Source organism: Paenibacillus sp. AK002, assembly GCF_053903045.1.
Genome location: NZ_CP096377.1, coordinates 6,146,501 through 6,204,171, shown reverse-complemented (window position 1 = coordinate 6,204,171; position 57,671 = coordinate 6,146,501). Strand labels below are relative to the sequence as shown.

Annotated in this window: 58 protein-coding genes and 1 riboswitch (2 of these 59 running past the window's edge); of the genes, 48 read left to right on the top strand and 10 right to left on the bottom strand. The window is 52.3% G+C overall.

Annotated features, from left to right (window positions below):
• Nucleotides 1–273, bottom strand: partial view of an NAD(P)H-dependent oxidoreductase gene (locus M1D70_RS28000; RefSeq protein WP_456288512.1) — the start only. Its footprint begins 345 nt before the window's first position; only the first 273 of its 618 coding nucleotides appear in the window; it begins with the start codon at nt 271–273; its stop codon lies off the left edge, out of view.
• A gap of 174 nt (nt 274–447) precedes the next feature.
• Between M1D70_RS28000 and M1D70_RS27995 the strand changes: the two genes are divergently transcribed.
• The 3 genes from M1D70_RS27995 to M1D70_RS27985 all read left to right on the top strand — a co-directional run bounded on the left by M1D70_RS27995 (nt 448) and on the right by M1D70_RS27985 (nt 2,281).
• Nucleotides 448–1,173, top strand: a complete 726-nt coding sequence (locus M1D70_RS27995) for a winged helix DNA-binding protein (protein WP_456288511.1) — start codon at nt 448–450, stop codon at nt 1,171–1,173.
• 84 nt (nt 1,174–1,257) lie between these two features.
• On the top strand, nt 1,258–1,668 hold the full coding sequence (locus tag M1D70_RS27990; RefSeq protein ID WP_090913380.1) for a VOC family protein: 411 nt from the start codon (nt 1,258–1,260) through the stop codon (nt 1,666–1,668).
• Nucleotides 1,669–1,852: 184 nt separating this feature from the next.
• On the top strand, nt 1,853–2,281 hold the full coding sequence (locus M1D70_RS27985) for a MarR family winged helix-turn-helix transcriptional regulator (protein ID WP_009589534.1): 429 nt from the start codon (nt 1,853–1,855) through the stop codon (nt 2,279–2,281).
• A 47-nt stretch (nt 2,282–2,328) separates the two neighbouring features.
• Here M1D70_RS27985 and M1D70_RS27980 read toward each other — a convergent pair whose 3' ends face one another.
• On the bottom strand, nt 2,329–2,733 hold the full coding sequence (locus M1D70_RS27980; protein ID WP_009589558.1) for a VOC family protein: 405 nt from the start codon (nt 2,731–2,733) through the stop codon (nt 2,329–2,331).
• Nucleotides 2,734–2,856: 123 nt separating this feature from the next.
• Nucleotides 2,857–4,305, bottom strand: coding sequence for a cardiolipin synthase (gene cls / locus M1D70_RS27975; RefSeq protein ID WP_456288510.1), 1,449 nt, complete (start codon nt 4,303–4,305; stop codon nt 2,857–2,859).
• Between the two features lie 223 nt (nt 4,306–4,528).
• On the opposite strand from cls, the gene M1D70_RS27970 reads away from it, so the two are divergent.
• The 13 genes from M1D70_RS27970 to M1D70_RS27910 all read left to right on the top strand — a co-directional run bounded on the left by M1D70_RS27970 (nt 4,529) and on the right by M1D70_RS27910 (nt 15,935).
• A complete protein-coding gene (locus M1D70_RS27970; protein WP_009589554.1) occupies nt 4,529–5,608 on the top strand; it encodes an AI-2E family transporter in 1,080 nt (359 codons plus the stop codon).
• A 245-nt stretch (nt 5,609–5,853) separates the two neighbouring features.
• The gene (locus tag M1D70_RS27965; RefSeq protein WP_456288509.1) at nt 5,854–6,807 is read left to right on the top strand and encodes a ring-cleaving dioxygenase; all 954 of its coding nucleotides are present in this window, start codon (nt 5,854–5,856) and stop codon (nt 6,805–6,807) included.
• Nucleotides 6,804–7,415, top strand: a complete 612-nt coding sequence (locus M1D70_RS27960; RefSeq protein WP_009589552.1) for a flavin reductase family protein — start codon at nt 6,804–6,806, stop codon at nt 7,413–7,415. The genes M1D70_RS27965 and M1D70_RS27960 overlap by 4 nt, the downstream gene beginning before the upstream one ends.
• Before the next feature lie 183 nt (nt 7,416–7,598).
• On the top strand, nt 7,599–8,342 hold the full coding sequence (locus M1D70_RS27955) for an SDR family NAD(P)-dependent oxidoreductase (protein ID WP_456288507.1): 744 nt from the start codon (nt 7,599–7,601) through the stop codon (nt 8,340–8,342).
• Between the two features lie 366 nt (nt 8,343–8,708).
• Nucleotides 8,709–8,855, top strand: a riboswitch (cyclic di-AMP (ydaO/yuaA leader).
• A 355-nt stretch (nt 8,856–9,210) separates the two neighbouring features.
• Nucleotides 9,211–10,065, top strand: coding sequence for an ectoine/hydroxyectoine ABC transporter substrate-binding protein EhuB (ehuB, locus tag M1D70_RS27950; RefSeq protein WP_085981253.1), 855 nt, complete (start codon nt 9,211–9,213; stop codon nt 10,063–10,065).
• A 1-nt stretch (nt 10,066) separates the two neighbouring features.
• Nucleotides 10,067–10,720 (top strand): ectoine/hydroxyectoine ABC transporter permease subunit EhuC, encoded by a 654-nt coding sequence (ehuC, locus tag M1D70_RS27945; protein ID WP_009589548.1) that lies wholly within the window; start codon nt 10,067–10,069, stop codon nt 10,718–10,720.
• Nucleotides 10,721–10,723: 3 nt separating this feature from the next.
• A complete protein-coding gene (gene ehuD / locus M1D70_RS27940; protein ID WP_009589563.1) occupies nt 10,724–11,386 on the top strand; it encodes an ectoine/hydroxyectoine ABC transporter permease subunit EhuD in 663 nt (220 codons plus the stop codon).
• A 12-nt stretch (nt 11,387–11,398) separates the two neighbouring features.
• Nucleotides 11,399–12,250, top strand: a complete 852-nt coding sequence (gene ehuA / locus M1D70_RS27935) for an ectoine/hydroxyectoine ABC transporter ATP-binding protein EhuA (RefSeq protein WP_456288506.1) — start codon at nt 11,399–11,401, stop codon at nt 12,248–12,250.
• A gap of 24 nt (nt 12,251–12,274) precedes the next feature.
• The gene (gene ectA / locus M1D70_RS27930) at nt 12,275–12,787 is read left to right on the top strand and encodes a diaminobutyrate acetyltransferase (RefSeq protein ID WP_456288505.1); all 513 of its coding nucleotides are present in this window, start codon (nt 12,275–12,277) and stop codon (nt 12,785–12,787) included.
• 16 nt (nt 12,788–12,803) lie between these two features.
• On the top strand, nt 12,804–14,096 hold the full coding sequence (ectB, locus tag M1D70_RS27925; RefSeq protein ID WP_456288504.1) for a diaminobutyrate--2-oxoglutarate transaminase: 1,293 nt from the start codon (nt 12,804–12,806) through the stop codon (nt 14,094–14,096).
• Nucleotides 14,093–14,485 carry an ectoine synthase gene (locus tag M1D70_RS27920; protein WP_456288503.1) on the top strand — a complete coding sequence of 131 codons (393 nt, stop codon included), beginning with the start codon at nt 14,093–14,095 and terminating at the stop codon, nt 14,483–14,485. Before ectB ends, M1D70_RS27920 begins: the two co-directional genes overlap by 4 nt.
• 14 nt (nt 14,486–14,499) lie before the next feature.
• A complete protein-coding gene (gene thpD / locus M1D70_RS27915; protein ID WP_456288502.1) occupies nt 14,500–15,381 on the top strand; it encodes an ectoine hydroxylase in 882 nt (293 codons plus the stop codon).
• A gap of 23 nt (nt 15,382–15,404) precedes the next feature.
• Nucleotides 15,405–15,935 carry a DUF2179 domain-containing protein gene (locus tag M1D70_RS27910; RefSeq protein ID WP_015737571.1) on the top strand — a complete coding sequence of 177 codons (531 nt, stop codon included), beginning with the start codon at nt 15,405–15,407 and terminating at the stop codon, nt 15,933–15,935.
• A gap of 137 nt (nt 15,936–16,072) precedes the next feature.
• On the opposite strand, the gene M1D70_RS27905 is transcribed toward M1D70_RS27910, so the two are convergent.
• On the bottom strand, nt 16,073–16,594 hold the full coding sequence (locus tag M1D70_RS27905) for a DinB family protein (RefSeq protein ID WP_456288501.1): 522 nt from the start codon (nt 16,592–16,594) through the stop codon (nt 16,073–16,075).
• Between the two features lie 75 nt (nt 16,595–16,669).
• Nucleotides 16,670–17,629, bottom strand: a complete 960-nt coding sequence (locus tag M1D70_RS27900) for a helix-turn-helix transcriptional regulator (protein ID WP_456288500.1) — start codon at nt 17,627–17,629, stop codon at nt 16,670–16,672.
• A gap of 97 nt (nt 17,630–17,726) precedes the next feature.
• Between M1D70_RS27900 and M1D70_RS27895 the strand changes: the two genes are divergently transcribed.
• From M1D70_RS27895 to rnhA, 3 genes are all read left to right on the top strand, one after another.
• Nucleotides 17,727–18,383, top strand: coding sequence for a hypothetical protein (locus M1D70_RS27895; RefSeq protein WP_456288499.1), 657 nt, complete (start codon nt 17,727–17,729; stop codon nt 18,381–18,383).
• A gap of 102 nt (nt 18,384–18,485) precedes the next feature.
• Complete coding sequence (locus tag M1D70_RS27890) at nt 18,486–18,710, top strand: hypothetical protein (protein ID WP_456288498.1); 225 nt, start codon at nt 18,486–18,488, stop codon at nt 18,708–18,710.
• Between the two features lie 28 nt (nt 18,711–18,738).
• Nucleotides 18,739–19,404 carry a ribonuclease H gene (gene rnhA, locus M1D70_RS27885; protein WP_009589560.1) on the top strand — a complete coding sequence of 222 codons (666 nt, stop codon included), beginning with the start codon at nt 18,739–18,741 and terminating at the stop codon, nt 19,402–19,404.
• A gap of 359 nt (nt 19,405–19,763) precedes the next feature.
• Here the strand turns inward: rnhA and M1D70_RS27880 are convergent, their stop codons facing one another.
• Nucleotides 19,764–20,642, bottom strand: coding sequence for an AraC family transcriptional regulator (locus tag M1D70_RS27880; RefSeq protein WP_456288497.1), 879 nt, complete (start codon nt 20,640–20,642; stop codon nt 19,764–19,766).
• Nucleotides 20,643–20,801: 159 nt separating this feature from the next.
• Between M1D70_RS27880 and M1D70_RS27875 the strand changes: the two genes are divergently transcribed.
• The 9 genes from M1D70_RS27875 (at nt 20,802) to M1D70_RS27835 (ending at nt 30,971) form a co-directional block, all read left to right on the top strand.
• The gene (locus M1D70_RS27875) at nt 20,802–21,536 is read left to right on the top strand and encodes a ThuA domain-containing protein (protein ID WP_009589543.1); all 735 of its coding nucleotides are present in this window, start codon (nt 20,802–20,804) and stop codon (nt 21,534–21,536) included.
• Between the two features lie 173 nt (nt 21,537–21,709).
• The gene (locus M1D70_RS27870) at nt 21,710–22,645 is read left to right on the top strand and encodes a sugar-binding transcriptional regulator (protein ID WP_456288496.1); all 936 of its coding nucleotides are present in this window, start codon (nt 21,710–21,712) and stop codon (nt 22,643–22,645) included.
• 390 nt (nt 22,646–23,035) lie between these two features.
• Nucleotides 23,036–23,701 carry a deoxyribose-phosphate aldolase gene (deoC, locus tag M1D70_RS27865; RefSeq protein ID WP_009589523.1) on the top strand — a complete coding sequence of 222 codons (666 nt, stop codon included), beginning with the start codon at nt 23,036–23,038 and terminating at the stop codon, nt 23,699–23,701.
• A gap of 84 nt (nt 23,702–23,785) precedes the next feature.
• Nucleotides 23,786–24,964 (top strand): NupC/NupG family nucleoside CNT transporter, encoded by a 1,179-nt coding sequence (locus M1D70_RS27860; RefSeq protein ID WP_456288495.1) that lies wholly within the window; start codon nt 23,786–23,788, stop codon nt 24,962–24,964.
• 82 nt (nt 24,965–25,046) lie between these two features.
• The gene (gene deoB / locus M1D70_RS27855) at nt 25,047–26,225 is read left to right on the top strand and encodes a phosphopentomutase (RefSeq protein ID WP_456288494.1); all 1,179 of its coding nucleotides are present in this window, start codon (nt 25,047–25,049) and stop codon (nt 26,223–26,225) included.
• Between the two features lie 22 nt (nt 26,226–26,247).
• On the top strand, nt 26,248–26,955 hold the full coding sequence (deoD, locus tag M1D70_RS27850) for a purine-nucleoside phosphorylase (protein ID WP_009589537.1): 708 nt from the start codon (nt 26,248–26,250) through the stop codon (nt 26,953–26,955).
• A gap of 103 nt (nt 26,956–27,058) precedes the next feature.
• Nucleotides 27,059–28,360: a pyrimidine-nucleoside phosphorylase gene (locus M1D70_RS27845; protein ID WP_456288493.1), complete on the top strand. Its 1,302-nt coding sequence runs from the start codon at nt 27,059–27,061 to the stop codon at nt 28,358–28,360.
• Nucleotides 28,361–28,910: 550 nt separating this feature from the next.
• Nucleotides 28,911–29,873 carry an MraY family glycosyltransferase gene (locus tag M1D70_RS27840; RefSeq protein WP_251501904.1) on the top strand — a complete coding sequence of 321 codons (963 nt, stop codon included), beginning with the start codon at nt 28,911–28,913 and terminating at the stop codon, nt 29,871–29,873.
• A gap of 234 nt (nt 29,874–30,107) precedes the next feature.
• A complete protein-coding gene (locus M1D70_RS27835) occupies nt 30,108–30,971 on the top strand; it encodes an SDR family oxidoreductase (protein WP_009590110.1) in 864 nt (287 codons plus the stop codon).
• 246 nt (nt 30,972–31,217) lie between these two features.
• Here M1D70_RS27835 and murQ read toward each other — a convergent pair whose 3' ends face one another.
• On the bottom strand, nt 31,218–32,129 hold the full coding sequence (murQ, locus tag M1D70_RS27830; protein WP_009590114.1) for an N-acetylmuramic acid 6-phosphate etherase: 912 nt from the start codon (nt 32,127–32,129) through the stop codon (nt 31,218–31,220).
• A gap of 55 nt (nt 32,130–32,184) precedes the next feature.
• Nucleotides 32,185–33,141 carry a BadF/BadG/BcrA/BcrD ATPase family protein gene (locus M1D70_RS27825; protein ID WP_456288492.1) on the bottom strand — a complete coding sequence of 319 codons (957 nt, stop codon included), beginning with the start codon at nt 33,139–33,141 and terminating at the stop codon, nt 32,185–32,187.
• A gap of 225 nt (nt 33,142–33,366) precedes the next feature.
• Here M1D70_RS27825 and M1D70_RS27820 point away from each other — a divergent pair, with 225 nt between their 5' ends.
• The 17 genes from M1D70_RS27820 to M1D70_RS27740 all read left to right on the top strand — a co-directional run bounded on the left by M1D70_RS27820 (nt 33,367) and on the right by M1D70_RS27740 (nt 51,792).
• The gene (locus M1D70_RS27820) at nt 33,367–34,203 is read left to right on the top strand and encodes a MurR/RpiR family transcriptional regulator (RefSeq protein WP_009590115.1); all 837 of its coding nucleotides are present in this window, start codon (nt 33,367–33,369) and stop codon (nt 34,201–34,203) included.
• Nucleotides 34,204–34,248: 45 nt separating this feature from the next.
• On the top strand, nt 34,249–35,643 hold the full coding sequence (locus M1D70_RS27815) for an ABC transporter substrate-binding protein (RefSeq protein WP_009590111.1): 1,395 nt from the start codon (nt 34,249–34,251) through the stop codon (nt 35,641–35,643).
• Nucleotides 35,644–35,773: 130 nt separating this feature from the next.
• A complete protein-coding gene (locus M1D70_RS27810) occupies nt 35,774–36,691 on the top strand; it encodes a carbohydrate ABC transporter permease (RefSeq protein ID WP_456288491.1) in 918 nt (305 codons plus the stop codon).
• Between the two features lie 31 nt (nt 36,692–36,722).
• The gene (locus M1D70_RS27805; protein WP_009590118.1) at nt 36,723–37,556 is read left to right on the top strand and encodes a carbohydrate ABC transporter permease; all 834 of its coding nucleotides are present in this window, start codon (nt 36,723–36,725) and stop codon (nt 37,554–37,556) included.
• Between the two features lie 14 nt (nt 37,557–37,570).
• Entirely contained in the window at nt 37,571–38,677 is a 1,107-nt protein-coding gene (locus M1D70_RS27800) for an ABC transporter ATP-binding protein (protein ID WP_009590136.1), read from the top strand.
• A gap of 26 nt (nt 38,678–38,703) precedes the next feature.
• On the top strand, nt 38,704–39,399 hold the full coding sequence (locus M1D70_RS27795; protein ID WP_009590130.1) for a hypothetical protein: 696 nt from the start codon (nt 38,704–38,706) through the stop codon (nt 39,397–39,399).
• The gene (locus tag M1D70_RS27790; protein WP_009590131.1) at nt 39,396–40,574 is read left to right on the top strand and encodes a DUF1343 domain-containing protein; all 1,179 of its coding nucleotides are present in this window, start codon (nt 39,396–39,398) and stop codon (nt 40,572–40,574) included. Before M1D70_RS27795 ends, M1D70_RS27790 begins: the two co-directional genes overlap by 4 nt.
• A gap of 3 nt (nt 40,575–40,577) precedes the next feature.
• Nucleotides 40,578–41,768, top strand: a complete 1,191-nt coding sequence (locus tag M1D70_RS27785; RefSeq protein ID WP_456288490.1) for an anhydro-N-acetylmuramic acid kinase — start codon at nt 40,578–40,580, stop codon at nt 41,766–41,768.
• 130 nt (nt 41,769–41,898) lie between these two features.
• Nucleotides 41,899–43,374 carry an FAD-linked oxidase C-terminal domain-containing protein gene (locus tag M1D70_RS27780; protein ID WP_452520715.1) on the top strand — a complete coding sequence of 492 codons (1,476 nt, stop codon included), beginning with the start codon at nt 41,899–41,901 and terminating at the stop codon, nt 43,372–43,374.
• 16 nt (nt 43,375–43,390) lie between these two features.
• A complete protein-coding gene (locus M1D70_RS27775; protein ID WP_456288489.1) occupies nt 43,391–44,788 on the top strand; it encodes a (Fe-S)-binding protein in 1,398 nt (465 codons plus the stop codon).
• Nucleotides 44,789–45,104: 316 nt separating this feature from the next.
• Nucleotides 45,105–45,671: a class I SAM-dependent methyltransferase gene (locus tag M1D70_RS27770; RefSeq protein WP_456288488.1), complete on the top strand. Its 567-nt coding sequence runs from the start codon at nt 45,105–45,107 to the stop codon at nt 45,669–45,671.
• Nucleotides 45,672–45,828: 157 nt separating this feature from the next.
• Nucleotides 45,829–46,461 (top strand): hypothetical protein, encoded by a 633-nt coding sequence (locus M1D70_RS27765; RefSeq protein ID WP_456288487.1) that lies wholly within the window; start codon nt 45,829–45,831, stop codon nt 46,459–46,461.
• A gap of 299 nt (nt 46,462–46,760) precedes the next feature.
• Complete coding sequence (locus M1D70_RS27760; protein WP_015737544.1) at nt 46,761–47,546, top strand: TerC family protein; 786 nt, start codon at nt 46,761–46,763, stop codon at nt 47,544–47,546.
• A gap of 140 nt (nt 47,547–47,686) precedes the next feature.
• Complete coding sequence (locus M1D70_RS27755) at nt 47,687–47,824, top strand: hypothetical protein (RefSeq protein ID WP_009590127.1); 138 nt, start codon at nt 47,687–47,689, stop codon at nt 47,822–47,824.
• A 253-nt stretch (nt 47,825–48,077) separates the two neighbouring features.
• Entirely contained in the window at nt 48,078–48,824 is a 747-nt protein-coding gene (gene map, locus M1D70_RS27750; protein WP_456288486.1) for a type I methionyl aminopeptidase, read from the top strand.
• Between the two features lie 1,243 nt (nt 48,825–50,067).
• Nucleotides 50,068–50,880, top strand: a complete 813-nt coding sequence (pdxK, locus tag M1D70_RS27745; RefSeq protein WP_009590124.1) for a pyridoxine/pyridoxal/pyridoxamine kinase — start codon at nt 50,068–50,070, stop codon at nt 50,878–50,880.
• 261 nt (nt 50,881–51,141) lie between these two features.
• Complete coding sequence (locus M1D70_RS27740; RefSeq protein ID WP_009590138.1) at nt 51,142–51,792, top strand: YqaA family protein; 651 nt, start codon at nt 51,142–51,144, stop codon at nt 51,790–51,792.
• A gap of 207 nt (nt 51,793–51,999) precedes the next feature.
• Here the strand turns inward: M1D70_RS27740 and M1D70_RS27735 are convergent, their stop codons facing one another.
• Nucleotides 52,000–52,620, bottom strand: a complete 621-nt coding sequence (locus M1D70_RS27735; RefSeq protein WP_009590113.1) for a hypothetical protein — start codon at nt 52,618–52,620, stop codon at nt 52,000–52,002.
• Nucleotides 52,621–52,927: 307 nt separating this feature from the next.
• Between M1D70_RS27735 and M1D70_RS27730 the strand changes: the two genes are divergently transcribed.
• Together M1D70_RS27730 and M1D70_RS27725 are read left to right on the top strand one after the other, a co-directional pair.
• Nucleotides 52,928–54,001 carry an ATP-binding protein gene (locus tag M1D70_RS27730; RefSeq protein ID WP_456288485.1) on the top strand — a complete coding sequence of 358 codons (1,074 nt, stop codon included), beginning with the start codon at nt 52,928–52,930 and terminating at the stop codon, nt 53,999–54,001.
• 61 nt (nt 54,002–54,062) lie between these two features.
• Complete coding sequence (locus M1D70_RS27725) at nt 54,063–55,286, top strand: MFS transporter (protein ID WP_009590119.1); 1,224 nt, start codon at nt 54,063–54,065, stop codon at nt 55,284–55,286.
• 159 nt (nt 55,287–55,445) lie between these two features.
• Here the strand turns inward: M1D70_RS27725 and rnjA are convergent, their stop codons facing one another.
• Nucleotides 55,446–57,164, bottom strand: coding sequence for a ribonuclease J1 (gene rnjA, locus M1D70_RS27720; protein WP_009590112.1), 1,719 nt, complete (start codon nt 57,162–57,164; stop codon nt 55,446–55,448).
• Nucleotides 57,165–57,347: 183 nt separating this feature from the next.
• Here rnjA and M1D70_RS27715 point away from each other — a divergent pair, with 183 nt between their 5' ends.
• Nucleotides 57,348–57,671, top strand: the beginning of a protein-coding gene (locus tag M1D70_RS27715; protein WP_009590129.1) for a YqcI/YcgG family protein. 429 nt of this gene lie beyond the right edge of the window; the window shows 324 of its 753 coding nt (coding positions 1–324); its start codon is at nt 57,348–57,350; its stop codon lies off the right edge, out of view.

Below are 57,671 nucleotides of genomic sequence, written 5' to 3'. Positions count from 1 at the left end.
AAAAAAGATATAATCTGCTGCCATCAATCGCTGCTGATAATCAGCAACATGCGGATCCATGGATTGCTGCTGACGCCAAGAAGCAAGATCAGCCGCCGACATGACGGGATCAAAGCCATCTTCATGTAAATCGATCAGATCGATTTGGTGTCCCGCCTGCGCAAGACCTTTTGTGACGGACGACAGCAAAGCAGCAGAAAAACTTCTTCGATGGGCAACATTTTCGGACGCCTTTCCGCCATAGGGATGATCAAACACAATAACGACTCTCATACAAGACCTCTTTTCTTATGCAGTATTGTTTCCTTCATCACAAAAAAAAGTTTCTAGGAAACAATATAAAATATCCGACCAATGAAGTCAATATGGTTTCCGGGAAACTTTAATTGCCTCCGGGATCTTGTTATACTGAACAGGACGATAGCCGAGCGTAAGGAGATACCAGATATGGAAATGGATCAGTGTTCTGTTTCTTCTTCAGAACGAACCTCTCGCAAGGATCAATGGATCCAGGAATTAAAGCAGAAGGTTTCCGTACTGCAGGAGAAGTTCCAGGCCGAGGATGACGAAGAGAGACAGTGGATGATACAGCGCTGCGATCAGCCGGAGATCATTGAATTGCTGAAGGAAATGACCGTCACGATGCTGCACGTGGTGGATGCGGTAGGCAGATTGGAGCCTGTTAACGGGATCACGATTTCCAAACAGTTCGGGATTCCGAAGGGCAGCGTCTCCAAAATAACCAAAAGATTGGTCTATAAAGAGATTCTCCATATGGAGAATCTGCCGGATAACAAAAAGGAAATTATATTTACGTTAACTCCTGCCGGAAGAGAGATCTTCAAACTGCATGGTGCGCTGCACAAGCAGATGGATCTCGGAATCAGCCGTTTCTTGCGGAGATACAGCGAGGATGAGCTGCGATTTTTGAATCGCAGCATGCAGGATACGATCGATGCTTCCTGGGTTAACTTTGATGACGGCGAGGATTCGAGCCTGAATCAAGGGTCCGAGGACCAACCCAAGACTGGGGGGGTTCCTTTATCGGTTTCAGGAGGTGAAACGGAGGAGATCGAGAGGATCCTGAGCATGCTCCGCAAGCTGGATTCCCGCAGCTTGAAGAGAGCGGAGGCCATTTTGACGGATGTGTTTTTCACGGAATTCGACGAATAATGGTTTGAACATAGCAAGCGAAAAGAAATGCCATGCCGCTGCCCATGCTAAGATGGATCTATCAAATGGATGAGGTGATCGTAGATGGCATTAAAAATCGATAATATTTTTGTGAATCTTCCGGTTAAGGATCTGGAGAAAACGAAAGACTTTTTCTCGAAAATCGGTTTTGAGTTTAACGAGCAGTTTACGGATAAGAATGCGGCCTGCCTGGTCATAGGCGATAACATCTTTGCCATGCTGCTCACCGAGGATTATTTCAAGACGTTCACCAAGAAAGATCTGTCGAATGCGGCCAACACAACGGAAGTGATTCTGGCGCTGTCGGCAGAAAGCCGGGAGCAGGTGGATGACATCGTGAACGCTGCGCTGGCTGCTGGGGGATCGCCTTCCAACGACCCGGTGGATCACGGTTTTATGTACGGATGGAGCTTCCAGGATCCGGACGGACATCTATGGGAAGTCATGTACATGGATCAGAGCCAGGTCGAATAAAGCAGCGTTATCCTAAGCAGGATCGCAACCTGAACGACATATTCTAATAGAATGAAGCGGCAGATGACTCCATGAGATGGGGGAAACTGCCGCTTTACTTTTATTTGGAAATCCACTATATTTGTATGTGCAAACAATATGTGGCGTTTCAACATGATGAACTTCAGCGAAAGAGGTAACCGTTATGCTCAATACGTATATCAAGGAATGCCTTTACTTCACAGCCAATCGCCTTAGCCGGGTCATTACCAAGATGGCCGAAGACGAGTTTGCCGCAAGCGGATTGTCGCCTACGTATGCATATCTGCTTATGGCTGTATACGAGAAGGAAGGGATCTCGCAGAAGGAATTAGGCGAAATTCTTCACCTCCAGCCATCCACCGTAACCCGACTGGTTGAGAAGCTGGCCGTTAAAGGGCTGGTATACAATCGGGTGGAAGGAAGGATGTCGCTGATCTATACGACCGATAAAGGAAAGGCTCTTGAGAAAGTAATACACGAGTGCTGGAACAATCTGCGTAGTCGATACGGAGAAATTTTAGGCAATGCCCAAGGGGATGAATTATCCCTGCGTCTATACGAGGTCAGCGATCGATTAGAGAATAAGGACTGAACGCAAAAAAGGCCCTTCAAGTCAAACTTGAAGGGCCTTTTCCAGAATTAATTGACTTGAACTTCCGTCGTGACCTGCCATAACACGCCGAACTTGTCTTCCAGCACCCCGAACAGCGCTCCCCAGAATTGAGTCTTCAGCGCATCAATCACCTTGCCGCCCTCGGCCAAGCGGTCAAAAGCTTCATGGGCTTCGGCATCGCTCTCAAACGACAGGCTCAGATGAATCCCGTTCCCACGCTCCAGGGTTTGGAAGATCGAGTCCGACATAAAGATCGGGATTCCTCCGGCTACCAGACTCAGATGCATGACCTTGTCCTTCAATTCTTCCTTGGTTCCGGGAACCTCGCCATGGGTTTGCACGGATAAGATTTCCCCTCCCAGTGCTTGGGTATAAAACTCAGCCTGCGCTTTTGCATCCTCAGAGAAAATATACGGTGTCAGTTTAGCCACGTTCAACATCCTTCCCAGGTTTTAATATGATGGATTCGTTTTCCTTGGTTTTAGTATAAACGGTCTCTGGCCCTGACATTTCTTCTGGATTGCTAAATGATACGGCAGCGTCTCGGGGTTGTCCTATAGAATAGGCGACAGCAGGCGGGAGATGGATTCCTTGAACTTGATCCACCGCGAACGCTCCAGATACTGCTTCATCGTAAGCTGGCTGGATACCCGCAGATCCTGGTGGAAGATGTGGGTCAACTGTTTCGATAAATGCTCATCGTACAGGAATGCGTTCACTTCGAAATTCAGCTTGAAGCTTCGAACATCGATATTCGCCGTGCCCACGGATGAAATCTTCTCATCGATGATGATCGTCTTGGCATGAATAAAGCCATTATTGTAGAGATACACATTAGCCCCGGTACCCAGCATTTCCCCGATATAAGATAAGGTAGCCCAATACACGAAGGGATGATCCGGTTTATCTGGAATCATCAGATGCACCTCTACGCCGGAAAGCGCCGCAATGCGCAGTGCATCCAGGAGGCTGGCATCCGGGATAAAATAAGGCGTCTGAATATGAATCGATTTCTTGGCGGACGAAATCATTTTGATATAACCGTTCTTGATGTGTTCATAACGGGAATCCGGACCGCTGGTAACAATCTGAATTCCGACATTGCCGGGCGAATTGATCTTGGGAAACAGATTCGATTCGTAAGTGATATCGTTATGATGCGAAGCCTGATTCCAGTCCAGAATGAAGCGAACCTGCATCGCATAAACGGCCTCGCCTTGGATGCGCAGATGCGTGTCCCGCCAATACCCAAACCTGGAGTTGAGGCCCAAGTACTCGTCCCCGACGTTGAATCCGCCGACATACCCGATATTGCCGTCGATGATCGCCAGCTTTCGGTGATTCCGGTAATTCAGCCGCAGGTTAATGAAGCGCAGCTTGGACGGGAAGAAGGCCTCGGCTTCTCCGCCGGCTTCGCGGAATGCCTTGAAGAAGCCTTTGGTTAGTTGACGCGAGCCCAGCTCATCGTATAGAACCCGGACCTTCACGCCTTCCTTAGCCTTTTGGGTCAACAGGGAGATCAGCTTCTTGCCAAGCTCATCGCGGCGGATAATGTAGTACTGAATATGTATATAGTCTTTGGCTTCCTCGATATCCTGAAACAACCGTTCAAACTTCCTGCGTCCATCCGTAAAAATTTCAACATGGTTGTCGTCCGTAAGGATCGCCTGGTTCTCGTTGATATGCATATGGATCAAATCGCTGTTGTCCGCCGCCGCTTGATTGGTAAACGGGTATTCGCCGTTGTTCATCCCTTCCATTTGGGACAGCAATACTTTCTCGATGCCGGTTTTTTGCAGATCGTCCCAATGAAAGAGACGAATTCTTCTTAAATTCTGGGCGAACAGCAAGTACAGCACAAAGCCCAGAATCGGGATAAAGGACAGCACCAGCAGCCATGCCCAGGTGGAGCCGGCATCCCGCCGTTCCCTGAAAACCACGAACATGGAGAACACGATATTCAGAACGATGATCAGACCAAGAATGATGGATGTAACATGCATGTTTATGATATCCTCCTACACTATAGCCTTGCCCTAGCAATCCTTCATATTATACGTGAGGCGTTAGAAGAAGTATATATCGGCGGCATGGAGTGAAACCGAAAGGTCGTAAAACGTTGGCGGCTAGGATAAGGCCTCTCGTAACGAATATAGAAGGAGCCATTTGAATCCGTACTCGTTGTCATGATACGATGGTGAAAAAATAGGAGAAGGGGCATGCTTTTTGCTGAAAATGAACAAGTTTTTCAAATTGTGTCTTGCCGTGATCCTGGTGCTGACCATCATTTATTTGGGATCGCTGGTGGATTTTATATTCAGACCCGTACTTTCGTTCTTCTCCATCATCCTCGTGCCGTTAATGCTGTCGGGATTCTTCTATTACCTGCTCAGACCGCTGGTTGATCTCCTCGAAAAACGCAAGCTAAATCGCTCGCTGGCCATCCTGCTCCTGTATGTCGTGTTCGCGGGCATCCTTACCGGCTTTATCCTGGGGGTATGGCCATCGCTGCGCGATCAGATCGTGGCTCTCGTACAGAACGCTCCAGCCTTGTTTGCCAAGCTTGGCGAGCAGCTTCAGGAATTGGAGAATAACGGCTTTTTCCAGGACATTTTTCCGGAGAACGCCAACCCGCTTACACAGCTCACCGATTATTTGAATCAAGGCTTCACGTTCCTGACGAATTATATTATGAATCTGTTCTCGTTCGTGTCGAATTTTGCCATCGTATTGTTTACGTTTCCGATTCTCCTGTATTACATGTTGAAGGAAGGCGGGAAATTCGGGAAGATGGTGGTCAGCTTTTTGCCTGACCGATTCAAGGGCGAGGGAGCCTCGGTGCTGGATGAAATCAACAATGCACTCAAAGGCTTTATCGTAGGCCGGGTTCTCGTCAATTTGGCGCTGGGGGTTCTGATGTATATCGGATTCCTGATTATCGGCCTGCCTTATGCGCTGCTGTTGACGGTCGTGGCGGTCATCGCGAATTTCATACCGTTTATCGGCGCCATTCTATCCTCGATCCCGATCGTGATTATCGGCTTTATTCAGTCCCCGGGAACCGCGATCTGGTCCCTTGTCGTCATTCTGGCGGCCCAGCAGATTCAGGATAACCTGATTGGTCCGTATATCTTCGGCAAACAGCTGGCGATCCATCCCATAACGATCATTATCCTGGTGCTGGTGGGACAGGATCTTGGCGGGATTATCGGAATTCTGCTGATCGTACCAATCTATATGATTATTAAGATTATCGTTACCCGGGTGTATCAGCTGTTCTTTAAGGAGAAATGGCAAAAAGCTTAAGCGTGGGATAGGGAGGCGGCCTTTAGCCGCATATTAAAGCCGCCCAAGAGCGAGGAATCGTTCTTGGCGGCTTTTTATATATTTGGGGTGCACAAGAGCTTGACAACGATAAGAAAATTATATAATCTCTAATTAGAGATATTCAAAATAAAGATTATTTATGGTTTATGGCTCATCCATCATGCAAAACGGATTAAGAACGGAAGTAACGGGTTTCGATACAAACGGTGAGGGAGAGATGGGATATGGCATTACATACGGCAGGCATTCATCATATTACCGCTTATGCGCAGGATCCGCAGAAGAACGTTGATTTTTATACAGGCGTGCTAGGACTCAGAATGATAAAGAAGACCGTGAATTACGATGCGCCCGAGGTATATCATCTGTATTTCGGGGATGAAGGAGGACAGCCCGGAACGATCATCACTTTCTTCCCTTCCTCCGCTTCGCGAAGAGGGCTGCGTGGAGGAGGACAGGCAGGATATACGACCTTTGCCGTTCCTGTAGGGGCCCTGCCTTATTGGGAACAGCGGCTGCGGAGCTTTGGTGTTCCTGTCATGAAGGCTTTCCGGTTTAACGAACAATACCTTCAATTCTCCGATCGGGACGGACTTTCGCTAGAGTTGGTGGAGCGGGAAGGCGGTCCGAATAACGGCTGGTCCGTGGACGATATAACATCGGCTACAGCCATTAAGGGATTCGGCGGCGCGGTTCTGTTCAGCAGCAAATGGGAGGAGACGAAGAAGGCGCTGGAGAATGTCATGGGACTGACCTACATTGGAGAGGACGTCAATTATGCCCGGTTTCAAGCTGCGGGCCACTTCGGCAACGTGATTGATCTGCCGATGCGGGATATCCCTTTGGAAGCCGGAGGTGCCGGAACGACCCATCATATCGCATGGCGGGCTCAAGATGATGGGGAGCACGGCAAATGGCATGAATGGGTGAAGGAGCAGGGCTTTCGCCCTACGGATATCAGGAACCGTAACTATTTCAAAGCGTTATATTTCAGGGAACGTGGTGGGATCCTGTTTGAGATCGCAACCGATCCGCCCGGATTTACGGTGGACGAAGACCTGGACTCGCTGGGGGAACAATTAAAGCTTCCTGCCTGGTTCGAACCGGAGCGTGCCCGAATCGAGCAGGGGTTGGAGCCTATACAAGTCAAACATACAGGAGAGGGGCAACTCAAGTGATATCCATTGACCCGAATACCCAAAGCGAACGGGACACATACAAGCTGCTGATCGGAAGCGTCGTTCCGCGTCCGGTCGCTTTCGTTACGACATTATCGGCGGATGGCGTGCTGAATGCGGCCCCGTTCAGTTACTTTTCCATTGTGTCGAGCAATCCCCCTTTGCTGTCGGTTTCCGTTCAGCGAAAGAACGGTGCACCCAAGGATACGGCGAGAAATGCCATGCAGAGCGGCGAGCTTGTCATCCACATCGTGGACGAAGATACCGTTGCAGCCGTGAACGAAACGGCGGCGAACCTGCCTCCGGACGAAAGTGAGCTTGACCGAACCCGTTTAACCCCGGTCGTTAGTGACGTTGTTAAGGTTCCCGGCATTATGGAATCCAAGATTCGCATGGAATGCGTGCTGGAGCAGGTCGTCACGTTGGATGGTACGGATCAGCTGCCTGCCGCTGATCTATTGATTGCCCGCGTCGTCCGATTTCACGTGTCCGAGGAGCTCTACGAGCATGGCCGGATTGACGCATCCAAGTTGAAACCTGTGAGCCGCATGGCAGGAAATATCTATTCGACCCTGGGAGAGATGTTTACGATTGAGCGTCCGGTCTGACAGGGCTTGAGCTTGAATAAGGTTATTGCTTTGCGACTGTTATTTAGCGAACGTCCTTTTTATTTGATAGTATGCTGGTCATTCATTAGGAAACGGGGTATCGGAATATCATGGTCGGTTTTTGCCCATTCTACATGAATGGATAGCCGGTTGATGAATTTACAACATAGGAGTGATCAACGCATGAGATTTGATTCCAAGGTTGTCATTGTGACGGGGGGCGCCAGCGGGATTGGCGAAGCGGCAGTCAGACTTTTTGCAAAAGAGGGAGCCAAGGTCGTTATCGCGGATTATTCCGACCAGGGCCAAGCGGTTTCCGACGAATTGAGAGGAGCCGGCTTTGAAGCGCTGTTCGTCAAAACGGATGTAACCCAAGAGCAGGAAGTCGCGAATATGGTGAATCAGACGGTACAGCATTTTGGCCGTGTCGATGTATTGTTCGCGAATGCAGGCATAGCCCATGATGCTCCTGCCCATCAGTTAACGATGGATAATTGGCAGAGAACGATTGATATTAATCTGACAGGGGTCTTCCTGTGCGATAAATATGTCATTCAGCAAATGCTGTCCCAAGGAACCGGAGGGGCGATCGTAAACTGCGGCTCGATCCATAGCCATGTCGGAAAAGCAGGGGTAACCGCCTATGCTTCGGCTAAGGGAGGCGTCAAGCTGTTAACCCAGTCGCTCAGCGCAGACTATGCCTCCAAAGGAATCCGAATCAATGCCGTGTGTCCGGGATATATCGATACGCCGCTGATCAAGGGAAGAACGGAAGCGATCACGCAGCACCTGGTCGGCCTTCATCCGATGGGCCGTTTGGGACAGCCGGAAGAAGTGGCCAAAGCCGTATTGTTCCTCGCCAGTGAAGATGCCTCCTTCATTACGGGCACGAGTCTGCTGGTGGATGGCGGCTATACCGCGGTATGACGAGAAAAGCCCTGATGCTAAGCATCGGGGCTTTTTGCAAGTCATTCCAGGCGTTGTTATCGGACTTATTATGGAGTGTTTCAAAAATTTTTTTCGGCCCCGTATTTCAAATGGGCAGACTTCCTGATCCGGGGCTCATTCATGGCATTAAACGTATATGTCATGAACGATTTCCGCAAGACCCGTCAAATGCCTGCTATATAGCGGAAAATGGAGCATGGATTCCATGACCAATCCGGTGTATGGACAGCCTTAAATAAGGTGTTCAAAAGGCTCGATATTTTCGTTGCAAAAACGGTATTTTCACTTCTGAATTTCCAGAAAAAGCGGTTAAAGGGGTTTGACTTTTCCTGAGCTTCCCTTTATCATGAACACACGCTTAGTTTCCGGCATACATATTCCGGAAAGCGGGGGAACCAGTTTCACCAGGGGCGAGTCACTTGGAATTCACGAGTGTAGGGTACCATCTTACCCGAGTCCGTCAGCTAACCTCGTCAGCAGTGGATGGGTCTTGCATACATAATGGATGTTCATACAAAAGGCCCTTTATTCTCTATAGGGGCCTTTTCTCTATTTTTTGACCCCCTGCTGGCGGAGCTATGTCTAGATCCCCTGTTTGGTGGTCTTTTTAGCATTCAATTACAGAGGAGGGGCAACGTCTGCAAATGTGGAATGAATTGAATCGATCAGACGGCATTGGGTCAAAGCGTGCAAGGAAGCCGATGAATCATCTTCCCTGAAGCCTCGTCCCATGCACGGGTATCTGAATGTCCATATATCCAAGTTAACACATGTGCTAACACGGATAATTTCGTCATGCCGTTTTTTTAAGAAAGTGAAAAGCTATTACGAAAGGTTGTGGAAGGTTTTGAAGAAAGTGGTTGTGCTGGTGTTGTCCGTGATGATGGTGGTACTGCTCGCGGCTTGCGGCGACAAAGGAAGTACGCTGGATCGAGCCATAGAGCAGGGATATATCACCGTAGGGTTTGCGAACGAGAAGCCGTATGCCTACAAAGAAGCCAATGGGGAGCTCACGGGCGAGGCGGTTGAGATTGCCCGCGTTATTCTGGAGCGTCTTGGCATCAAGGAGATGAGGGGGGAGCTAACGGAATTCGGTTCGCTGGTCGCCGGATTGCAGGCCGATCGGTTTGATCTGATCACGGCAGGCATGTTCATTAATCCGGACCGCTGCTCTGCCGTCCTGTTCGCGAATCCGGAGTACAGCATCGGGGAAGCCCTTGCGGTAAAGCAAGGGAATCCGATGGAACTCGGAAGCTATGAGGACATTGCCAAGAATGAGCAGGCCAAGGTGGCTGTCATGACCGGCGCGGTCGAAATCGGCTACATGGAGAAGTCGGGCATTCCTGCGGACCGGATCGTACAGGTCCCTGACCAGGCTTCGGCGATCAGCGCCCTCCAGGCCGATCGGGTGCAGGCGATTACCATGACGGGGCCGTCCCTGCAGGCGATGCTGGATTCAGCCAGCGACGACAGCATCGAACGCGTGGCCGATTTCGAGCAGCCGGTCATCGACGGCGAAAGCGTTCGCGGTTACGGGGCTACGGCTTTCCGCCAAGCGGATACCGAGTTCCAGGAGGCTTATAATGCAGAGCTTGAAAAGATGAAGGAGTCGGGCGAGCTGCTGGAAATTTTGCAAGAGTTCGGGTTCACGGAAGAAGAGCTCCCGGGTGAGATGACGGCCGCTGCGCTCTGCGGGGAATAGCATGCCGAATTCTTGGATCGATTTTCTTCCGACGCTGCTCAAAGGAGCAGAGATCACGATTATCGTCGCGTTCTTTTCAGCCATCCTGGCTATCGTGATGTCCTTTGCAGCCGGATTGTGCCGGCTGTCGAAGCTGTGGATCGTCCGCACGGCGACGGTCGTGTACGTCGAAGTTTTTCGGGGAACCTCCTTGCTGGTGCAACTCTTCTGGTTGTATTTTGCCCTTCCATTCATCGGCATCGAGCTTCCGAAAATGCTGGCGGCGATTCTCGCGATCGGACTTAATTTCGGCGCATACGGCTCCGAGATTGTTCGCAGCGCGGTGCTGGCCGTTCCGAAAGGACAGTGGGAAGCTGCCGTGGCGCTTAATATGAGGCCTTGGCAGAGGTTGTGGAACGTTATACTGCCCCAAGCGTCCCTGCGAATGCTTCCCCCGTTTGGGAATCAGCTTGTGGAACTCATCAAATCCACCTCGCTCGTTTATTTCATCACGATGGCGGATTTAACGTATCAGGCGATGGTGCTCCGCAACAATTACATCTCCTGGACCACCGAGATTCTGGTGCTGCTGCTCCTCATGTATTTTGTCATTGCGACGCTCGTCTCGATGGCGGTTCGACTGCTGGAGCGCAAACTGACCGCGGGGAGGCTGTAGCGGATGTGGGATTGGAAATATGTGTTTGAAATACTGCCGCAGCTTCTGAGTGCATTAAAAATGACGGTATGGGTCACACTCTGTGCTTTTGTGGTGGCATTGATTATCGGGCTGCTGCTTGCCTTTGCCGCGCGGAGCAAATTTAAGCCCTTGTCGCTCATAACCAAAGGAATCATAGAATTTATTCGCAATACCCCCTTGCTGGTACAGGTGTTCTTCCTGTATTACAGCTTGCCGCTGCTGACGGGCATTTCGATTCCGGCCTTCTATGCGGGAGTCATCGGCCTGGGGCTGCATTACAGCACGTATCTGTCGGAGGTGTACCGTTCCGGCATTGAAGGGGTGCCGAAAGGACAGTGGGAAGCCGCAACCGCACTGAACTACACGAAATCCCAGACCTGGCGGAGCATTATACTGCCGCAAGCGGTACCGCCGATCATCCCGGTGCTGGGGAATTATTTGATTGTCATGTTTAAGGAAACGCCGATTCTATGCGCCATTACGCTGGTCGAGATGATGCTGACGGCCAAAAATATCGTGTCGCAATCATTTCGCGCTTTCGAACCATACACGCTGGTCGGGATTCTGTTCCTGATCATCAGTTATATCGCGTCGTTGCTGGTGCAAAGGCTGGAGAAGCGTTTGAATCTGCAGCGTGGAAAATAAGGAGGGAGTCTATTGAATGCCGTTGTAATCGATGAGCAGGCTGAAGAGGCGAAGAAGCCGCAGCGGGAAAGAAGCCCCGTTACGGGCTCACAGCCGATCGTGAAATATGCGGGCGTGACCAAGTCGTATGGCGACCTGCAGGTGCTGAAGGGCATCGATTTGGAGATGCAGCCTGGAGAAAAGGTGGCTGTGATCGGACCGAGCGGATCTGGCAAAACGACGATGGGCCGGATGCTGATGACGCTGGAAGAACCGACCGAGGGGACCATCGAGGTCGATGGCGAGCTGCTCTGGCATATGGAGGAGAAGGGCAAGCTGGTCAAGGCAAACGAAAAGCATCTGCATCGGATGCGGTGCAACGTCGGCATGGTCTTCCAGCACTTCAATCTGTTCCCGCACATGAATGTGCTTCGCAACGTGACGGAAGCCCCGCGCAAGGTGCTGGGGTTGTCCAAGGAGGAAGCGGAGGAGCGGGCCGTCTCGATGCTGGGCAAGGTCGGTTTGGCCGACAAGCTGAAGATGCACCCGTCCAATCTGTCGGGAGGCCAGAAGCAGCGCGTCGCCATCGCCAGAGCGCTGGTCATGCGGCCGAAGGTGATGGTGTTTGACGAGGTAACCTCGGCGCTGGATCCAGAGCTGGTCGGCGAGGTGCTGGAGGTGATCCGGGAAATCGCCGAAGAAGGCGAAATGGCCATGATGCTGATTACGCACGAGATGGATTTTGCGAAGGAAATCGCGGACCGGGTCATCTTCGGAGCCGACGGCAGGATCGTTGAGCAAGGAACACCCGAGGAAATATTCGATCATCCGAAGAGCGAGCGGCTGCAGAGCTTTCTGCAGCGGTTCCGCTCGAACGGAAATTAGTGCTGGAAAGAGGTGTTTATGTAGATGGCTGTGGATACCGGAACCGAAGTGGTTTACCGAAGACCGGAGGCGCGGGACGGCACCCGGGTATGGGAGCTCATACGCGATACCGGATCGCTTGATCTGAACTCGCCTTATTGCTACATGCTGCTAGGGGATTACTTCAACGATACCTGCATGATTGCGGAGCATGAAGGAGACATCGTCGGTTTTATCTCCGCTTTCCGTTCTCCGCGCAATCCGGAGGCGCTCTTTGTATGGCAGGTGGCGGTTGCAAGCTCCCACCGGAGGCAGGGGATCGCGAAGGCGATGCTTACCGGCCTCATGAACCAGAAGGCCTGCCATGGCGTCCGTTTCATTGAAACGACGGTATCGCCCAGCAATATGGCATCACGCCGATTGTTTCTCGGTTATGCCGAGGAGAAATCCATTCCGAGCACCGTAACGGTGGGTTACGGAGCAGAGATGTTTCCGGATGGAACGACACATGAAGATGAGCCGTTATTCGTGATTGGCCCCTTTTTCAATGACATTTAAACAAATGGAGGGAACTATGGACAACCAAGTCATGGAGAAACCGAAGCTTACCGTGTTTAACAAGCTGGAATCGGAAGTGAGAAGTTATTGCCGGAGCTTTCAGACGGTCTTTGACAAAGCCCGGAATGCCAAGCTGTGGGATACGCAGGGCAATGAATACATTGATTTTTTTGCCGGCGCCGGCGCCTTGAATTACGGGCACAACAATGAGAGGATTCGCGAGAAGCTGGTCGACTACATCCTGCAGGACGGCGTTACGCACAGTCTGGACATGGCTACGGGAGCGAAGGAAACGTTTCTGACCCGCTTTCAGGAGATTATCCTGAAGCCGCGCGGGTGGGATCACAAGGTGATGTTTCCCGGGCCGACCGGCACCAATGCCGTGGAGGCCGCGCTCAAAATCGCCAGAAAAGTGACGGGGCGCAGCACCGTTTTGTGTTTCACGAATGCCTTTCACGGCATGTCGCTGGGATCGCTGGCGGTGACCGGCAATGCCTTCAAGCGCCAGGGCGCCGGCGTGGATCTGAGCCACTCGGTATTTATGCCGTATGACGGTTACTTTGGCAGCGACGTGGATACGATGGCATATATGGAGAAGCTTCTGGATGATCCGGGAAGCGGCATTCCGCTGCCGGCAGCGGTCATCGTCGAGGCGGTGCAGGGGGAAGGCGGCTTGAACGCCGCCAGCAGCCAATGGCTGCAGAAGCTGGCGCGCATCTGCAAGGATAAGGGGATGCTGCTCATTCTGGACGATATCCAGATGGGCTGCGGCAGAACCGGTTCGTTCTTCAGCTTCGATGATGCGGGCATCGAGCCGGACATCGTGTGCCTCTCGAAATCGATCGGCGGCTTCGGCTTGCCGATGGCGATTACGCTGATCAAGCCGGAGATCGACATCTGGGAGCCGGGTGAGCATAACGGCACCTTCCGGGGCAACAATCTCGGATTCGTTGCCGCTGCCGAAGCGCTGAGTTATTGGAAGACGGAGGATTTTCAGCTCGATATCGGCATTCGCGAACATCGGATTCGCCAATCGCTCGATGACGTCGTGAGGGATTATCCCCGGCTTAAGGGCGAAATCCGCGGCAGGGGCATGATCCAGGGGGTAGCCTTTGATAAGCCGGAGCACGCAGGAAGGCTATCCGAAATCGCCTTTGAGCAAGGACTGATTATGGAAACGTCAGGACCGCATAGCGAAGTTGCCAAGCTGATGCCGCCGCTGACCATTGAAATGAACACACTGGCAGAGGGATTGGGGATTTTTGAGAACAGCATGAAACAATTAGCTGCAGAGGAGAGGTTGTCATGATCGTTAGACATTTGGAAGAAATCGTGGATACGAAAGACGACATCGATACAACGACATGGAATTCGAGAAGGCTTCTGCTGACCAAAGACGGCATGGGCTTTTCTCTTAACGACACCCTGATCAAGGCCGGAACGGAGACGCTGATCTGGTACAAAAACCACGTCGAGGCCGTGTACTGCATCGAGGGGGAGGGAGAAATCGAGGTTGTCGGCGGCGAGACCTATCCCATCACCCCTGGCATGATGTATGCGCTGGACGGACACGAGAAGCATTATTTGAGAGCCCGTTCGCAGATGCGGATGGTCTGCGTATTCAATCCGCCGCTAACCGGCGCCGAAGTTCACGATGAGGAAGGAACCTACCCGCTGCTTGCCCCCATTACGGACTAAGGAGATGATATGCGATGAGTAAAAATCATGCGTCGGCCCTTCAGGAAAAAGAAATGGACGTCTACCCTTCAAGAGTGCATGCGGAGCCCCGGATCTTAAAAAGGCAGGATCCGGTCGTACATTCGGAGTGGACGCCGGATGCACCGCTAACACAGGAGCAATCCGACTTCTACGAGCGCAACGGATATTTATTTCTGGAAGGCTTCTTTGATCGGGAGGAGCTTTCGCGGTATCAGGAGGAGGCCCGCAGGCTGCAAATAACGGCACGGGAATCAGAGAAAGATGAAGTGATCCGGGAGCCCGGCGGAGACGAAGTGCGGTCGGTATTCGCGGTGCATGAGAGCGACGAAGTGTTCAAGAAGCTGTCCCAGCATCCTAGACTCCTGGCAATCATGGAATACCTCTTGGGAAGCGAGACGTATATCCATCAATCCCGAATTAATTACAAGCCGGGCTTTACGGGCAAGGAGTTCTACTGGCACTCCGATTTCGAAACGTGGCATGTCGAGGACGGCATGCCGCGCATGAGAGCGCTAAGCTGTTCCATTGCCCTGGAGGATAACTATCCTTATAACGGGCCGCTTATGGTGGTGCCTGGATCGCATAAGGAATTCGTCGCCTGCATCGGCCAAACGCCGGAGGATCATTTCAAGGATTCCCTGCGCAAGCAGGAGTACGGCGTTCCGGATCATGACAGCCTGACGCGGATGGTGAAGGAGGGCGGGATCGACACGCCGGTCGGCAAGGCGGGCTCGATCGTGATTTTTGACTGCAACATTATGCACGGCTCGAACAGCAACATCACCCCGATGCCGCGCAGCAATATATTCATGGTCTATAACAGCGTGGAGAACAAGGTCAAGCAGCCGTATTCGGGCCAGAAGCCGAGACCATAGTATATCGCCACCCGTGATTCTCTATGATCTCGCTGTCGCTGATCGGCTCCATCATCGGCATCAATGTGGTCTATGTCTCGATTTTTTCGCTGCGGCTGATCCTGATGATCAAGGGCAGGAGAGGGATAGCTTCCCTTCTGGCCATGCTGGAGGTATTCGTGTACTTGCTCGGCCTCAATCTCGTCCTGCAAAATCTGGACAATCCCTTTAATATGGCGGCCTACTGCCTGGGCTTTGGCCTAGGCGTGTATGCCGGTAGCCGAATTGAGGAGTATCTGGCACTCGGATACATCGTGGTGCAGGTGATCGTCAATTCCGTTGAGACGAACCTGGCCATGAACCTGCGGGAGAAGGGATACGGCGTGACCGCTTGGGAAGCGGACGGCAAGGATGGCAAGCGGCTGGTGCTTCAAGTGCTCGTGAAACGGAAGAATGAGCGGCGGCTGATGGAGTCACTTTCCAAAATGTCGCCGCAAGCGTTCATTATCTCCCATGAACCGAAAAGCTTCAAAGGCGGCTTCTGGGTGCGATTGACGGAAGGTCGCAAATTGTAACAAGCGTGTATACGGAATGTAGGATAGAAAGCCTGCTTCGGAACCGGGTTCCTGAAGCAGGCTTTTTGGTTGTTGTCGGGCAGATACCGGCATGGAATTTCAGAGATCCTGGACTTCCGCGGCTGTTCTGAGCGCCATCAGGCGAAGGTGGGCTCCGGTTTATTCTGGTACCAAAAAAAAGCGTAATCGGTCATCGCGGAGGAGCTCCCGAGCTGGCGCAGCATGGCGGCAATATTTCCACGATGGTAAGTGCCGTGGTTCACGACATGCAGCACGATCTCGGATAGACGAGTATCCCGGATGCCGGCATAAGGATTATCCAATCGGATCATCCGCTCCAGGTCAGGCTGCTGGCGGAGAAACGCAGCGTATCGATCCGACAATTCGATAAACCGCAGGTTCAGGTCTTCCAGCGAAATCGCTTCAAGCTCTTCCCGTAGCTGGTAGGCCTCAGCCAATGCAGAGCCCATGTCCTTCCCGGACAAAATGTTCATCCAACCGAGATCCACCGTGTAAATATGAATCAACGCTTCCGATACGGTCGGAAAGATACTCGTGATGGTCCGATTGTACAATTCGCCCGGAAGTTCCAGCAGACGGTTGAATATGGCCTGGTTGGCCCATACATGGTATTCATACATTTTTACAGGATAGTTCATCGAGATCGTCCCCTTTGGCTTCGTGTTATTTCCTTCTTGGGAACATTGTAATTAAAAAAGTATGACAGCGGACTGTCATACTTTTGCGTACACTTGCAGCATTTTTTCTAATTTGGCTTGCATGCGGATCCTTAAGTCGGCCGGCTCCACAATCTCGATCTCCTCGCCAAAGCTCAGCAGGGTAGACCAGAGCCACCGGGAATCCGGATCATTGACCTTGAACGTGAGACGGAGCGAGCCGTCTTCATGAAATTCCCGCTGTACGTCATAGAATTGGTCCATCGCTTTGGCCAGGGCTCCGGGGGACACGTGCAGCACGACTTCTACGGCATCGGGCGATGATTCCCAGTTATGCCGTTCGCTCCGCCCATCTGGATGCTGCTCTTGAAGCTGAGGTCCGTGCGTATGCTCCTCGGAGTGCTGGCGCATAAAGGGCTCGGCGGAGGGGGACAGCTCCGACATTCTCGAGATCCGGAATTCGCGGTAATCGTTCCTCGTTCTGCAGAAGCCGTACAAGTACCAGGATCCGAATTTATACATAAGTCGCAAGGGCTCGACTTTTCGGTAAATGCGTTCATTCTTGGCGCTTATGTATTGAAAGGAGATCACATGCCTGTCCGTGATGGCGCGGCGAAGAAGACGAAGGATTTCGTTGTACGACCGCCAGCTCCCGATATCCATGGACAATCCCTGCGAAGCGGGGTTGGCGGAACGGTCAATGGTCTGCAGGCGCTGAATCGTATCCAGGGCCCGCTCATCCTCGAACACCGTAGACATGCTGTGCAGGATGGTGATCAGGGCGCTGACATCGTAGGAACCGAGCAGGCTTTTATCCATCTTGTATTGCTCCATAATGCCGTATCCGCCGTTTACCCCTTGATAGGATACGACCGGAATGCCGGCGGCGCAGATGGCATCGATGTCGCGGTAGATGGTTCGCTGGGACACGTTATATTTCTCTGCCAAGGCTGACGCGGACAGAATCTCATTGTTCAGCAGCATGTAAATCATGGATATGAGCCGCTCCAGTTTCATCGGTACACTCTCCTATCATAATTGGATCTATTCTCCAATGATTCCGTATTATATCATAGGTTTACAGGAGGGAGAGGATTTAAGGATGGGCCGGAACATGAAAAAACTACTACTATTAGGGTTGATCGTATTATCGGTTGCGGGAATGTCCGCTTGCGGCGGCTCGGGCTTGTCGGAGAACGAACGGGAGCAGATTGTGAACCAGGTCGAGAAGCTGGAGACGGCGGAATATAAGCTGCTGCATTTTCAAATGGATTATCCGGAATATCTGGCCGAGGTGGACGGGATTGTCAGCGAGTCTTACATGCAGGCTATGAGCGACCGGATTATTTTCGGATATAACGAGAAGGAATATCGTGCAAGCGACATGATGGGAATGTCCGCCGAAGAGTACGAGAAGCATAAGGAGCATATGCGGGGGCTGGTCAAATCAATGGGAATGAACGAAGAGAAGGCCGCGATTCGCATTTCGGACCCTTATGAGAGTGAACAAGGCGAGGAAGTGTTGGTATATGCATCGGAATCCAGGGAACTGAAAGGAAAAACGCTGACTCAAATGAACCGCACGTATTCCCTAGTTAAGAAGGAAGGGGCCTGGATCATCACCGACGTGGAACAGGATAAGGCCACGATCGGCAGCGATGAGACGGAGACGGACGCCGCGGCGAAGCTGGATGCACTGAAATACCGGACGCATGAAGGAGTGGAAGTACAATACCGGGATAAAATCCTCACGTATAAGGGATGGGAATAAACGAGGTCAAATGGGTGGCGGAGCCCGAGCGGCTCGGGTTCCATTCCCTTCGATTTTGCCGTACAATATAGGGAGTTCTATAATAGAAGGAGTGTGAGCCTCATGGCCCGTACCAAAACGCAAAAAGCGCTCCGCAAAGCGGAACGCGCCGGCATATGGTCAGCCGTCTCGATGAGAAAGACCAACGAGGATTATGGCGCGCTGTCACAGCATGTGAGAGTGAAGCCGACGAAACAGGAACAATCGAATAAGGTCAAACATAGAAAGCGGATCGGAGACGATGGCGCTTTTTTTGTTGGTTTCGGAGGATGTGATATAGTACGCTAGAGAGGTTAGTTCAGGATGGAGGTTTATGATGGCAAAGCAAAAATATTACGTAGTCTGGGTAGGCAAAGTACCCGGAATTTATACAAGCTGGGGCGAGTGCCAGCAGCAGGTGAACCAATTTACAGGTGCGAAATTCAAGGCGTTCGAATCCCGAAGCGAAGCGGAACAGGCCTATGCGGCAGGGTATAAAAATTACTGGGGGCAGTCCGGAAGCGGACCAAGCAGCTCGGGCTCCAAGAGCAAGAGCTTTAAGCGCAGCAGCGCCTCCGCGGCCGAGGATCCGGGGGAGATTGATTATGACAGCATCTCCGTGGATGTGGGAACGCGGGGAAACCCGGGACCGGTGGAATATAAAGGCGTGGATACGCAGACGGGGGATGTTCTGTTCTCGTGCGGGCCGATCCAGAAGGGGACGAACAATCTCGGCGAGTTCCTGGCGATCGTCCATGCGCTGGCTTATTTGAAGAAAATCGGCAGCACCAAAACGGTGTACAGCGATTCCATGAATGCGCTCAAATGGCTGAAGCAGAAGAAGGTGGTCTCCACGCTGCCGCGCGACGCGTCAACCAAAGAGATATGGGATCTCGTGGACCGGGCCGAGCACTGGCTTCGAACCAATACATACGAGAACAAGGTGCTGAAATGGCAAACGAAGAGCTGGGGAGAGATTAAGGCAGATTACGGACGCAAATAAAAGAAATATCCTGTCCCGGAATATGCGGAAAAATCCAAATCTCCGGATGTGGATAATTGCATTCTATTAAGCGGATGGAGTCAGCATGAACTGTGCATAACCTATTCATACGTTACTTTATACACAGAGTTATGAACATGATCCCCATTCATTCAGCGCAAGCTGCATTTTGGTCCCTGAATCCAGGGGAGTTATCCAGCGTTTGTGAACAAATGTGGAGAAGTGCAAGGATAACTGGGCGTTAAATCGCGGGAGGCGGCGGGTTATCCCCAAGGAAGGAGGGGCGCCCGGAACGTTCGCTATGACTTATCCACGATGCGCCAACCATGATGCCGGACGCTGGCCCCCGGTCCCCCTCCTTATTCCTTGTCGCGAACCTGCTTATAGTATTGGTTCGGCGACATGCCGACGTATTTTTTGAACACCTTGCTGAAATAAAAGGGATCATCCAGGCCGGTCAGATATCCGATCTCCCCGAAGCTGAGATGGGTGGCCTCGATTAACTCTTTGGCATGATTGATCCGGACCTGATTCACATATCGCATGATCGTATGGCCCGTGAGCTTGGCAAACACCCGATTGATATAGTCATAGTTGCATTCGAAGCGCTGTTCGATATCCGAGCTGGTGATTTTCTCGGCATAATGTTCGTGGATGTAGTCGAGCAGCGCATGCACTTTCATATAGGACTTGGTGTGTGGGCTGTTCTTCTCCAGTTCATCGAACAGGCTTTCGCGGGACAGCTCGATCAGCATTTCCATGAATTTGAGCGCGGTCAAACTGCGGTTAAAGTGCTTTCTTCTGTAAAGCTGCAGCATTTCACTGAGGGCATGGTACATGTGATGAAGGCTTTTTCTCTGGGTTAACGTGCAGGTCTTCGGAAAGTACAGCGGCCTGCCGTCATCCTTGCCTGCCGGCTGATTCTCGCTCATGATCCACTGCTTGGCCAGCAGGGATAAGGGCCGTTCGGGCGCCTGCTGAATATCGGGATGCTCAAAATGAATATAGTAGTAGTCGCAGGGATGCTTCTGGGTTCCCTCATGGTCCAGATGCGGCTCGAGCACCAGCATGTCGCCTTTTCGGAGCACATGGGATACGCCGTTCTCCCGCATATGAAGCTCGCCGCTCTTCACGAAATACAGAATATGCTCGTGGGTGTTCCGTTTGAAATGAATCCAGGGGTTCTTATAGGAGACGAAGCCCATCAGTTTGATTCTAGGCACATAGTCAGCGTTCATCGATAGCACGAAGTTCCACCCTCTCCCCTTAAAAAACGCGAAGTCGTTTTTGTACAAAAAGAGTAACTTTCACACATTCCCGTTCATTGTAACACAGCCTATACTTGGGTTGAATGTATAAGAGGTCTTTGGATTTCAATTTAAAGGAGGCCGCCATCCTTGGCTACTATCAATGTAACGGTATGGAACGAATACCGGCACGAAAGACATAATGAACAGATCGCGAAGATTTACCCCGAAGGCATTCACCGGACGATTGCCGATTTTCTGGGAAAGGATGCACAGTTCGTCGTACGCACCGCCGTGCTGGATGATCCGGAACACGGGTTGACGGACGACGTACTCGCTTCAACGGATGTTCTGATCTGGTGGGGGCATGTCGCGCATAGCGAAGTACGGGATGATATCGTGGAAAAAGTGCGCCAGCGCGTATTGGACGGCATGGGGATCATCGTGCTGCATTCCGGCCACGGCTCGAAGATTTTCCAGCGCCTTCTCGGCACGAATACCGGCGCACTGAAATGGCGCGACGACGGCGAGAAGGAACGGTTGTGGGTCATCGATCCCGGCCATCCGATCGTCAGCGGGCTCGGTGAGTATATCGAGATTCCGCAGGAGGAAATGTACGGGGAGCGTTTTGAGATTCCGGCGCCGGATGAGCTGGTGTTTGTCTCCTGGTTCGAAGGCGGCGAGGTGTTCCGCAGCGGCTGCTGCTACAAGCGCGGACGCGGCAAGCTCTTCTATTTCAGACCGGGTCATGAAGCGTTCCCTACCTATCACCAGCCTGAAATTCAGCAGGTGATTGCCAATGCCGTGGCTTGGGCGGCACCGATTCAAGGTGCGAAGACGTCCTATGGCCGGGTATCTCCGCTCGAATACGTACAGCCGGTATAGGCTGATTCTTAGCAAGCGCCCGTTGTCAACGCGTGAATCTCCTGCGATGTCAGGAATTTATGCGTGGATCGGGCGCTTGTATGTGTTTACAAAGACGGTGCTATCGAAATTCGCAGCATAACGATGTATAATGGACCCAATTCGATTACGACATAATAAAAGTGGGTTGGATCATGGATCAGGATAAACAGCGCCTCAGCATTGAGGCGGCAAGATTGTACTATATGTCGGATTACAGCCAGCAGGATATCGCCACGAGACTCGGCGTTTCCCGCCCTACGGTCTCCAGGCTTCTTCAGCACGCCAAGGAGCAGGGGTATGTGCAGATCAGCATCGTGGACCCTCTCGAGGACCTGGGCGCTTTGGCCGAAAGGGTGAAGAAGGCTTACAGTTTGGAACACGTGCTGGTGAGTTATTCTCCCGTCAACGAATACCGCGAAATCCAGAAGCATATCAGCAAAAAGGCAGCCGATTACCTGCATGAAACGGTCCAGGATGCGGATATCATCGGCGTAACCTGGGGAACGACCATGCATGCCGTTGCGCTTCAGCTGCAGCAGAAGCCCGTTCGGGGCGTCGAGGTCGTGCAGTTGAAGGGCGGCGTCAGCCATTCGCATGTGAACACATATGCCGCCGAGATCGTCAATCTGTTCGCCGAGGCGTACCACACAATGGCGAGATATTTGCCGCTGCCGGTCATCTTCGACACCACGGAGCTGAAGGAAATGGTGGAGAGGGACCGGCATATCCAGCGGATCATCCAATTAGGCAAACAAGCCAATATTGCCATGTTTACAGTGGGTACCGTTCATGAGGACGCGCTGCTGTTCCGGCTCGGTTATCTGAGCAAGGAAGAACAGAAGCTGCTGCAGCGGATCGGCGCGGGCGATATTTGCTCCCGGTTTTTCGATGCGGAGGGCAGGGTGTGCAGCCAGGATATTAACAATCGCACGGTCGGCATCGATTTGGATGATCTGCGGCATAAGGAGAAATCCATTCTCGTGGCTGGTGGGCAGCGCAAGGTGGAGGCCATCCGAGCTGCGCTGATCGGCAAGTATGCAAACATCCTGGTAACGGACCAGTTTACGGCGCAAGCCTTGCTTCCATGAAATGTTCAACATATTGTGCAGTTTTACGGCACCTCGTTCCGGAAGATCGAAGCGGCAATCCGCTTCCTCTTGCCTGAACGGGGTGTTTTTTTGCGTATTGGAAATCGGCTTCCCCAAGCCGCATGGGAGGCTGATTCTCTGTTTATGTTTACGCTGACAGGGTATAGAGCATAGTAAACGGTGTGAATTGTTAGATTATTCCTGAATGATGAATAGTCCTTCAGCGAACAATGATAAATATCATTGCCATAAATCGGAATGAACATATTTTCAATATATGTTTTACATATGTTCAAGGCTGTGATATGATGGTCCCGTCTAAAGGATTAAGCGTTATGATAGCGCTTTTACAAGATTGCATAAAAACAATATAAGGAGTGTTTTAACCAGATGAATATAGCAGGAATGATCGACCACACGCTGTTGAAGGCGGATGCAACCCAGGCCGAGATCACGAAAATTACGGATGAGGCCAAAAAGTACGGATTTGCTTCGGTTTGCGTGAACCCGACTTGGGTATCCTACTGTGCTGAGCAGCTTGCGGGCACGAGCGTCAAAGTATGCACCGTTATCGGCTTCCCGCTGGGGGCTAACACGACGGCCGTAAAGGCTTTTGAAGCGAAGGATGCCATCGCTAACGGGGCTACGGAGGTGGATATGGTCATCAACATCGGGGCGCTGAAAGATCGGAACGATGAGCTGGTGCAGCAAGATATTCAGGCCGTCGTGGATGCAGCCAAGGGCAAAGCCCTGGTCAAGGTCATCATTGAGACAAGCCTTCTGACCGAAGAAGAGAAGGTGCGTGCGTGCCAGCTGTCCGTGAAAGCCGGAGCCGATTTTGTCAAAACCTCCACGGGATTCTCTACAGGCGGAGCTACTCCGGAGGATGTCGCCTTGATGCGCAAAACGGTCGGAGAAAACACGGGCGTTAAGGCTTCCGGCGGCGTGCGCAGCAAGGAAGACATGGATCGCATGATTGAAGCGGGCGCAACGCGTATCGGAGCCAGCTCCGGCGTGAAAATTATGGAGGGCGGCCAATCCAGCTCTTCCTACTAAATCGTTTATTAGGGTATAAGGTTTTCGATGATTCGGTAGCCATGCCATCTATCAAAAAAATTCACCTATGGGGGAACATCGACGATGAAATTTCTAATCGCCATACTAGGTTTACTGGTCGTATTCGGTCTTGCGTTCCTTATCAGCAATGATAAGCGCAACATTCGTTATCGTCCGCTGGCTGTCATGATTGTGCTGCAGCTGATCCTTGGATTCATACTGCTGAACACCAATGTCGGCGAGTATCTTGTCAAAGGGATAGCGAATACGTTTAAAGCGCTGCTTGATTACGCCGGAGCCGGAATCGGGTTTGTATTTGGCGGCTTTGCCATTGAAGGTGATGGTCCGTTCTTCTTAAACGTCCTGCTGCCAATCGTGTTTATTTCCGCGTTGATTGGTATACTTCAATATATTAAGGTACTGCCGTTTATCGTAAGATATATCGGCCTCGTCTTGAGTAAAGTCAACGGCATGGGTAAGCTGGAGTCTTACAATGCGGTAGCTTCCGCGATCCTGGGGCAATCCGAGGTGTTTATCTCGGTCAAAAAACAGATCGCCTTAATTCCGAAGCACCGCATGTATACGCTCTGCGCTTCCGCGATGTCCACGGTATCGATGTCGATCGTCGGCGCATACATGACCATGATCGAGCCGCGGTATGTGGTGACCGCGCTTGTATTGAACCTGTTTGGCGGATTTATCATTGCTTCCATCGTCAATCCCTACAAGGTGGAGAAGGAAGAGGATATTCTGGAGGTGCAGGAGGAGGAGAAGCAATCCTTCTTCGAAATGCTGGGCGAATACATTATGGATGGTTTCAAGGTTGCGATTACCGTTGCTGCGATGCTCCTCGGCTTCGTTGCTTTGATCGCAATGATCAACGGCATTTTTGATATTATTTTCGGAATCACCTTCCAGGAGCTGTTAGGTTACATCTTTGCTCCATTCGCTTTTGTGATGGGCGTGCCTTGGAAAGAGGCGGTGGATGCAGGCAGCATCATGGCTACCAAGCTGGTATCGAATGAGTTCGTCGCGATGCTTGATCTGGCCAACTTCACGAATATGTCCGAACGCACCGTAGGTATCGTATCGGTATTCCTGGTGTCCTTCGCCAACTTCTCCTCGATCGGCATCATTGCCGGCGCGGTCAAAGGCCTGAACGAGAAGCAGGGGAACGTGGTTGCCCGCTTCGGCCTAAAGCTGCTGTACGGGGCGACGCTGGTGAGCGTGCTGTCGGCCACCATTACCGGACTGTTCCTGTAAGCCTGGCAGGAAACGAGCTACTACAAGCGAGCCTTATGGATAGTTTGATTTAAAACTCATAAATGAGGGGGAGCACTTGGATATGGAACGTTTTGACCGAATTCACTTGATCGTATTGGACTCCGTTGGCATCGGGGAAGCACCGGATGCGGCTGATTTCGACGACATCGGCTCCGACACGCTGGGGCATATCGCCCGCGAATGCGGCGGGCTGAACATGCCGAACATGGCAGCGCTCGGGCTGTCCAACATCCGGGAGATCGAGGGAGTCCCTGCTGCGGATCAACCTCGGGCTTACTATACGAAGATGCAGGAAGCTTCGAATGGCAAAGACACCATGACAGGCCATTGGGAGATCATGGGCTTGTATATCGATACGCCATTTCGCGTATTCCCGGACGGGTTCCCCGACGAGCTGATTCAGCGCATCGAAGAGAAAACCGGACGGAAGGTCATCGGCAACAAGCCGGCCAGCGGAACGGAGATTATCGAAGAGCTTGGCGAAGAGCATGTAGAAACAGGGGCTTTGATCATCTATACCTCTGCCGATTCCGTGCTTCAAATCGCCGCTCATGAAGATGTGGTTCCTCTCAAGGAGCTGTACGAAATCTGCGAGTTCTGCCGCGAAATCACGCTGGAAGATCCGTATATGCTCGGCCGGATCATCGCCCGTCCTTTTATCGGCGAGGCGGGGAGCTTCAAGCGTACGGCGAATCGGCATGACTATGCCTTGAAGCCTTTCGGACGTACGACGATGAACGAGATGAAGGATGCCGACCTTGACGTCATCGCCCTCGGTAAAATCTCCGATATTTACGACGGGGAAGGCATTACGAAGGCAGTCAGAACCGTATCGAACATGGACGGCATGGACAAAATGGTGCAAACCCTGGATGAATCCTTCAAGGGGCTGAGCTTCCTGAATCTCGTGGATTTCGATGCCGTCTACGGACACCGCCGCGACCCGAAAGGATACGGCCAAGCGCTGGAGGATTACGATCGGCGCCTGCCGGAGGTATTCGAGAAAATGACGGAGAACGATCTCCTGATCATCACGGCCGACCACGGGAATGATCCTACTTACAAGGGCACGGACCATACGCGAGAATACGTGCCGCTGCTGGTATATTCCCCTCGCTTTGCGAAAGGCAAGGAACTGCCGCTTCGCAAGACCTTTGCCGACATCGGCGCCACGGTTGCCGACAACTTCGGCGTGAAGCTGCCGGAGCACGGAACCAGCTTTTTGAGTGATTTGAAATAATCGACAAGTGGAGGAATGGGATATGAGTACACATATTGGAGCGAAACCGGGAGATATCGCGGAGTCGATTCTGCTGCCAGGCGACCCGCTGCGGGCTAAATTCATTGCCGAGACGTATTTGGAGGACGTGACCTGCTACAACGAAGTGCGGGGGATGCTCGGATTTACGGGAACCTACAAAGGGAAACGCATTTCCGTGCAGGGTTCGGGCATGGGCGTGCCTTCCATCGGGATCTATGTCAATGAACTCATTCGGGAATATGGCGTCAAAAACCTGTTCCGCGTCGGAACCTGCGGCGCGATGCAGGAGCACGTCCGGGTGCGCGACGTCATTCTGGCCCAGGCCGCTTGCTCGGATTCCGGCATGAATCGTCACCACTTCAACGGTTATGATTTCTCCCCGATTGCCAGCTTCCCGCTGCTGCTCGGCGCGTATGAGCGTGGCAAGGAGAAAGGCCTGAAGATGCATGTCGGCAACGTATTCACGTCCGATGTATTCTACCGCGAGGACAAATCCGTGGTGGAGAAGCTGATGCAGCATGGCGTGCTCGGCGTGGAAATGGAGACGACGGCGCTCTACACGATCGCGGCACGATTCGGCGTGAATGCCTTGACGATCCTGACCGTGAGCGATCACTTGCTCACAGGGGAAGAGACTTCTTCCGAGGAGCGGCAAACGACGTTTAACGAGATGATGGAGGTCGCGCTGGATACGGCGATTTCGTTGTAAGGAACTGCCCTTGGGGGCAGTTAGCGATCGGAAGAACGGTCCGTATTTGTAGTGATTCCCGTGGAAGAAATACAATCATCGCAAACAGTGAGGAGAATGTACGATGAGAATGGTTGATTTAATTGCGAAGAAACGCGACGGCAAGGAACTGACAACAGAAGAGATCAATTTCTTTATCGACGGATATACCAAGGGAGACATTCCCGACTATCAGGTGAGCGCCATGAACATGGCGATTTATTTCCAGGACATGTCCGACCGGGAGCGGGCGGACTTGACGATGGCGATGGTAAACTCCGGCGAAACGATTGATCTGTCCGCAATTGAGGGAATCAAGGTCGATAAGCATTCCACCGGGGGCGTAGGCGACACGACGACGCTGGTGCTGGCTCCGCTCGTAGCGGCTCTGGATATTCCGGTAGCGAAGATGTCGGGACGCGGCCTCGGCCATACCGGAGGAACGATCGACAAGCTGGAATCCATCGAAGGCTTCCATGTGGAGATCAGCAAAGACGAATTTGTGAACCTTGTGAATCAACATAAAATCGCCGTCATCGGCCAAACCGGGAACCTCACGCCGGCGGACAAAAAACTGTATGCGCTCCGGGATGTGACGGCTACCGTCAATTCCATTCCGCTGATTGCAAGCTCCATCATGAGCAAGAAGATTGCCGCCGGCTCGGATGCGATTGTGCTGGACGTTAAAACCGGCGCAGGCGCGTTCATGAAAACGGTGGAGGATGCCAAGGAACTGGCACACGCCATGGTCAGCATCGGCAACAACGTCGGCCGCAAAACGATGGCGGTCATTTCCGATATGAGCCAACCGCTTGGGGCCGCGATCGGCAACTCGCTGGAAGTGCAGGAGGCGATCGATGCGCTTCGCGGCGAGGGTCCGAAGGATCTGGAAGAGCTGTGCCTGGCGCTGGGCAGACAGATGGTGTACCTGGCCCGGAAGGCGGACTCGCTCGAAGATGCCGAAGAGAAGCTAAAAGAGGTGATTCGCAACGGCAAGGCACTGGAGAAGTTCAAGGAATTCATCCAGAACCAGGGCGGAGATCCGTCCGTGGTGGATCATCCGGACCGTCTGCCGAAGGCACAGTATTTCATTGAGCTTCCCGCGCAGCAGGACGGCGTTGTCGCCGAGCTGGTAGCGGATGAGATCGGTACGGCGGCGATGCTGCTCGGGGCCGGCCGCGCGACGAAGGAATCCGAAATTGATTTGGCGGTAGGCCTGATGCTGAACAAGAAGGTCGGCGATACCGTGAAGAAAGGCGATTCCCTTGTCACGATCCATGCCAACCGCGAGAACGTGGACGACGTGAAGCAGAAGCTGTATGAAAGCATTCGAATCGCTGATCATGCGGATGCGCCTGTATTGATCTATGACATCGTGACGGAATAAGGTGAATCCCGATCCGAAGCGAGCCATAACCTGAACGCTGGCGCTGTTTGAATTGAGTGCCTCGTACGCTGTCCGGAATGAGTGCCTCGTACGCTGTCCGGAATGAGTGCCTCGTACCCCGTGCGCTGCCTCTTCCCCTTGCCTGCGCGAGATGCAAACCTGCCCTGGAAAGTTATCTGAACGGGGCAGGTTTTTTGGCGGTTATCGTCATAAACGGGGGATGAACCCTCATAGGATGGTAATGGGGAAAACGTAAGGCATTTAACGGGAGAGGGAGATGCGTAGTCCGGCAAGAGCCATCCTGCCATTCAAGGAGGCTTTTGGCCATGACCATCGATCAGTTGATTGCTTTGCTGGCACTTATCGTAATGATCATTGGGCTTGCGGTGAAGAAGGAGTCTTAACCGATGAGTCCGGAGGGGCTGCTGCTAAGTAGAATTTCTACGGATGCGGCGGTCTTTTTCTTTTTGATAGGTTGATAGGATTCGCTATAAGTCATATACTTAGATTGCAATGTTCTCCATTATTCATCATTCATTGGGAGGAAACCATGCTCTATTTTGCAGCGTTTGTCATATCCATGGTGCTGGTGTTGGTATTGATTCCGCCATTTCGCAAACTTGCGATCAAGATTGATTTTGTGGACAAGCCAAGGCCGGACAGCGAGCGGAAAATACACCGCGAGCCGATACCGCTGACAGCGGGAGTCGCCATATTCATCGGATTTTTCATCACTTATTTTGCGCTTACAGGTACCATCTCAAGGGAAGCGGTAGGTATCTTTATCGGTAGCGCGTTGATTCTTGGGATCGGCCTCGTGGACGATTGGTATAAGTCCCAGGGCAAGGAGCTGGCTTCGCTGCCGAAGCTCATTGTACAGGTCAGCGCAGCCGTCGTAGTATACAGCTATGGCATCGCGTTCGAAGGATTCAACAATCCGTTTACGGGTCACTATATTAACTTGCCGGAATGGCTGCAGCTGATCTTAACGATTCTGTGGATCTTCGGCGTTACGACGGTGATTAACTTCTCGGACGGCATCGACGGGCTGGCAGGAGGGCTATCCGCCATATCCGGAGGTACGCTGTTTGTTGTCGCGATGACGATGGGCCGAGGCGAATCCGCCTTGCTCGCGGTCATACTCGTAGGAGCCGCGCTGGGATATTTAAGGTATAACAAGCCGCCGGCCAGAGTGTTCATGGGGGATGCCGGCGCTACCTTCCTCGGGTTCATCCTCGGGATCATTGCTCTGGACGGCGCGTTTAAGGGTGCGACCCTGGCGTCCTTGTTCGTACCCATCTTCGCGCTGGGCGTGCCGATCTTCGATAATATCATCGTGGTCATCCGCCGAATGCTTCAATCCAAGCCGATCTATCAGGCCGATGCCTCCCAAGCCCATTATCGTTTGCTGGCAACGGGGCTCAACCAGAAGCAGACGCTGGTATTTCTGTGCCTGCTGAACCTGTGCTTCGGACTGGCCGCGATCATACTCGCCATGAACGGCGGCGCTTGAGGCGTATAAGCCTGGCATAAGCTTTCTTTAGTAGGTAATAGAAGTCTCGTCTCCAGATCGATGTTGGTGGCGGGACTTTTTTTTAGAGATAAGAAAGTATAAACTTCAGAGGATTACCATCCTTATCTTGCAAGAAAAACTTCCGCTAAATGCGGTCTGTCTTCTGAGAAAGTACGTCGATAGACGTTTTTTTTATTACAATGGTAGAAGGAATACGAACGGGAGGTCAGCGGGATGAATGACATGACAGGAAAGATCGTCATCGTAACGGGAGCCAACTCCGGCATGGGCCTGGCAACGACGTCGGAGCTGGCAAAAGGCGGAGCGCACGTGATTATGGCCTGCCGTAGTCAAGCCAGGGGCGAAGCGGCTCTTCGGCAGGCGCAGCAGGAGAGCGGCAGCTCGAACATCGAGCTGATGTCGCTGGATTTGGGGTCTTTTGACAGCATTAGGGCATTTGCTTCCGAATATAAGGCGAAATACGAGCAGCTTGATGTTCTGGTGAATAACGCCGGCGTGGTCACCATTCAGCGGGAACTGACGAAGGACGGATTCGAAGCGATGATCGGAGTCAACCATCTGGGGCATTTTTTGCTAACGAACGAGCTGCTGGAGCCCCTTCAGCGTGCCAGGCAGGGGAGGGTCGTGAACGTTTCCTCCGGAGCGCACAAGGTGGGCAGCATCCACTTTGATGATCCGAATCTTGGGAAGGGATTCAATGTGGCCAAGGGTTACGCGCAGTCCAAACTGGCTAACATCTTATTCACCAAAGAGCTGGCCCGTAGGCTGCAGCCGACAAGGATAACGGTTAATGCGCTTCATCCCGGCGCCGTCAGCACCAGCATCGGCGTGAACCGGGATACAGGCTTCGGCAAAGCCGTCCACAAGCTGCTTCGTCCGTTCTTCTTAACCCCGCTCGAAGGAGCCCGGACAGCGATTTACTTGGCGTCAAGCCCTGAAGTGGAGCATGTAACAGGGGAATATTACGTCAAATGCAAACCGGCCAAAACGACCGAGAAGGCAAGGGATCCAAAGCTGGCTGCGCGCCTGTGGGAATGGAGCGAACAACAGGTCGGCCGGGCATCGGACAAGGAGTGATGAATCCACGGTTGTTTACAAGAAGTCCAGGTTTCGCGAGGGGCTGAAGCCGAACGATCCGATGGGGCAGAAGCGGGCATCCATGAACGATGAAGCCCGTCGGCCCATCAATAAGATGACGTCTATCCGTACATAAAGGTCCAAGGCTGGCAAACAAATAAACGGGATATCCTCCAGATCGACCGGAACTGGGATATCCCGTTTAACATTTCACGACAGAAACTTCGCATATTGGCAAACGTTATGTTATTTCGTTGTTTTCATATCGATCGCGCTGCGCACAAACCCGCTGGTACCGTCAAGAAGCTTGGAGGCTTCCGCGGCACTGACGTTGGCAAGCAGCATCACGATCGCGGTTTTGACATGGGCGCCGGCTTCAAGGTATGCCTTCTCCACGGCCTCCTCCGATGCTCCCGTTGCCAGGGTAATGATGCGCTTCGCGCGATGGACCAGCTTATTGTTCGACGGGTTGAGGTCAACCATCAGGTTTTTGTAAACCTTGCCGATCCGAATCATGGCGGTTGTCGTCAGCATGTTCAGAATCAGCTTCTGAGAGGTGCCGGCCTTCATGCGCGTGGAGCCCATGATGACCTCGGGGCCTACGACGGCTTCGATCACGAATTCGGCATACTGATGCATCGGCGATTCGTAATTGTTGCACAGACCGATAACAACGGCCCCTCTTTCCTTGGCGCGTCTCATGGCGCCAAGGACATACGGCGTGCGTCCGCTTGCAGCGATGCCTAGAACGACGTCCTTCTCGTTGATACCGTTTTCATTGATATCCTGCTCGCCAAGCTCTTCGCTATCCTCAGCGCCTTCGATGGCCTCTTTGACGGCCCTGAAGCCGCCGGCAATCAATCCCTGCACCATGGACGGGTCCGTTCCATAGGTAGGCGGGCACTCGGATGCGTCCAGAATCCCGATACGACCGCTGGTCCCCGCACCGATGTAAAACAATCTGCCGCCCTTCTGGAAAGCTTCGACGACGTGATCGGCCGCCCTGGCTATCAGAGGAATGAGTTCGCGAATCGCATCGGTGATCAGGCTATCCTCATTGTTGATGAGGATCATGATTTGTTCCGAGCTCAACTGATCAATGTTCTGGGTATTTTCATGAGGCTGTTCGGTTGTCAATTGACTTAGAATATTCGTCATGAGACAGGTCTCCTTTTTTGCCTTGGAATATGGACGGGCACTGATGATGTGGAAGCTACAGCAAGTCAGAGACGCCGTCAGTAAATAGCTTGCAGGCCAACAGGGCCCCGCCCTGTGCGGGCGTTCGCTCACGGTTTCCTTCAGGGAAACGGAGCAGGGGGTAACGTGTAAGCATAAGGCGGGTGTACGTCTCCCGGAACCATCGTGAATGCTTGAAAATCGAGCCGATTCCCACAAGCTCGCTCTCGGCGAATTCGGCGTTCTGTCGAATGAGCGCGCATGTGGTATCGGCCAGCTCTTCGGCCTGCTGCCTGATAATGCGTAGTGCCGTTTCATCGCCGGCGTCGGCTGCCTCGATGCAGCAGCGGGCGAAGGAGGCGATATCCTGTTTCGTTATAGCGGGCTGGTAAATGTAAGATTTGAGGTCGGTAATATGCCGGATCGGGTAGGCTGCAACGATCAGGCTGCTCATGAGGGTGGGGGGCGTTATGCCTTCATGGCTCTTGATCACGGATTTCAGAGTCTGAAGTCCGATCTGATAACCGCTGCCTTCATCTCCGAGAAGATGTCCCCAACCACCGACGCGGTGGATGTCTCCCGATTGGGTGATGCCGTAGGTATTGGAGCCTGTTCCTGAGATTGCGAGTATTCCATGCTGACGCCCCAGTACCGCCATCAATGAAATTTCGGCTTCCGAACGCATGTAAATACGTAACGAGAGCTGCCGCTGCCGGAAGTAGGAACGAAGGTGAGATTGTACACGCTGCCGCTCCTCAACCGAACTTATACCTGACATACCAAGACATATTGATGTTAATAAAAACGACTTATTAAAAAGGGGGGACAGGAGCTCATCCAACACGGTTTGGAGTTCCTCCATCGCTTTATCGAATGTTACAATGTAAGGATTGGTGGAACCTCCGGTAAAACGGGACAACACTACTCCAGCGCTATTGATAGCGGTTGCTTCGGTCTTCGTACCGCCGCCATCGACACCGATAAAAATTTCCATATTGAACCACTTCGCTTTCTATATCCAGTATAGGAGAAAAACCAGGTGTTGTAAAATAAAATTTTAAATCATGAATTATGTATTGAAATATAATTTCATACAATTTATAATAAACTCAATCCACTGATAGTGAAAGCGATACCAGTCATGCTTTCATTCAAGATGTGTAAAGTAATATTACATAGTAGTGACCATCAGAGGATGATTTGAAAAGGGGGGCAAGAAATGAACGGCGGATTGGTTCGATTGCGCGAGGTGTATGATTCATTAAATCCGTCCGAGCGCAAGGTTGCAGCCTTCATTTTGCAGGAGCCGGCAGAGATGATACAAATGTCGGTGGCGGATCTTGCTGTCCGAAGCGGCTCCAGTCAGGCAGCGATTGTGCGCCTGTGCAAAACGATGGGATTCAAAGGCTATCAGGATCTGAAACTGAAGGTAGCCGGAGACTTGCAGGAGCCATTAGCCACCGGATATCAGGATATCCGGCCCAATGACAGCATTTCTGCAATTATACAGAACGTCTCGAACAATAACATTCAATCGATTCGGGATACGATGAAGATTATGGAGGAAGGGATGGTGGAAGAGGCCGTTCTGGCCCTCGATCAGTCGAAGCGCATTTTCATGTTTGGGGTAGGGGCTTCCAATCTGATCGGGATGGATGCCCAACAGAAATTTTTGCGGATCAATAAGGTATGCATATCTTTTCCGGACCCTCATGTTCAGCTCACCTCGGCGGTGCTGCTGACTCCGGATGATGCGGCCGTATGCATTTCCTATTCCGGTGAAACGGACGAGGTGATCCGCGCAGCAGCCATTGCCAAGGAGAAGGGATGCAAGACGATTGGCATTACCAAATACGGGGATTCTACCTTGAGCCGATCGGTCGACATACCTTTGTACACCTCCTCGACGGAGAACGAGATTCGCAGTGGCGCGATGTCCTCTCGTATTACGCAGCTTAATCTTATCGATATTTTATATCTTGGCGTCGCCAGCCGGAATTACGAGAATTCAGTGAAATACCTGGATGAAAGCCGGCGAGCGATCAAGCGGTTGTAGTTCATAGCGAAACCACAAATATATAAATGATAAGGGGAGTAGTACATGAAGAAAAAAGGTTGGCTTACATTGTTGGCTTCTTTGATGCTCGTGTTTACCGCGGCTTGCGGCGGTTCAGGCGGAGCGAAGGCACCGGAAGGCGGAAGCGGAACGGCTTCGGAAGGAAACGGCGAAGCTGCGCCGAAGCAGGACACGGTCGTTGTCTGGACTTATCCGGTACATGGTAAATACGAAGATGAATTGAAAGAGCATGTGGCGGATTTGAAGGAGAAATATCCGCATATTACCGTACAAACCGAAGTGCTCTCCTGGGCTGAAGGCCCGAAGAAGTTCGACGTCGCCTTGAATGCCGGCAACCCGCCTGACCTATACTTCCACGCGGTGGATGGAGCTTATGTGGATACGGGCCTGGCACTGGAACTGACCCCTTATATTACGGATGAAATCAAGAACGACTACCTGCCGGGAACGCTTGAGCTGGGTCAAATCCAGGGCAAGCAGTATGGTCTCCCGCTGTACCAATCCCTCTGGGCTTGGGGCGGCAACAAGAAGATTCTCGAAGAAGCAGGCATCGACTGGAAGGCTATTCAAGAGAACGGCTGGACTTGGACCGAGTTCAAGGCTGCTGCCGAGAAGCTGACCAAGAAACTTCCGAATGGCAATACGCAGTATGCGCTGGTGACGGACGGTACTTCCCTGGACTTCATGGAAATGCTGACACGCAGCAACGGCATGCCTGACGTTCTGAACGACAAGGGCGAGTTCCAATGGAATGACGAGCGGATTCTGGATACGATGACGTTCGTGTCCGATCTGATGAAAGCCGGACATCTGCCTGCCGAGACTGCCGCGATTACGCCGGCGAAACGGATGGACCTGTTCTATGCCGAGGAAGCCGCGATCGTGTCCAAGGCGATCCCTTACTATGACGTGATGCTGCAGAACCGCGCGAAGGATATTGACAGCGGTACGGTCCAAGGCGCGAAAATCGACTTCGTCCTGCTGCCGGTTCCGCATAATGACGGGGCTGAGCGCAAGACCTCCATGTTTGGCGAAGGCTACGTGGCGTTCAAACAGAAGAAGGATAAAGGCGAAGAGCATGCAAAGAATACGTTCCTGATCATGGAAGGACTGAGCGGCGCGAAAGCCGGTAATTCCGCGAATGAACTGGTGCTGCCTTTCGTACGCAAATCCCAAGCGGAGTTTTATGAAGGCAAAGGGCTCGGGACGGAATCTACTATTAAAGCAGCGGAAATTTTCGCGAACTTCAAAGAAATTCCGGTGACTTTGAATCTCGATGCGGATGCTTCGGGCAACCAGAAGAAATTCAAGGAGCAAGTGGTGAAGCCGAACATTCAAGCGCTGTTCTCGGGCGAGAAGACGCCGGAGCAGATCGCACAAGACTTCAAGGACAAAGGCAAACAAATTTTAGGACAGTAATTGAAGTTATAAGGGGGTGTCCCGTTGTCCTTAGCAGGAACGATCGGGGCACTCCCTTTTTAAACCAATCGCTCCAGGCTCAATAAGGCTTCATGAAAATACTTCACCTGTGCGCAAAGGAGGAAATCAAATGCAGACTGCCCCGGCGCAAGCCCGGCCATCACGTCCCCCCATGAAGGGGTACATACGAGAATATGGATGGGCGTATTTATTCATTCTGGCTCCCGTACTGTTGTTCTTGATATTCACGCTCTACCCTGTCGCGTCCGCTTTTCTGATGAGCTTTCAGGAATACAGCGTGATGGGCTCCGAATGGATTGGAGCAGAGAACTATACACGGATGGTACAGGATGAAGTGTTCTGGAAATCCATGAGGAATACGGTCATCTTCACGATCGGTACCGTTCCGGTCAACATTGTCATCACGTATGCATTATCCTTTTTTATTTTTCAGATGAAAAATAAATGGCAGACGTTCTTCAAGGCTACGATGTATTTGCCGGCCGTTGCCTCCGGCGTCACCATTTCGGTGGTATGGCTCGCGATCTACGATCCGACCCAAGCCGGGCTGCTGAACCGTTTCATCGGATTGTTCGGGTTCGACCCGGTCATATGGCTCGGCAAATCGAACACGGCGCTCTTTTCGCTCATTCTGATGAACTGGCTCGGTTCGCATGGCGCGGGCATTATTCTCTATTTGGCCGCCATGGGCGGGATTCCGAAATCGCTCTATGAAGCCGCGGACATCGACCATGCCAGCGGCTGGTCCAAATTCTGGCGAATTACGTGGCCGCTAATGAAACCGACCACACTATATCTGCTGGTGACGGGTGTCATTACGTCCTTCCAGGTGTTCATCTCGGTGTACCTGATGACGCAGGGCGGACCGAACTTCGCGACGACAACCATCGCCTATCTGATTTACAGCACGGCGTTCAATTTCTACGAATTCGGACTTGCGGCGGCGCAATCTTTTGTCCTGGCTGCCTTGATTATTGTCATTTCCATCATTCAATTCAAATACTTCTCGTCCGACGTGGAGTACTAAGGCCTATTTTTGAAGCTAAGGGGGTGCACCTATGAAATCAAGATCAAAAGTGATCATGCTGATTGTGGCCTCGGTCATTCTGGTGGTATGGAGCGTTCTGACGATCATTCCGATGTACTGGATGCTGATCGGCTCTGTGCAGGACACCAAGTCAGCGGCATCGTTTATCCCGAAAATGATACCGGAGGTATTCTCCGTAGCCCCGTACGAGCGTTTTTTTGGCAAAACCGACGTCATGAGGTGGCTCTTTAACTCCTTATTGATCTCATCCATCCTGACGGTGACCAACGTATTCCTGGCTTCGCTCGCAGGGTATGCTTTTGCGAAGCTGAAGTTTCCGGGGAACAAAGCGGTATTCTGGATTTTGCTCAGCACGATGATGATCCCGGCGCAGGTGACGCTGATTCCGCTATACATTTTGATGATCGACGTATTTGATCTCGGGAATACATACACGGCGATTCTTCTTCCCGGAATCGTAAGCGTGGGCAACATTTTCTTGATGAAGCAGTACATGTCATCGCTGCCTACCTCTTTGATACATGCGGCGCGCATCGATGCTTGCGGCGAATTCGGCATCTTCTGGAAGGTCATTCTTCCGATGGCAAAGCCGGGTCTTGCCGTGCTTGCGATATTCACGTTCGTTGCATCATGGAATGATTTCTTCTGGCCCTTCCTCGTGACCAACTCGACGGAAATGAGAACGATTCAGGTCGGTCTTGCTTCCTTCGTCTATGCGGACACGACCGATTTCGGCGCACTTATGGCTGGAGCAACCGTCGCGGCACTGCCGATGATGATCCTGTTCTTCTCGCTTCAGCGCTATTTCCTGCAAGGCATCACCATTGGAGCCGTTAAAGGCTAGAAGGAGGCAAAGTTATGGCACGCGTAGAATTCCGAAATATACGAAAAGAATTTGTAGACGACAACAAAGGGACGTTTACCGCTGTAGCGGGGTCGGACTTTGTGATCAATGATAAAGAGTTCGTGGTATTCGTCGGTCCGTCCGGCTGCGGCAAAACCACCTCGCTGCGCATGATTGCGGGACTTGAACGTCAAACGTCCGGCGACATCATCATCGGCGACCGGGTGGTCAACAATCTGCATCCGAAAGACCGCGACATCGCGATGGTGTTCCAGGATTATGCGCTGTATCCGCATATGACGATCCGCGAGAACCTCTCCTTCGGTTTGAAGAACCTGAAGAAGCCCAAGGCCTACATTGAGCAAAAGGTATCGCAGGCAGCCTCCATTCTCGGCCTGGAGTCGATGATCGACCGGAAGCCGCGCGAGCTGTCCGGCGGACAGCGTCAGCGCGTTGCGGTAGGGCGGGCGATCGTGCGCGACCCGCAGGTGTTCCTGTTTGACGAGCCGCTGTCGAACCTGGATGCGAAGCTTCGCGTGCAAATGCGGGTAGAGCTGTCCGAGCTGCACAAGCGTCTGGAAGCTACCATCGTATACGTTACGCATGATCAGGTTGAAGCGATGACGCTCGGTGAGCGGATCGTTGTAATGAATAACGGCATTATCCAGCAGATCGCCTCACCGACCGAGCTGTATGCGAATCCGCAGAATATGTTCGTGGCCGGCTTTATCGGATCCCCGCCGATGAACTTCATCGACGTGCAGAAGGAAGGAAATGTTCTCCGGATGGAAGGCGGGACATTCACCATTCCGGATTCGATGGCCGGTGCCCTAAGCAAATACGACAACAGGCATCTGATTCTGGGGATTCGTCCCGAGCATATCACCGGCGAGGATATGCCGGGCACAACCAATCTGAATTACAAGTATTCCACGAAGGTCCAGGTCGTTGAACATCTCGGCTCGGAGAATCTGGTGTACTTCCGCGTAGGCAACCGGACCGTGACCGCGAAGGTTCATCCGGAAACGACGGGTTATCCGGGCATGGACAAAACCTTCATTTTCAATTTCGATAAAGTGCATTTCTTCGATCCTGAGACGGAGCAGCGTATCGATTGGTAAACAACGACGAAGAGGAGAGGAAAGCTATGCGCAAGCTGAATGATGTGTTAAAGAAGACCGGGGTTGAGATTTACCGTGAGATTACGGCGGTGGCCTTGTACAGCATGATTACCTCGCTGGTGCTCGTGACGGTGGTCATGTTCGTTCCGCTGTGGGCAGCGCTGGTGCTGCTGCCGGTTCTGTATATGCCGCTCTTTTATGGTGTTTGTTATGCCTATCACCGCAAGACGGAGCGGGGCAAGTCCAGGCTGAAGGACGTGTTTCAAGGTGCGCTGAAAGGGCTCGGACCCTCCGTTATAATGGGCTTTTTCTTCGTCGTGATGATATTGATCCTATGGTCCACCTGGTGGTATTACGGGGGAAAAGAAGGAATCGGCTACCTTGCGATCGGCGTGTTCCAAACCTATTTTGTCATCATGGCGCTCATCTCCCAATTCTACACCTTTCAGCTTGTCATTCAGGAAGGGATGGGCATCTTTAAAGCCATGGCGCATAGCGTCAAGCTGTTCCTGAAGTTTCCGGCCTATACGCTGGGCGCATGCTTCCAAGCCTTCTGCGTCGCCATTCCGCTGCTCGTCACGGTTGTTGGCTTTGGATTCTTATTTAATGGCATGTGGGCCATATACCAGCATAAGGTTACGTATAATGTACTGAATCCGGAAGAGGCCAAGCCGGTGGAAGACGGTGTGGTAACCTCCGAAGCGAGAGGTGTGAGCATATGATAAAAGTCAATGTGCGAAGCGGCATTGATGTGCTGCCAGGCATCAAGCACGAGAAAATCACGGGTCGTCGCCTTGGCGTCATTACGAATCCGACGGGGCTCACGTCGGATTTTCGTTCATCTATCGAGGTAATTGCAAGCTTGTCCGAGTCGGAACTGACGGCTTTGTTCGCCTGTGAGCACGGGCTGCGCGGCCAGCTGCAGGCAGGCAAGCACGTGGATGACGAAGTGGATCCGGTATTCGGCGTGCCGGTGTACAGTCTGTACGGTTCGCGGCGCAAGCCGGATGCTGACATGCTGAAGAACGTAGACACCGTCATCTTCGACATTCAAGATCTTGGCGTGCGCTTTTATACGTATATGACGACGCTGCTGTATGTTATGGAGGCATGCGCCGAACATGGCAAGAGCCTCCTTGTCCTGGATCGGCCGAATCCGCTGGGCGGCGAGCGCTGCGAAGGAGGTTTCCTTAAGCCGGGGTATGAATCCATGGTGGGCGGATGGCACATTCCGATCCGCACCGGAATGACCATCGGCGAATTCGCGCGGATGGCCAATGACATGCGGGGAACCGGCTGCGATCTAGATGTCATCGGACTTGAAGGCTGGACGCGCGGCATGGAATATAACGACACGGGCTTGCCGTGGGTGCTGCCGTCGCCGAACATTCCTACGATGGATACGGTGCGGCTGTACAGCGGGACCTGTTTCTTCGAAGGGACCAATCTTTCGGAGGGCCGCGGGACGACCCGGCCGTTTGAATGGATCGGCGCTCCATGGGTCAATGGGGAGGAGCTGGCCCAGGCGTTCAACGCATACGGACTGCCCGGCGTCCATGCCCATTCCATGTACATGACCCCGACCTTCTCGAAGCATCAGGGCGAAGGCTGCAGCGGGGTCATGCTGTTTGTGACCCGTCCGGCAGAAGTAGAGGCTGTGCGCACAGGGCTTGTGCTGCTGCATCTTGTCAGCCGGTTGTACCCGGATCAGTTCCAGTGGCTTAGCCCGCCGGAAGGACGAAGCCGGTACTTCATTGATTTGCTGACGGGAAGCGAGGACGTCCGCCGGCACATCCACGAAGAAGCGGGACTCCAGCGTCTGGTTGCGGAGTGGGGCAAGGATGCGGAGCAGTGGAGAACGATGCGGGCTCCGTATCTGCTGTACGGGGAGGCGTAAAATATGATGTTCTCGCCATGGAAAGAGGGCAGGCCGGTCATTGTGGTCGGCCTGATGTCCGGTACTTCGCTGGACGGCATCGATGCGGCCATCGTCCGCATACAGGGAAGCGGCTTCGAGGCATCGGTTGAGCTGCTGCATTATTATAGCAAGCCTTACGAACCGGAGCTCCGGCAGCGGCTGCGCGATTTGTGCAGTGAGGAGAATTCGAACAGCGCTGCTGTCTGCAGCATGAATGCATACTTGGGGTATCAGTTTGGAGCAGCAGTCCTGGAAGCGGTTGCCGATGCCGGCATGCGCATAGATGAAGTGGATTTGGTAAGCTCCCATGGACAAACGATTTGGCATCAGCCCGTACCGGAGCAAGGAGATCCGTATTCCGTCTCTTCGACTTTGCAGATCGGCGATATTTCCGTTATCGCCAAGCACACCGGCAAACTTACGGTAGGAGACTTCCGGCCCGCGGATATGGCGGTTGGGGGTCAAGGGGCACCGTTTGCGCCTTACGGAGACTTGATCCTGTTTCGGCATCCGGAGCGGGGGAGGCTGCTGCAGAACATCGGCGGGATCGGCAATTGCACGGCGCTGCCCGCAGGGGCGGATCCTTCGGATGTGCTTGCCTTTGATACCGGACCCGGCAATATGATCATGGATGCGGTGGCCCATATGCTGACCGAAGGGCGATTATCCTATGATGAAGGCGGCACATGGGCTGCCCGGGGGTACCCGGATCAGGTCTTATTAAGGGAGATGATGGCGCATCCCTATTTTCAAGCAGAGCCGCCGAAATCAACGGGTAGGGAACTGTTCGGCCACAATTACGCGGTTTCGTTTCTGGAGCAAGCCAGGCTCAGGAGCCTCTCGGATGAGGATACGATGGCCACGGCGACGGCGTTTACCGCACATTCCATTGCCGATAGCTATGTGAACTATGTGTTTCCTCACCACAGAATGGATGAGGTGATCGTAACCGGTGGAGGGGCCCATAACAAGACGCTGCTCTCGATGTTAGGGGAGCTGTTGCCGGAACAGAAGGTCATGACCTCCAAGGCGCTGGGCTTCGATGACGATGCCAAGGAAGCCGTGATTTTTGCGCTGCTGGGCAATGACTTCATGCTCGGCGTTCCTAACAATTTGCCAGCGGCAACCGGTGCGCGCAGGCCGACCGTTATGGGAAAGCTGGCGCTGCCATAGACCATTCATTAAAGCCAGCGAACGGAAGTGCCAAGCGATGGCACATAGATAATGCTAGGCAGCGATTGGATGGTAAGCATAGTGATTATCTTTAGTAGTCAAACCCGCATAAGGGAGGGGGAGAAACAACATGCTGGAATCTGTCATTCGCGAGCAGCTGGCCGCCGTGGTTGGCGGGAAGTGGTTCAAGGATGATCCGGAAAGTCTCGTCTCATACAGTTATGATGCTACACCTCTGTATCAGGCGATGCCGGACGGGGTTATCTTTCCTGGAAGCACGCAGGAGGTCTCCGACATCGTCAAAATTTGCTCGAAGCACCGGATACCCGTTATTACGCGGGGAGCGGGCAGCAATCTGTGCGGCGGCACCATTCCGCTTCAGGGCGGTCTGATCGTGGTTATGACCCGTATGAACAAGCTGCTGGAGATCGATGCGGATAATCTAACCGCGACCTTCCAGACGGGTCTGAATACAAAGCAGTTTCATCTGGCGGTCGAGCGGACGGGGCTGTTCTATCCTCCGGATCCGAGCAGCATGATCATCTGCACGATGGGCGGCAATATTGCCTTGGGAGCCGGCGGGCTGCGCGGATTGAAGTATGGAACGACCAAGGATTACGTACTCGGCCTGGAGGCCGTATTGCCGGACGGCAGTATCCTGCGCACGGGCGGCAAGCTGGTGAAGGATGCCGCCGGGTATGATTTGACCCGATTATTGGTGGGATCGGGCGGAACGTTAGCCATACTGACGGAAGCCACGGTGAAATTAATTCCGAAGCCTTCATACAGAAAGGCCATGGTCGCCGTATATGATGACCTTCAAGCGGCGGCTCGAACGGTATCCAACATTATAGCCAATCATATATTCCCGTGCACCTTGGAGTTCATGGATCAGCCGACGCTTCAGGTGGTTGAGGATTTTGCCAAAATCGGGCTCCCGGTTCACGCCAAAGCGATGCTGGCGATCGAGCAGGACGGCAGCGTGGAGGATGTGGAGCGGGATCTGAAGAAGCTGGAGGAGATATGTCTTGCTTCCGGCGCGGTGCAGCTGAATATCGCCAAGACCCCGGAAGAAGGGGCGAAGGTGATGGAGGCGAGACGGAGCGCGCTCGCTGCGCTGTCCCGTCTGCGGCCGACCACGATCTTGGAGGACGCAACGGTTCCGCGTTCGAAGATTGCGGACATGGTGCTTGAAGTTCAGCGCATTGCCCAGAAATACGATGTGCAGATCTGCACGTTTGGCCATGCCGGGGACGGCAATTTGCATCCAACCGCGATGACGGATGCCCGCGACCCGGAAGAAATTCATCGCGTGGAAGAGGCATTCGCCGAAATCTTTGAGGCGGCGATTGCCATGGGCGGCACGATTACCGGCGAGCATGGCGTCGGTATCGTGAAGGCGCCTTACCTGGAATGGAAGGTGGGCGAAGCCGGCATCCGGATGATGAAATCCATCAAGGATGCAATCGACCCGCACCAGATCATGAATCCGGGCAAGCTGTTTGCGGAAACCCGAAAGCGCATCGTATTCCAGGAGCGGACGGAGCAAGCAGGGCGGGACTCAGCTTCGGATCAGGATCAGGATCGGAAGATCGAAACATCGTGAGAGGAGGCGATCGCGCATGAATTCAACCCATGAGAAGCTTGCACAATCGCTGAAGCTAACGCTGGACGAGGATCAATTGACGAACTGTATGCGCTGCGGGTTCTGTCAGACCGCATGTCCGACATTCATCGAAACCGGGCTCGAGGCTGCCTCCCCACGCGGGCGGATCGCCCTCATGAAGGCGGTTGTCGATGGTTTGATGGAACCGGATGAGAGCTTTCGGAGCCAAATGGATCTCTGTCTGGGGTGCAGGGCATGCGAGCCGGCATGTCCGTCCGACGTGAAATACGGCCAATTGATCGAGCAGACCCGGGCGGCCATTGCGGCGGAGAAGCCTTATTCGCTGCCGGTACGAGTCGTCCGCAAGACGTTCCTGCAAGGGATTTTCCCGCATCGCGGAAGACTGAAGCTGATCGGCAAGACGCTTTCGTTCTATCAGAAATCCGGGCTGCAGAAATTTGCGCGCAGCTCCGGGGCCATGAAGCTGTTTCCCGACCATCTTCAGCAGCTGGAAAAGGCGCTGCCTGACGTAACGGGCGATGGTCTGGAAGAGCTGTGGAGCAAGGCCGGCTTGCCCTACCGCCGCGAGAGGACAGGGAGCGGTTCCAAGCTTATGGTGATCCCCGCGTCAGGCGCAAAGGTCGGCCGGGTCGGCATGTTCCGGGGCTGCATTATGGATGTCATGTTTGCTTCTACGAACGTGAACACCGTTCGGCTGCTGCGCCAGGCCGGGTTCGAGATTGTCATTCCGGAGGAGCAGGTATGCTGCGGTGCGCTGCATGCCCATGCCGGTGAAATGGACGATGCCAAACAGCTGGCCGGCCAGAATATATGGGCTTTTGGGGAAGCGAACGTGGATTACATTGCAAGCAATGCGGGGGGCTGCGGCGCCCTGCTGAAGGAATACGATCATCTGATGCATGCCGAACAGGATGAGCGGCTTCAGGTAGCGGCCGTTCGTTTCGCAGAACAGGTAAAGGACATCTCGGAGCTGCTGAGCAGCCCGGGACGGCCGCTTACGCCAATTCAAGCGGAAAGCGCGAATAAGACCGTCAAGGTCACCTACCAGGATTCTTGCCATCTGCGCAACGTCATGCGGGTGCAAGGAGAGCCTCGCCAGCTGATGCAGCAGCTTCCGGGCGTAGACATGTGCGAGCTACAGGGAGCAGAGGTTTGCTGCGGGTCCGCAGGCATTTACAATCTGACCCAGACAGAAATGTCGACGACGCTGCTCGATCATAAGATGGAGCATGTGGAGGCAACAGGGGCCGAGGTCATCGTGACCTCGAATCCGGGCTGCCTGCTGCAGATGAAGTGGGGCATCGAGCGTGCCGGGAAACAACGCGGCATCGAGGCTGTTCATCTTGCCGATTTTCTGGCAGGGCAGGTATGGATTGAGGATAAGGGCGAGTAACGAATCGGGGCATTTCCATGGTCATCATGATCAGGGAAATGCCCTTTTCCTGGTTCAACTCCTTATTATGGCCGCAGATCCTATTCCAATCTCTTGCATGGTTCTTTCGTACAGTTCGCGTAGAATCAAGAGGCTCCCTAAGACATGCCAAGCGGAAGGGGATCGGCCGTAATCGTTAAAGACCAACGAACCGGTTTACATCGTTCCCGATCAACGGTATGGTAGACCCACAGGGAGAATTCCTTATCACAGTCTGATACAAATACATATTGGAACATGCCATGAAATGCGATTCATCGAGGAGGAGAGCGATAACATGAAAGAGAGTTTTGATCCGTCACTCATCGAGCGATTGGAAAGTCCGGAAAGGAAAAAAGAGCTGCCGGCTTCTTCACTGCTTAAGATGCTTCAGGTGAATGGCGAGGTGGACGTGCTGGATATCGGGGCGGGCACCGGCTATTTTTCCATACCGGCAGCCTCATTAACGACAGGCACCGTTTACGCGCTGGATACCGAGCCAGCCATGCTCGACATGATGCGCGGGCGTGCACAGGAACAAGGAATCACGAATGTGAAGGTGATGGAAGGCGTGTTGGAACAGCTTCCCTTCCAGGATGAAACCGTGGATCGAGTCATCGCCTCCTTGATTCTTCACATCACCGATCGGCTGGAGGAGTCTATCTCCCAAATCGCTAGAGTGATGCGGCCAGGCGGGCGCTGCTTGTGTCTGGAATGGCAGGAGGACCCGTCCGAGAAGCGGGTTCCGAAGCCGAACCGGGTTGACCCGCAGGTGTTGAAAGCTTTGTTGGAGCAAGCAGGGCTTCAGGTTGACGGAATCCGGTATCCCACGGATCGCCACTATCTGATCATTGCCAGTAAATAGTTTATGACGATAGCAGCTTTTTGTATTGATTAGGTACTTCTTTAGATCGGAAGCAGAAAGAGCCGTATCGCGTATTTTTGGAGTGGATCGGCGCATTTACGGATAGGGCTGGAACATTTTAGGGGGAAAGGCCGTCTAAGGATTGAGGTGACCTATGATGAGAAAATCCAAGGTTATAATCATGCTTAGCTGTTTGCTCTTGCTCGTCAGCCTGTATACGATAAAACCATCCGACGTCTTTGCTTGCTCATGTGCCGGACCGCCTGAGGTTGCGGAAAGCTTGGAACGGAGCGCAGCGATATTCGCAGGCAAGGTGACTCAGATCGCGGGCCCGACGCGGAAGCTGGTCATGTCCTCGGCAGATCCGGTTCATGTTACGTTAGAGGTAACGGAAATATGGAAAGGCGAGCTGAACCCCGTAACGGAGCTTACCACGGCCATGTCATCGGCCAGCTGCGGTTATGACCAGTTTGCCGTAGGCAGCGAATATCTGGTGTTCGCGTCCGCGGAGTCGGGACGGCTGACAACAGGGCTTTGTGACGGAACGAAGCCGCTCACCACCGCCGGCAAGGAGCTATCCGAGCTAGGGGCCGGATATCCTCCGAAAGCTGCGCCTCCACCTGGCGAAACGGGGTCTGATACGCTTGCTGAGGGAATGCTTCCAAGCGAAGGTGAGGCTGCAGATCAGACATTTATGCAGAGGCCTTTCCTGTGGGGAGCTGTCGCAGTGCTGATGGCAGCTGGACTATGGCTCTATTTTTGGAGGAAGAGAAAAAGAAATGTAAAGTGAATGTAAAATTTTTGAAAGTCTATTGGCGGTGGTAAACGGCCATGCTATAATTCATGTATTCAAGTAAAGGGGAGTAGCAGTCGCAGCAAAGTCGTCAATTCGTGACACGAACGTGTCTCCGGCTTTGTTGGCAACGAAAGTTGTTTGCGAGACCTTTGCCGATTCGGTAAAGGTGCTTATTCCTACAGCCTATTTCTGGGTAGATACCTTTATCGCCGATTTTCGGGATAAAGGTTTTTTGTTTTTTACGCCTTTAAAACGTAAATCGGATCATCCTATTTATGAAGGAGAGATTGCGTTTGGAAATGGGACTGTTGCTCGAATATGGGTGGGTGCTGCTGGTGTTGATTGGACTCGAGGGGATCCTCGCAGCCGATAATGCCCTGGTGATGTCCATCATGGTTAAGCATTTGCCGGAGGACAAAAGGAAGAAGGCGTTATTTTACGGATTGGCCGGTGCGTTTGTGTTCCGTTTCGCATCCCTCTTCATTATCTCTTTTCTGGCGGATGTCTGGTACGTACAGGCGATTGGAGCCTTCTACCTGCTGTATATCAGTATCAATCATATGGTGAAGCAGTTCTTTGTAAAGAAGAAGAAACATCTGAAGGAAGCGGAAATGAAGCAAGAAAAATTCTGGGTTACCGTGTTAAAGGTAGAGCTTGCGGATATTGCGTTTGCGGTTGATGCGATTTTGGCCGCCGTAGCCCTTGCCTTGACGCTGCCCGAAACCGGCCTTCCGAATATCGGGGGCATGGACGGCGGACAATTCCTGGTTATCCTGGCAGGCGGAATTATCGGCTTGGTGATCATGCGGTTCGCGGCATCGTATTTCGGCAGGCTGCTCGTAAGAAGGCCCGGCTTGGAAACGGCTGCATTCCTGATCGTGGGATGGGTAGGAATCAAGCTGGCCGTCTATACGCTCGCGCACCCGGATATCGCTGTATTAGAGAAGACGTTTCCCAAGAGTGCCGGCTGGAAGCTCATATTCTGGGGCGTATTGATCCTGATCGCGGTCCTCGGCTGGTTTTTGTCCAAGGAGAAGAGCGATATGACCCAGAAGGAACGGAAACAAGTGGAAAGCTAAAGCAACGGGCCCTTTTGATATAATGAACATAGAAAAAGAAAGGAATCGTGATCTCGCGTGTAAAATTATCGTTTCTGCGCAACCTTTAAATATATAGATATGAGGAGAAACGATTGTCATTGCATAAATGAAGCTTAAAATTGGATAAAATGCTGCCCGCCCTGATTCTGTTCCTGGTCATTGAGAGTCATATGACTTTCTGGGTTACCGCCGAGTTGAAGATGCCTCCGAGAATGCAAAACGGTTATGCTGCGGCATCCGTACCTGTCCGCATTTGACCAAAAGGCAGAAATTCCTAACGGAAATCATTGAGGTTACCTTGGCTTAAGAGTAGAATAAGATCATGTAGGGCGCTATCAGCTTTTCTTTTTTTGGATACAAGACAAGAAAACAGATACACCTTGTGATTGTGAATCAGCCTTATTGGCCGGGGAGTGAGGAGGACGCAGATGCCTGTCCTAAGCTCCTTCGGTCAGCTAAGGCTTTTTGATTTGAGTAGGAGATAACAGCCATGAAAAGGAGTGAGCAGGATTGATAATCCTCAAAACACAAGAACAAATCGCCAAGATGAATAAAGCCGGCGATATTCTCGCCGAATGCCACCGACAGATCGCCAACATGATCAAGCCGGGCGTAACGACGCTGGAGATTGATCAGTTTGTCGAACGGTTCCTGGCGGAGCGCGGCGCGACGCCGGAGCAGAAGGGGTATCATGGTTATCCTTTTGCGACCTGCGCATCGGTCAATGACGTGATCTGCCATGGTTTTCCGAGCCATGAGCCGCTGAAGGACGGGGATATCGTTACCATTGATATGGTGGTGAAGTATGATGGTTGGCTCGCCGACTCGGCTTGGTCCTATCCGGTCGGAAACGTCTCCGAGGAAGCGCAGCATCTGCTGGACGTGACGAAGAAAGCTCTGTACCTCGGAATTGAGCAAGCGGTGATCGGCAACCGGATCGGCGATATTTCCCATGCGATTCAATCCTATGCGGAAGCGCAGAATTTATCGGTTGTCCGTCACTTCGTGGGGCACGCCATCGGCGAAAATATGCATGAGGAGCCGCAGGTACCGCATTACGGGCCACCCCACCGCGGGATTCGCCTTAAAGAGGGCATGGTCATCACCATCGAACCGATGCTGAACCTGGGAACATATCAATGCAAGATCGATTCGGACGGATGGACCGCCAGAACCGTGGACGGGAAATGGTCCGCGCAGTATGAGCATACGCTCGCCATCACGAAGGATGGCCCGGTGATCCTGACGGAGCAATAAGTGGCGACTCCATAGTGTGAGCCTACACAAAGGACTCCGAGCAAAGCAGGCGGAATTGTTCTGTAGAAACGGAAGTGGTGCCTTTGCTCCCGGATTCCAACGATAGATATCGTGGTTCAAAGGAAATTTGGGGGCAACAGCGATCGGAAGAATAATCCGCAGGCGGAGTGGTGCGTGATCAAGCAAAATTCAACATTAGCGAATCACGCTAAATTGAATTGGTCTCTTTAAGGGTTTACAAAAAAGACTCCAACGGAGCGGGCGGAATTGTTTTGTAGAAACGGAGTGGTCGCCTTTGCCCCCGGATTCCAACGATAGATATCGTGGTTCAAAGGAAATTTGGGGGCAACAGCGATCGGAAGAACAATCCGCAGGCGGAGTGGTGCGTGATCAAGCAAAATTCAACATCAGCGAATCACGCTAAATTGAATTGGTCTCTTTAAGGGTTTACAAAAAAGACTCCAACGGAGCAGGCGGAATTGTTCTGTAGAAACGGAGTGGTCGCCTTTGATTCCAACGATAGATATCGTGGTTCAAAGGAAGTTTGGGGGCAACAGCGATCGGAAGAACAATCCGCAGGCGGAGTGATGCGTGACCATGCAAAATTCGACATCTGCGAACCAACGCCAAATTGAATTGGTCTCTTTAAGGGTTTACCAAAAAGACTCCAACGGAGCAGGCGGAATTGTTCTGTAGAAACGGAGTGGTCGCCTTTGATTCCAACGATAGATATCGTGGTTCAAAGGAAGTTTGGGGGCAACAGCGATCGGAAGAATAATCCGCAGGCGGAGTGATGCGCTGACAATGCAAAATTCAACATCAGTGGATTCGACATCTGCGAATAGACTCCAATCCCAGTTTTTCTTTAGAGATCAGGAAGAAAAAGCACCGAAGCTCAATCGACTTGATCTCGCAAGAAAAACAACCGCTAATGAAGAATTCAACATCTGCGAATAGACGCCAATCCCAGTTTTTCTTTAGAGATCAGGAAGAAAAAGCACCGAAGCTCAATCGACTTGATCTCGCAAGAAAAACAACCGCTAATGAAGAATTCAACATCTGCGAATAGACGCCAATCCCAGTTTTTCTTTAGAGATCAGGAAGAAAAAGCGCCGAAGCTCAATCGACTTGATCTCGCAAGAAAAACAACCGCTAATGAAGAATTCGACATCTGCGAATAGACGCCAATCCCAGTTTTTCTTATAATAGAGTAATCATTTTACAAGCGAAGGGAACATGGAACATGACGATACGAAAAGCATTAACCGTAGCCGGCTCGGATACAAGCGGCGGCGCTGGCATCCAGGCCGATCTGAAGACCTTTCAGGAATTTGACGTATACGGAATGACCGCACTGACCACGATTGTCTGCATGGAACCAAAAACATGGGATCACCAGGTTTTCCCGGTAGCATTGGATATCGTTGAAACGCAGTTGAAAACCGTGCTTGAGGGCATCGGCATCGATGCCATGAAGACCGGCATGCTCGGATCCGTAGAGATCATCGAACTCGTTTCCCAGTATATCGACCGCTATGATCTGAAACGGATCGTCATCGATCCGGTGATGGTCTGCAAAGGCACGGATGAAGTGCTGCAGCCCGAAAATACGGAAGCGATGCTGGAATTCCTTCTCCCGCGCGCCGATTTGGTAACGCCAAATCTGTTCGAGGCGTCCCAGTTGGCCAAATCCGGTCCGATCACGTCCCTGGATCAAATGCAGGAGGCTGCCGCCATCATTCACGAGCGCGGCGCAAAGAACGTGCTGATTAAAGACAGAGGCAAGATCCGCGAAGGCAAAGCCATGGATCTGCTCTATGACGGAAACAGCTTCGAATGGTTCGAGGCCGACGCCATCGTTACCAAGTACACCCACGGTGCGGGCTGCACATCATCCGCTTCCATCACGGCCAATCTTGCCAAGGGCTTGAGCGTTCGCGAGTCGGTACAGCAAGCGAAAGCCTTCATTACCCAGGCGATTTCGAACGGCTTCCCGCTGAATGAATTCGTAGGTCCGACAAGGCATTCCGCACACCGCAGTTTATCTGCAAATTAAACAAGATGCATTTCTTTGCAAGCTTATTCATGCATGGAATTCCGCTTGCGAGGAGCGACCGAAAACCTTTCTTCCTAGAAGAAAGGTTTTTTTGTTGTTAGTCGAACCTGCTGCATATAGTATATAGGTGCAAAGGCATGCTTCGTTCTGCGCGTTTTTTCGGCAGGGATAGAGCGGCTTAGGTCCTTTCCAGTATAATTATGTGCTATACTTTATAAAGGGTCTGATAGAAACAGGAAGAAAATGTTTAGGGGTTGAGACATGTTTCAGGACATTTTGGATTTTTTAATGAAGTTTGGTCCATGGGGATTGTTTATTCATTCGTTTGCGGATGCTGTCATTTTTCCGGTTCCCGCCTTTTTTCTGCAGGTTTCGCTTAGCATCATGCATCCGCAGAATGCGCTGTGGCTTGCAACGTATGGTTTTATCGGATGCTTGCTGGGGACGCCGCTGGGCTATTTGATCGGAAAGCTGCTTGGGAAGTCGGTATTATACAAGATACTGAAAAAAGAGTGGATTGACGCTGCAACGAACATGTTTCAAAAAAACGGCGAAGCCGCCATACTGATCGGCTCCTTTACGCCGGTTCCCTTTAAAGTGTTTACGATTCTATCGGGATGTTTGAAATTCCCCCTATGGAGACTGTTGGCATATGCCGCGCTGGGCCGGGCTACCAAGTTTTATGTGGTGGGTACCCTGTTCTATCTGTACGGTAACGCCGCGGAGGGCATGGTTAAGGATGTATCGTTATATATTGCGCTCATCGCCGTTCCGCTTCTGTTGATCGGCGTGTACTTTAACCGCAAACGCAAGCGTAAGAAAATGGAGCAGCAAAAACTGGCTGAATCCGGTCCCGTCGTGGTGGAGCAGGCGGTTCTGGAGCAGGCGTCGGATCAGACTCCATCGGCCTAACGCTAGAGAATGACGCCGGGGGTTAATCCCCGCGAGGAACATATAAAATAACCCCACAAAGTGGAGCCTATGCTTCGATGCTTATTCCAAATACTTTGCGGGGACCCCAAAAAACTTATTTAAAAAAAGCAGCCGGGTGCGAGCCCGGCTGCTTTTTTCCAAGGTATCAGGGAAACATATTTATATCATAGCTACAAATTTTCGGTATTAACCCGTTTTTCCGATTCTGAAGAACTTGCCTCGGCCTTTCGTGGTCACAGGAACAAATGTCGGCGACGGGGACAACGGGGCTGGCATGTCTTGAGCAAGATAACCATGGAGAGGCCCGCGATAGACTTCATTCAACTGGGGGGAGTGGGAGAAATCTTCCGGCGTTACAAGATGACAAGGCTTGTTCACAGGCCGCAGGCCTGCTTGCTCCAGCACCGTCGCGACAAAGTGGGAGCAGAAGAAAGCATCATCACGATCAATATGAATCCGAAACAATATACCCAGCAGCCCTAGCAGATTATATTTGTAGCGGTCCTGATCACGCATCATCTCTTTGACAAGATTGTGCATGCGTTGATAGTCTTCATTACTGACGCGGAAGCGGTATACCGCGCACTCCGAAGTGTAGAAGAAAGGGTCGCGCAGGTTCTCGCGAACCAAACCGCCGTCAAACGGATTGTTCGCCTTCTTTCGCCCAAAGCTGTACACTTCGCGTAACTCGGAATCAAACGCAATGGATGCATGGTTAAGTGGGGCCTTCGTGAAATATTGGATCATTCTGCTGAACCAGGTGCCCGTGCCTGTAAGCACAATCCAAATATCTTGTTCCGTGTACATACTCGCAAACTCCTTTGTTAACGATCCTAACGACTAGCAATTGTAAATGACTTGCTTTCTTTCACAATAAACGAAAAAGCCATAGCGTTCAAGTCAAAAAAAACCATTTTCTCTCAATTTCACTAGAATAGCGCTGGGATAGACACCAAATATTAGAAACCTCATATCCAATATATTCGCTTCATGTCCAAATTATCCTTTGGATCGTTTTATTTATATTCCATATAGGCTAAAGGAGAAGCAATCCCATATCTAGAAATTAGGTAAAACCGAATTGAACAATGAAAGACAGGAGGATCTCCAAACGATGATGAATAGTGAATGTCTCAGCTATGATTTTATGGTTCAGGCGATAGAAGTTGCGCCGATTGGATCGGTATTCATCGATTCAGAGGGGAGCATTATCCGAATCAATCCGGCCGCTTGCAGAATGCTCGGATATGAGGAGGAAGAATGTCTGCATCATCCCTATAACGATTGGGTTTATCCGGAGGACGTAAATAAGGACAGGGAAATGATGGAAAACTTTAAAACGGGCCGGATCTCTTCCTTGCAAATGGAAAAGAGATTGATACATAAACAGGGGGATATCAGGTGGGTATCGTGTAGGCTAAGCACAGCCCGCAGCAGAGAGGGAAGGGCGCTGGGCTATGTGGCGCATTTGACGGATATCACCGACATGAAGAGAGCGGCCGATCAGGAAGAGAAGCGGCTGATCCAGTCCGACAAGCTGTCCATGGCCGGGCAGCTTGCCGCAGGAATCGCCCATGAAATCCGTAATCCGATGACGTCCATCAAAGGATTCGTGCAGCTGATTCGCTCCGGCGCCGGACGGAAGGATGAATACTTCGATATCATCTCTTCGGAGATTGAAAGGATCGAACTGATCGTAAGTGAGCTTCTGTTCTTGGCGAAGCCGCAAAGCGTGAAATTCGAGCGTGCCGATATCCGGCAGCTGCTGGATCAAGTGATTACGCTATTAAATACGCAGGCGATTATACATAACGTAGAGATCATAACCGATTTTGGAGAGCAAGAGGCCAATGTAGACGGTGATGTGAATCATCTGAAGCAGGTCTTCATAAATTTTATAAAAAATGCGGTGGAGTCGATGCCGGACGGCGGCAAGTTGACCATACGGCTGGAGAGAGGCAGCGACCAGACTGTGGCGATTCATTTCACGGATAACGGATGCGGAATCCCGGAATCGATCCTTTCCCGTCTCGGGGAACCGTTCTTCACAACGAAGGAGAAAGGCAACGGCTTAGGGTTCATGATCAGCAAAAAAATGATCGAGGATCACAGGGGGCAGGTGCATGTGACTAGCAAGCTTCAGGAGGGAACGACCATAACGGTCATGTTGCCGCTCAGCATAATCTAGCTTGACCGGACGTATGGTTCGCTCTACATTATAGAAAGATATAGGAGAGGGGGCGGTTCATATGGGCAATATGCAATTGTTAAAAGAGCCTAAACGGCGCAAGCTGCTGTTCAGTGCGGGTGCCAGCTGGATGTTCGATGCGATGGATGTCGGCATGATTTCGTTTGTTGTTGCGGCATTGGCAGCGGAATGGTCGCTAAGCTCGCAGCAGGTCGGCATTCTGACAAGCACCACATCGATCGGAATGGTATTCGGCGCGGCCATGGCCGGATTTCTGGCGGATAAATATGGACGGAAAAATATTCTGCTGTGGACACTGCTCATATTCTCGATAGCGAGCGGTCTTTCCGCTCTGGCTACCGGTTTTGTCATGCTGTGCTTGATGCGCTTTATCGCCGGCTTCGGACTTGGCGGAGAGCTTCCGGTAGCTTCGACGCTGGTATCCGAAAGCATGCCCGTTCATGAACGGGGGAGAGCGGTGGTGCTGCTGGAAAGCTTTTGGGCGGCAGGCTGGATACTATCCGCGCTTATTGCTTACTTCGTCATTCCGGATTACGGCTGGCGGACAGCCTTTGTCATCGGGGCTCTGCCCGCGTTCTATGCACTCTACCTGCGGCGAGCCATCGAGGATTCGCCAAGGTATATCGAGCAGAAGGCCAAGACCGTCCGGAAGCTGACCTTCGGGCAGCGTGTGGCCTCAGTCTGGTCGGTCGAACATCGGCGTACGAGCATTATGCTGTGGGTGCTGTGGTTTACGGTCGTATTTTCATATTACGGGATGTTCCTGTGGCTTCCCACCGTTATGGTCGATAAAGGATTCAGCTTGGTTCGAAGCTTCCAGTACGTTCTGATTATGACGCTTGCTCAATTGCCGGGGTATTTTACGGCAGCGTATTTTATCGAGAAGTTCGGACGTAAATTCGTGCTGGTTACTTATTTGGTGCTTACGGCGCTGAGCGCAATCTGGTTTGGCTACGCCAATACGGAAGGCTCGCTGCTCGCGGCAGGCATATCCTTGTCCTTCTTCAATCTGGGAGCATGGGGAGGCTTGTATGCGTATAGTCCGGAGCTTTATCCGACAAAGGTTCGTTCCACGGGAGTCGGGCTTGCCACATCGTTCGGTCGGATCGGTGGCGTGATCGCGCCGCTGCTGGTCGGCGTGCTGAAGCAGAATGGGACCCGCATCGAAATCATTTTCGTAATGTTTTTCGTAACCATCCTGATCGGGGCGCTGGGGGTACTGGTGCTTGGCAAGGAAACGAAAGGCCTGGAGCTTGCAGACTAAAGCAGGCCCATGCTTCATGGACTTGATTTACAGGAAGGGCGTCAGGCTTCGAAATTCATGCTTTCTGATATGATAAAAAAGGGTGGATCCCAAGGTTCAATCACTTTGGGTCCACCCTTATTTTAGTGTACAACGTCAAGCGTCAGCGAGATCGAAGCGTTATACCTCCATAATGGAAGGCATAATGTACGGGCTTCTGCCCAGCTCCCGCTTGAAATAGCGGTTGAGCGTGTTGTTGGTCATCTGCTCCCAGGCAGCACGGTTGTATTCCCGCTGTTCGCCGGCTTTGTTCAGCTGTTTGCGCAGCATTGCTTCGGCCCGGCGCAGAAGCGGTTTGGAGTCCTGCATATACACGAACCCGCGGGTAATCAGCTCCGGTCCGGAGAGCAGCTTGCGCGTTTCCCGGTTGATGGTAATCGCGACGATCACCACGCCATCGTGTGCGAGCTGCACGCGTTCCTCAAGCAGCTCCTTCTCATGGGTGCGAAGTTCACCATTGTTAATATAGACGTCACCCGAAGGGATGTTCCGGCCCTTACGCGCATAATTGCGGAAAAGGGACAGCGTGTTGCCGATGTTCATCAAGTAGACGTTGCTGTCGGGAACCCCGACCTGCACGGCAAGATGACGATGATTGAGCATCATCCGGTATTCTCCGTGAATCGGCACGAAGTATTTGGGACGCAAGCTGCTGATCATGAGCTTCAAATCTTCGCGGCAGCCGTGGCCCGAGGTATGGATATCGAGAATGGAGCCGTATTTAACTTCGGCCCCGGCACGCATTAAGAGATCAATGCTGCGGTTAACGTTCTGGGTGTTCCCGGGAATCGGCGATGACGAGAAAATGACGGTGTCCTCGGGATGAATCTGAATCGAACGATGGGCACCCGAAGCGATGCGCGTCAGCGCCGCATTGGGTTCGCCCTGGCTGCCCGTGCAAATAATCAGCACCTGGTCGTCGCGATAGCGGTTAACGGCTTTGACATCAATCATCATGCCGTCCGGCACGCGAATATAACCAAGCTCTTGGCCGATCACAAACACCTTTTCCATGCTGCGGCCGACGATAGCGATTTTGCGGCCGGTTCGAATGGCGGCTTCGACGACCTGCTGCAGACGATGAACATTGGATGCAAAGGTCGCAAACAGGATCCGCCCGGGACATTCATGGAACAGGCGCAGAATGGAATCGCCGACGGTGCGCTCCGAAGGGGTGAACCCGTCACGTTCGCTATTGGTGCTGTCCGCCATCAGGGCCAGTACGCCGCGCCCGCCGATCTGCAGAATTTTGTGCAGATTGGCAGGCTTGTCCTCCGGCGTAAAATCAAATTTAAAGTCCCCGGTATGTACGATCGGTCCGTACGGGGTTTCGACAACGACCCCGAAGGCATCCGGAATGCTGTGGGTGGTTCTGAAAAAATGAACGGAAAGATGACGGAATGCAATCGTCTCGTCTTCATGGAATATGCGCAGATCACTCTGATCCAGCAGGCGATGCTCTTCCAGCTTCGCACGAACCAGGCCGATGGTCAGGGCTCCGCCATAAATCGGCATCTGAATTTGACGAAGCACGTAAGGAATAGCCCCGATATGATCTTCATGGCCATGGGTCAGGAACATACCCTTTACTTTGTGCTTATTATCGAGCAAGTAACGGATATCCGGAATAATGTAATCGACGCCGCTCATTTCGGCATCCGGGAATTTCAGCCCGGCATCAATGATAATGATCTCGTTTTTGAATTCGACGCCGTACATGTTCTTTCCGATCTCGCCAAGTCCCCCCAGCGCAAAGATGCGCACGGGCGGAGCGGAAGGCCTCGGTTTTTTGGCCGGTTTGGCAGTTTGAATCTTATCGGTTAGCAGGGGTTTAGACATAATGTGAAAGAATCCTCTCTATGGTAATTAAGGCATAAGCCTGGTATTTTAATTTCTTCTCTACTTAAGATATCAGAAAGTTCAAGCTTTTGGGAAACGCTTTTCAAAATTCATGTGCATTTCGTCCGTGACAGTCACCTATTTTTACCCACTCTTATATGCTGTAGAAGAGGAGGACTGGTGATGAGCGGTTTAATGAGGTTGGACGATATGGATGCAGCCTATGGATTGCCGGAGGAATGGCAGCGGGAAGCGATCGTTAAGCTGACTGAGAAAATGACGGATCGTTCCGCCAAATTCCCCTGTATTCCGGCAGTGCAAGGACATGCGCTGAATCATTTTAGATACGGTTTTATCAACCGCGGCGAATCGCAGGAGGCGGCGGGGGAATTGGCCGCACTGCTGCAAGAGTTCGGGCTAGGCTCCAGGGGCTTTGGCCCGTATACTTCACTTGTCGTATTGATCCATACGGAGCATGGCCGAGATAACCTCGAGGGTGTGGAGTAT

Coding starts and splice junctions, on each gene's coding strand:
- M1D70_RS27995 (WP_456288511.1), top strand. CDS start 448: ATGGAAATGGATCAGTGTTCTGTTTCTTCTTCAGAACGAACCTCTCGC.
- M1D70_RS27990 (WP_090913380.1), top strand. CDS start 1,258: ATGGCATTAAAAATCGATAATATTTTTGTGAATCTTCCGGTTAAGGAT.
- M1D70_RS27985 (WP_009589534.1), top strand. CDS start 1,853: ATGCTCAATACGTATATCAAGGAATGCCTTTACTTCACAGCCAATCGC.
- cls (WP_456288510.1), bottom strand. CDS start 4,305: ATGCATGTTACATCCATCATTCTTGGTCTGATCATCGTTCTGAATATC.
- M1D70_RS27965 (WP_456288509.1), top strand. CDS start 5,854: ATGGCATTACATACGGCAGGCATTCATCATATTACCGCTTATGCGCAG.
- M1D70_RS27955 (WP_456288507.1), top strand. CDS start 7,599: ATGAGATTTGATTCCAAGGTTGTCATTGTGACGGGGGGCGCCAGCGGG.
- ehuC (WP_009589548.1), top strand. CDS start 10,067: ATGCCGAATTCTTGGATCGATTTTCTTCCGACGCTGCTCAAAGGAGCA.
- ehuD (WP_009589563.1), top strand. CDS start 10,724: ATGTGGGATTGGAAATATGTGTTTGAAATACTGCCGCAGCTTCTGAGT.
- ectA (WP_456288505.1), top strand. CDS start 12,275: ATGGCTGTGGATACCGGAACCGAAGTGGTTTACCGAAGACCGGAGGCG.
- ectB (WP_456288504.1), top strand. CDS start 12,804: ATGGACAACCAAGTCATGGAGAAACCGAAGCTTACCGTGTTTAACAAG.
- M1D70_RS27920 (WP_456288503.1), top strand. CDS start 14,093: ATGATCGTTAGACATTTGGAAGAAATCGTGGATACGAAAGACGACATC.
- thpD (WP_456288502.1), top strand. CDS start 14,500: ATGAGTAAAAATCATGCGTCGGCCCTTCAGGAAAAAGAAATGGACGTC.
- M1D70_RS27910 (WP_015737571.1), top strand. CDS start 15,405: ATGATCTCGCTGTCGCTGATCGGCTCCATCATCGGCATCAATGTGGTC.
- M1D70_RS27905 (WP_456288501.1), bottom strand. CDS start 16,594: ATGAACTATCCTGTAAAAATGTATGAATACCATGTATGGGCCAACCAG.
- M1D70_RS27900 (WP_456288500.1), bottom strand. CDS start 17,629: ATGAAACTGGAGCGGCTCATATCCATGATTTACATGCTGCTGAACAAT.
- M1D70_RS27895 (WP_456288499.1), top strand. CDS start 17,727: ATGAAAAAACTACTACTATTAGGGTTGATCGTATTATCGGTTGCGGGA.
- M1D70_RS27890 (WP_456288498.1), top strand. CDS start 18,486: ATGGCCCGTACCAAAACGCAAAAAGCGCTCCGCAAAGCGGAACGCGCC.
- rnhA (WP_009589560.1), top strand. CDS start 18,739: ATGGCAAAGCAAAAATATTACGTAGTCTGGGTAGGCAAAGTACCCGGA.
- M1D70_RS27880 (WP_456288497.1), bottom strand. CDS start 20,642: ATGAACGCTGACTATGTGCCTAGAATCAAACTGATGGGCTTCGTCTCC.
- M1D70_RS27870 (WP_456288496.1), top strand. CDS start 21,710: ATGGATCAGGATAAACAGCGCCTCAGCATTGAGGCGGCAAGATTGTAC.
- deoC (WP_009589523.1), top strand. CDS start 23,036: ATGAATATAGCAGGAATGATCGACCACACGCTGTTGAAGGCGGATGCA.
- M1D70_RS27860 (WP_456288495.1), top strand. CDS start 23,786: ATGAAATTTCTAATCGCCATACTAGGTTTACTGGTCGTATTCGGTCTT.
- deoB (WP_456288494.1), top strand. CDS start 25,047: ATGGAACGTTTTGACCGAATTCACTTGATCGTATTGGACTCCGTTGGC.
- deoD (WP_009589537.1), top strand. CDS start 26,248: ATGAGTACACATATTGGAGCGAAACCGGGAGATATCGCGGAGTCGATT.
- M1D70_RS27845 (WP_456288493.1), top strand. CDS start 27,059: ATGAGAATGGTTGATTTAATTGCGAAGAAACGCGACGGCAAGGAACTG.
- M1D70_RS27840 (WP_251501904.1), top strand. CDS start 28,911: ATGCTCTATTTTGCAGCGTTTGTCATATCCATGGTGCTGGTGTTGGTA.
- M1D70_RS27835 (WP_009590110.1), top strand. CDS start 30,108: ATGAATGACATGACAGGAAAGATCGTCATCGTAACGGGAGCCAACTCC.
- murQ (WP_009590114.1), bottom strand. CDS start 32,129: ATGACGAATATTCTAAGTCAATTGACAACCGAACAGCCTCATGAAAAT.
- M1D70_RS27825 (WP_456288492.1), bottom strand. CDS start 33,141: ATGGAAATTTTTATCGGTGTCGATGGCGGCGGTACGAAGACCGAAGCA.
- M1D70_RS27820 (WP_009590115.1), top strand. CDS start 33,367: ATGAACGGCGGATTGGTTCGATTGCGCGAGGTGTATGATTCATTAAAT.
- M1D70_RS27815 (WP_009590111.1), top strand. CDS start 34,249: ATGAAGAAAAAAGGTTGGCTTACATTGTTGGCTTCTTTGATGCTCGTG.
- M1D70_RS27810 (WP_456288491.1), top strand. CDS start 35,774: ATGCAGACTGCCCCGGCGCAAGCCCGGCCATCACGTCCCCCCATGAAG.
- M1D70_RS27805 (WP_009590118.1), top strand. CDS start 36,723: ATGAAATCAAGATCAAAAGTGATCATGCTGATTGTGGCCTCGGTCATT.
- M1D70_RS27800 (WP_009590136.1), top strand. CDS start 37,571: ATGGCACGCGTAGAATTCCGAAATATACGAAAAGAATTTGTAGACGAC.
- M1D70_RS27795 (WP_009590130.1), top strand. CDS start 38,704: ATGCGCAAGCTGAATGATGTGTTAAAGAAGACCGGGGTTGAGATTTAC.
- M1D70_RS27790 (WP_009590131.1), top strand. CDS start 39,396: ATGATAAAAGTCAATGTGCGAAGCGGCATTGATGTGCTGCCAGGCATC.
- M1D70_RS27785 (WP_456288490.1), top strand. CDS start 40,578: ATGATGTTCTCGCCATGGAAAGAGGGCAGGCCGGTCATTGTGGTCGGC.
- M1D70_RS27780 (WP_452520715.1), top strand. CDS start 41,899: ATGCTGGAATCTGTCATTCGCGAGCAGCTGGCCGCCGTGGTTGGCGGG.
- M1D70_RS27775 (WP_456288489.1), top strand. CDS start 43,391: ATGAATTCAACCCATGAGAAGCTTGCACAATCGCTGAAGCTAACGCTG.
- M1D70_RS27770 (WP_456288488.1), top strand. CDS start 45,105: ATGAAAGAGAGTTTTGATCCGTCACTCATCGAGCGATTGGAAAGTCCG.
- M1D70_RS27765 (WP_456288487.1), top strand. CDS start 45,829: ATGAGAAAATCCAAGGTTATAATCATGCTTAGCTGTTTGCTCTTGCTC.
- pdxK (WP_009590124.1), top strand. CDS start 50,068: ATGACGATACGAAAAGCATTAACCGTAGCCGGCTCGGATACAAGCGGC.
- M1D70_RS27740 (WP_009590138.1), top strand. CDS start 51,142: ATGTTTCAGGACATTTTGGATTTTTTAATGAAGTTTGGTCCATGGGGA.
- M1D70_RS27735 (WP_009590113.1), bottom strand. CDS start 52,620: ATGTACACGGAACAAGATATTTGGATTGTGCTTACAGGCACGGGCACC.
- M1D70_RS27730 (WP_456288485.1), top strand. CDS start 52,928: ATGATGAATAGTGAATGTCTCAGCTATGATTTTATGGTTCAGGCGATA.
- M1D70_RS27725 (WP_009590119.1), top strand. CDS start 54,063: ATGGGCAATATGCAATTGTTAAAAGAGCCTAAACGGCGCAAGCTGCTG.
- rnjA (WP_009590112.1), bottom strand. CDS start 57,164: ATGTCTAAACCCCTGCTAACCGATAAGATTCAAACTGCCAAACCGGCC.